This window comes from Micromonospora sp. SD12, assembly GCF_052068495.1.
Lineage (GTDB): Bacteria > Actinomycetota > Actinomycetes > Mycobacteriales > Micromonosporaceae > Micromonospora > Micromonospora echinofusca.
In genome coordinates this window covers 56712-98364 of sequence record NZ_JBQHDF010000021.1, presented here as the reverse complement: position 1 = coordinate 98364, position 41653 = coordinate 56712, and the positions used below count along the sequence as shown (strand labels likewise).

Annotated in this window: 46 protein-coding genes and 1 riboswitch (1 of these 47 running past the window's edge); of the genes, 18 read left to right on the top strand and 28 right to left on the bottom strand. The window is 73.7% G+C overall.

Features of this window, described 5'->3' with window-relative positions:
- Positions 1-115: 115 nt before the first annotated feature.
- The 4 genes from dusB to ACTMS2_RS26630 all read right to left on the bottom strand — a co-directional run bounded on the left by dusB (position 116) and on the right by ACTMS2_RS26630 (position 3788).
- Positions 116-1288, bottom strand: a complete 1173-nt coding sequence (dusB, locus tag ACTMS2_RS26645) for a tRNA dihydrouridine synthase DusB (protein ID WP_441177849.1) — start codon at positions 1286-1288, stop codon at positions 116-118.
- A 64-nt stretch (positions 1289-1352) separates the two neighbouring features.
- A complete protein-coding gene (locus ACTMS2_RS26640) occupies positions 1353-2732 on the bottom strand; it encodes a glycine--tRNA ligase (RefSeq protein WP_088998919.1) in 1380 nt (459 codons plus the stop codon).
- Positions 2733-2846: 114 nt separating this feature from the next.
- Positions 2847-3422 carry an Rv0361 family membrane protein gene (locus ACTMS2_RS26635; RefSeq protein WP_250102365.1) on the bottom strand — a complete coding sequence of 192 codons (576 nt, stop codon included), beginning with the start codon at positions 3420-3422 and terminating at the stop codon, positions 2847-2849.
- 24 nt (positions 3423-3446) lie between these two features.
- Complete coding sequence (locus ACTMS2_RS26630; protein WP_088998918.1) at positions 3447-3788, bottom strand: antibiotic biosynthesis monooxygenase family protein; 342 nt, start codon at positions 3786-3788, stop codon at positions 3447-3449.
- Between the two features lie 27 nt (positions 3789-3815).
- On the opposite strand from ACTMS2_RS26630, the gene ACTMS2_RS26625 reads away from it, so the two are divergent.
- From ACTMS2_RS26625 to ACTMS2_RS26595, 7 genes are all read left to right on the top strand, one after another.
- A complete protein-coding gene (locus tag ACTMS2_RS26625) occupies positions 3816-4073 on the top strand; it encodes a hypothetical protein (RefSeq protein WP_088998917.1) in 258 nt (85 codons plus the stop codon).
- Between the two features lie 54 nt (positions 4074-4127).
- The gene (locus tag ACTMS2_RS26620) at positions 4128-5114 is read left to right on the top strand and encodes a metal ABC transporter substrate-binding protein (RefSeq protein ID WP_441177848.1); all 987 of its coding nucleotides are present in this window, start codon (positions 4128-4130) and stop codon (positions 5112-5114) included.
- Complete coding sequence (locus ACTMS2_RS26615) at positions 5111-5872, top strand: metal ABC transporter ATP-binding protein (RefSeq protein ID WP_088998915.1); 762 nt, start codon at positions 5111-5113, stop codon at positions 5870-5872. The genes ACTMS2_RS26620 and ACTMS2_RS26615 overlap by 4 nt, the downstream gene beginning before the upstream one ends.
- 1 nt (position 5873) lies before the next feature.
- Positions 5874-6740: a metal ABC transporter permease gene (locus ACTMS2_RS26610; protein ID WP_101412341.1), complete on the top strand. Its 867-nt coding sequence runs from the start codon at positions 5874-5876 to the stop codon at positions 6738-6740.
- 43 nt (positions 6741-6783) lie between these two features.
- Positions 6784-7083, top strand: a complete 300-nt coding sequence (locus ACTMS2_RS26605) for an ArsR/SmtB family transcription factor (RefSeq protein WP_088998913.1) — start codon at positions 6784-6786, stop codon at positions 7081-7083.
- A gap of 2 nt (positions 7084-7085) precedes the next feature.
- Complete coding sequence (locus tag ACTMS2_RS26600; RefSeq protein WP_172896644.1) at positions 7086-7478, top strand: Fur family transcriptional regulator; 393 nt, start codon at positions 7086-7088, stop codon at positions 7476-7478.
- Between the two features lie 70 nt (positions 7479-7548).
- Positions 7549-8154 (top strand): hypothetical protein, encoded by a 606-nt coding sequence (locus ACTMS2_RS26595; RefSeq protein WP_441177847.1) that lies wholly within the window; start codon positions 7549-7551, stop codon positions 8152-8154.
- A gap of 83 nt (positions 8155-8237) precedes the next feature.
- On the opposite strand, the gene ACTMS2_RS26590 is transcribed toward ACTMS2_RS26595, so the two are convergent.
- The 6 genes from ACTMS2_RS26590 to ACTMS2_RS26565 form a co-directional block, all read right to left on the bottom strand.
- A complete protein-coding gene (locus ACTMS2_RS26590; protein WP_441177846.1) occupies positions 8238-10259 on the bottom strand; it encodes an acyl-CoA dehydrogenase family protein in 2022 nt (673 codons plus the stop codon).
- 115 nt (positions 10260-10374) lie between these two features.
- Complete coding sequence (locus tag ACTMS2_RS26585; protein WP_101412343.1) at positions 10375-10875, bottom strand: DUF6328 family protein; 501 nt, start codon at positions 10873-10875, stop codon at positions 10375-10377.
- Positions 10876-10993: 118 nt separating this feature from the next.
- Positions 10994-11743 (bottom strand): sugar isomerase domain-containing protein, encoded by a 750-nt coding sequence (locus ACTMS2_RS26580; protein WP_441177852.1) that lies wholly within the window; start codon positions 11741-11743, stop codon positions 10994-10996.
- 69 nt (positions 11744-11812) lie between these two features.
- On the bottom strand, positions 11813-12643 hold the full coding sequence (locus tag ACTMS2_RS26575) for an alpha/beta fold hydrolase (protein WP_441177845.1): 831 nt from the start codon (positions 12641-12643) through the stop codon (positions 11813-11815).
- A gap of 45 nt (positions 12644-12688) precedes the next feature.
- Positions 12689-13462, bottom strand: a complete 774-nt coding sequence (locus tag ACTMS2_RS26570) for a TIGR03943 family putative permease subunit (RefSeq protein ID WP_441177844.1) — start codon at positions 13460-13462, stop codon at positions 12689-12691.
- On the bottom strand, positions 13459-14457 hold the full coding sequence (locus ACTMS2_RS26565; RefSeq protein ID WP_199184765.1) for a permease: 999 nt from the start codon (positions 14455-14457) through the stop codon (positions 13459-13461). Before ACTMS2_RS26565 ends, ACTMS2_RS26570 begins: the two co-directional genes overlap by 4 nt.
- 202 nt (positions 14458-14659) lie before the next feature.
- Positions 14660-14765, top strand: a riboswitch (TPP riboswitch).
- 72 nt (positions 14766-14837) lie between these two features.
- Between ACTMS2_RS26565 and ACTMS2_RS26560 the strand changes: the two genes are divergently transcribed.
- The 3 genes from ACTMS2_RS26560 to ACTMS2_RS26550 all read left to right on the top strand — a co-directional run bounded on the left by ACTMS2_RS26560 (position 14838) and on the right by ACTMS2_RS26550 (position 17752).
- Positions 14838-15431, top strand: coding sequence for an ECF transporter S component (locus ACTMS2_RS26560; protein WP_088998905.1), 594 nt, complete (start codon positions 14838-14840; stop codon positions 15429-15431).
- A 108-nt stretch (positions 15432-15539) separates the two neighbouring features.
- The gene (locus ACTMS2_RS26555; protein ID WP_441177843.1) at positions 15540-16955 is read left to right on the top strand and encodes an ABC transporter ATP-binding protein; all 1416 of its coding nucleotides are present in this window, start codon (positions 15540-15542) and stop codon (positions 16953-16955) included.
- Entirely contained in the window at positions 16952-17752 is an 801-nt protein-coding gene (locus tag ACTMS2_RS26550; protein WP_441177842.1) for an energy-coupling factor transporter transmembrane component T family protein, read from the top strand. The genes ACTMS2_RS26555 and ACTMS2_RS26550 overlap by 4 nt, the downstream gene beginning before the upstream one ends.
- Positions 17753-17854: 102 nt before the next feature.
- On the opposite strand, the gene ACTMS2_RS26545 is transcribed toward ACTMS2_RS26550, so the two are convergent.
- Positions 17855-18091 (bottom strand): hypothetical protein, encoded by a 237-nt coding sequence (locus tag ACTMS2_RS26545; protein ID WP_088998902.1) that lies wholly within the window; start codon positions 18089-18091, stop codon positions 17855-17857.
- A gap of 507 nt (positions 18092-18598) precedes the next feature.
- Between ACTMS2_RS26545 and gndA the strand changes: the two genes are divergently transcribed.
- A complete protein-coding gene (gndA, locus tag ACTMS2_RS26540) occupies positions 18599-20041 on the top strand; it encodes an NADP-dependent phosphogluconate dehydrogenase (RefSeq protein WP_441177851.1) in 1443 nt (480 codons plus the stop codon).
- Between the two features lie 136 nt (positions 20042-20177).
- On the opposite strand, the gene ACTMS2_RS26535 is transcribed toward gndA, so the two are convergent.
- From ACTMS2_RS26535 to recO, 3 genes are all read right to left on the bottom strand, one after another.
- Positions 20178-20363 carry a hypothetical protein gene (locus ACTMS2_RS26535; protein WP_210837573.1) on the bottom strand — a complete coding sequence of 62 codons (186 nt, stop codon included), beginning with the start codon at positions 20361-20363 and terminating at the stop codon, positions 20178-20180.
- 64 nt (positions 20364-20427) lie between these two features.
- The gene (locus ACTMS2_RS26530; protein ID WP_172896643.1) at positions 20428-21204 is read right to left on the bottom strand and encodes an isoprenyl transferase; all 777 of its coding nucleotides are present in this window, start codon (positions 21202-21204) and stop codon (positions 20428-20430) included.
- Positions 21205-21236: 32 nt separating this feature from the next.
- Positions 21237-22079 (bottom strand): DNA repair protein RecO, encoded by an 843-nt coding sequence (gene recO, locus ACTMS2_RS26525; protein WP_441177841.1) that lies wholly within the window; start codon positions 22077-22079, stop codon positions 21237-21239.
- A 100-nt stretch (positions 22080-22179) separates the two neighbouring features.
- On the opposite strand from recO, the gene ACTMS2_RS26520 reads away from it, so the two are divergent.
- A complete protein-coding gene (locus ACTMS2_RS26520) occupies positions 22180-23010 on the top strand; it encodes a DUF4097 family beta strand repeat-containing protein (RefSeq protein WP_441177840.1) in 831 nt (276 codons plus the stop codon).
- Here ACTMS2_RS26520 and ACTMS2_RS26515 read toward each other — a convergent pair.
- The 8 genes from ACTMS2_RS26515 to ACTMS2_RS26480 form a co-directional block, all read right to left on the bottom strand.
- Complete coding sequence (locus ACTMS2_RS26515) at positions 22997-24196, bottom strand: acyltransferase family protein (protein ID WP_441177839.1); 1200 nt, start codon at positions 24194-24196, stop codon at positions 22997-22999. The genes ACTMS2_RS26520 and ACTMS2_RS26515 overlap by 14 nt on opposite strands.
- A gap of 176 nt (positions 24197-24372) precedes the next feature.
- Positions 24373-25269, bottom strand: a complete 897-nt coding sequence (gene era, locus ACTMS2_RS26510) for a GTPase Era (RefSeq protein ID WP_441177838.1) — start codon at positions 25267-25269, stop codon at positions 24373-24375.
- Between the two features lie 49 nt (positions 25270-25318).
- Entirely contained in the window at positions 25319-25705 is a 387-nt protein-coding gene (locus ACTMS2_RS26505; RefSeq protein WP_101412356.1) for a cytidine deaminase, read from the bottom strand.
- Positions 25698-27110 (bottom strand): hemolysin family protein, encoded by a 1413-nt coding sequence (locus tag ACTMS2_RS26500; RefSeq protein ID WP_441177850.1) that lies wholly within the window; start codon positions 27108-27110, stop codon positions 25698-25700. The genes ACTMS2_RS26505 and ACTMS2_RS26500 overlap by 8 nt, the downstream gene beginning before the upstream one ends.
- A complete protein-coding gene (ybeY, locus tag ACTMS2_RS26495; RefSeq protein ID WP_101412357.1) occupies positions 27086-27559 on the bottom strand; it encodes an rRNA maturation RNase YbeY in 474 nt (157 codons plus the stop codon). The genes ACTMS2_RS26500 and ybeY overlap by 25 nt, the downstream gene beginning before the upstream one ends.
- 15 nt (positions 27560-27574) lie before the next feature.
- Positions 27575-28633: a PhoH family protein gene (locus ACTMS2_RS26490; RefSeq protein WP_357662803.1), complete on the bottom strand. Its 1059-nt coding sequence runs from the start codon at positions 28631-28633 to the stop codon at positions 27575-27577.
- 210 nt (positions 28634-28843) lie between these two features.
- Complete coding sequence (locus tag ACTMS2_RS26485) at positions 28844-30220, bottom strand: serine hydrolase domain-containing protein (protein ID WP_441177837.1); 1377 nt, start codon at positions 30218-30220, stop codon at positions 28844-28846.
- The gene (locus ACTMS2_RS26480; RefSeq protein WP_088998892.1) at positions 30217-30576 is read right to left on the bottom strand and encodes a histidine triad nucleotide-binding protein; all 360 of its coding nucleotides are present in this window, start codon (positions 30574-30576) and stop codon (positions 30217-30219) included. Before ACTMS2_RS26480 ends, ACTMS2_RS26485 begins: the two co-directional genes overlap by 4 nt.
- 141 nt (positions 30577-30717) lie before the next feature.
- On the opposite strand from ACTMS2_RS26480, the gene ACTMS2_RS26475 reads away from it, so the two are divergent.
- Entirely contained in the window at positions 30718-31479 is a 762-nt protein-coding gene (locus ACTMS2_RS26475; RefSeq protein ID WP_441177836.1) for an SDR family NAD(P)-dependent oxidoreductase, read from the top strand.
- Between the two features lie 76 nt (positions 31480-31555).
- A complete protein-coding gene (gene ppk2 / locus ACTMS2_RS26470; protein ID WP_441177835.1) occupies positions 31556-32464 on the top strand; it encodes a polyphosphate kinase 2 in 909 nt (302 codons plus the stop codon).
- 115 nt (positions 32465-32579) lie between these two features.
- Here the strand turns inward: ppk2 and ACTMS2_RS26465 are convergent, their stop codons facing one another.
- The 3 genes from ACTMS2_RS26465 to hrcA all read right to left on the bottom strand — a co-directional run bounded on the left by ACTMS2_RS26465 (position 32580) and on the right by hrcA (position 35603).
- The gene (locus tag ACTMS2_RS26465) at positions 32580-33314 is read right to left on the bottom strand and encodes a 16S rRNA (uracil(1498)-N(3))-methyltransferase (RefSeq protein ID WP_441177834.1); all 735 of its coding nucleotides are present in this window, start codon (positions 33312-33314) and stop codon (positions 32580-32582) included.
- 47 nt (positions 33315-33361) lie between these two features.
- A complete protein-coding gene (gene dnaJ / locus ACTMS2_RS26460) occupies positions 33362-34507 on the bottom strand; it encodes a molecular chaperone DnaJ (protein WP_172896642.1) in 1146 nt (381 codons plus the stop codon).
- 73 nt (positions 34508-34580) lie between these two features.
- Positions 34581-35603 (bottom strand): heat-inducible transcriptional repressor HrcA, encoded by a 1023-nt coding sequence (hrcA, locus tag ACTMS2_RS26455; RefSeq protein WP_101412363.1) that lies wholly within the window; start codon positions 35601-35603, stop codon positions 34581-34583.
- Positions 35604-35848: 245 nt separating this feature from the next.
- Between hrcA and ACTMS2_RS26450 the strand changes: the two genes are divergently transcribed.
- Entirely contained in the window at positions 35849-36550 is a 702-nt protein-coding gene (locus tag ACTMS2_RS26450) for a DUF4870 domain-containing protein (protein ID WP_441177833.1), read from the top strand.
- A gap of 40 nt (positions 36551-36590) precedes the next feature.
- Here ACTMS2_RS26450 and hemW read toward each other — a convergent pair whose 3' ends face one another.
- Positions 36591-37814 (bottom strand): radical SAM family heme chaperone HemW, encoded by a 1224-nt coding sequence (hemW, locus tag ACTMS2_RS26445; RefSeq protein ID WP_441177832.1) that lies wholly within the window; start codon positions 37812-37814, stop codon positions 36591-36593.
- 20 nt (positions 37815-37834) lie between these two features.
- Between hemW and ACTMS2_RS26440 the strand changes: the two genes are divergently transcribed.
- From ACTMS2_RS26440 to ACTMS2_RS26430, 3 genes are all read left to right on the top strand, one after another.
- A complete protein-coding gene (locus ACTMS2_RS26440) occupies positions 37835-38644 on the top strand; it encodes an enoyl-CoA hydratase-related protein (protein ID WP_441177831.1) in 810 nt (269 codons plus the stop codon).
- 200 nt (positions 38645-38844) lie between these two features.
- Entirely contained in the window at positions 38845-39705 is an 861-nt protein-coding gene (locus ACTMS2_RS26435) for a hypothetical protein (protein ID WP_441177830.1), read from the top strand.
- 189 nt (positions 39706-39894) lie between these two features.
- Positions 39895-40830 carry a phytanoyl-CoA dioxygenase family protein gene (locus tag ACTMS2_RS26430; protein ID WP_088998884.1) on the top strand — a complete coding sequence of 312 codons (936 nt, stop codon included), beginning with the start codon at positions 39895-39897 and terminating at the stop codon, positions 40828-40830.
- A gap of 76 nt (positions 40831-40906) precedes the next feature.
- Here the strand turns inward: ACTMS2_RS26430 and ACTMS2_RS26425 are convergent, their stop codons facing one another.
- On the bottom strand, positions 40907-41548 hold the full coding sequence (locus ACTMS2_RS26425; RefSeq protein ID WP_441177829.1) for an MOSC domain-containing protein: 642 nt from the start codon (positions 41546-41548) through the stop codon (positions 40907-40909).
- 86 nt (positions 41549-41634) lie between these two features.
- Positions 41635-41653, bottom strand: the 3' end of a protein-coding gene (locus ACTMS2_RS26420) for a carbohydrate ABC transporter permease (protein ID WP_101412369.1). It continues 839 nt past the right edge of the window; only the last 19 of its 858 coding nucleotides appear in the window; its start codon lies off the right edge, out of view; the stop codon is at positions 41635-41637.

Below are 41653 nucleotides of genomic sequence, written 5' to 3'. Positions count from 1 at the left end.
CGGCTACACCGCCTGACCAGCAGCCCCGCACCACGCAACGACGACAAGGGCCGACCCCCACCCGGGGGCCGGCCCTTTCGTCCTACCGTTGTCGGGCGTGAGGCGCGAGGGCGACTCAGCCGCCCGAGTCGGCCAGTTCCGCGCCCTCGGGGACGGTGTCGTCGTCGCGGCTGGCCAGCCAGCCCTCGGGAAGGAAGACCTTGCCGGGCGAGTTGGTGCGACCGCGCGGCTGACCCAGCGTGGCCACCGGAAAGGGCTCGGCCGGGTCCAGCTTGCCGAGCAGGTCGTCGAGCTGGGCCAGGCTCTCGATCATGGCCAGCTCGCGGCGCAGCTCGCTGCCGACGGGGAAGCCCTTGAGGTACCAGGCGACGTGCTTGCGGAAGTCCGTGCAGCCGTCCCGCTCGCCCCGGGCGGGCGTACGCGAGCCGGCGGTGAACTGGTCGACCAGCAGCTCCGCGTGGCGGCGCATGGTGCGCGCCACCTCGCCGAGGGTGGGTAGCCGGCGCTCCGGCCGGCCGTCGAACGCGGCCTCCAGGTCGGCGAAGAGCCACGGGCGGCCCAGGCAGCCCCGACCGATGACCACCCCGTCGACGCCGGTGTGCGCCACCATCCGCAGCGCGTCGTCGGCCTCCCAGATGTCGCCGTTGCCGAGCACCGGCACGTCGAGGGCCTGCTTGAGGGTGGCGATGGCGTCCCAGTCCGCCGTGCCGGAGTAGCGCTGCGCGGCCGTACGCCCGTGCAGGGCGACCGCCGCCACGCCCGCGTCCTGGGCGGCGAGGCCCGCCTCGACGTACGTCAGGTGGTCGTCGTCGATGCCCTTGCGCATCTTGACCGTGACCGGCACCCCGGCGGGTGACGCGGCGTCCACCGCGGCCCTGACCAGCCGGGCGAAGAGCCGGCGCCGCCACGGCAGCGCCGAGCCGCCGCCCCGGCGGGTGACCTTGGGCACCGGGCAGCCGAAGTTGAGGTCGATGTGGTCGGCGAGGTCCTTCTCCACCACGATCCGCACGGCGGCGGCGGTGATCTCGGGGTCGGTGCCGTAGAGCTGGAGGCTGCGGGGCCGCTCGTCGTCGCCGAACGCGATCATGCGCAGCGTCTTCGGGTTCCGTTCGACCAGCGCGACGGTGGTGATCATCTCGCAGACGTAGATGCCGCCGCCCTGCTCCCGGCAGAGCTGCCGGAAGCCGACGTTGGTGATGCCGGCCATCGGCGCGAGCACCACCGGGGGCCACACCTCGTGCCGCCCGATGGTCAGCGGGCGCAGTGCGGGAACGGTCGGCGCGGTCACCGGACAAGTGTACGGGGGCCTGGCCGGCGCGTTCCCCCGCCGGCCGGGCCCCCGTAGTCGCCGCTCAGCAGCCGGGGAGGCGCTCGATCAGGTAGCGCTCGACCTGGTCGAGCGCGATGCGCTCCTGGGCCATGGTGTCCCGGTTCCGCACGGTCACCGCGTTGTCGTCGAGGGTGTCGAAGTCGACCGTCACGCAGAACGGGGTGCCGATCTCGTCCTGGCGGCGGTAGCGGCGGCCGATCGCCTGCGAGTCGTCGAACTCCACCACCCAGCGCTTGCGCAGGTCCGCGGCGAGACCCTTCGCCTTGGGCGAGAGCGCCTCGTTGCGCGACAGCGGCAGCACCGCCACCTTGACCGGGGCCAGGCGCGGGTCGAAACGCATCACCGTGCGCTTGTCCACGCCGCCCTTGGTGTTCGGCGCCTCGTCCTCGTCGTACGCCTCCAGCAGGAAGGCGAGCACCGCGCGGGTCAGGCCGGCGGCCGGCTCGATGACGTACGGCATCCAGCGCTCGCCCTTGGCCTGGTCGAAGTAGGACAGGTCGACACCGGAGTGCTTGCTGTGCGTGGTCAGGTCGAAGTCGGTGCGGTTGGCGATGCCCTCCAGCTCCGCGAACTCGGTGCCGCCGAACTGGAAGCGGTACTCGATGTCGACCGTGCGCTTCGAGTAGTGGGAGAGCTTCTCCTTCGGGTGCTCGTAGAAGCGCAGGTTGCCCTCCGACAGGCCCAGGTCGAGGTACCAGTTCCAGCGCTCGGAGAGCCAGTACTCGTGCCACTGCTCGTCCGAGCCCGGCTCGACGAAGAACTCCATCTCCATCTGCTCGAACTCGCGGGTGCGGAAGATGAAGTTGCCCGGCGTGATCTCGTTGCGGAACGACTTGCCGGTCTGGGCGATGCCGAACGGCGGCTTCTTGCGGGCGACCGTCTCGACGTTCTTGTAGTTGACGAAGATGCCCTGGGCGGTCTCGGGCCGCAGGTAGTGCATGCCCTCCTCGCTCTCGACCGGGCCGAGGAAGGTCTTCATCAGGCCGTTGAACATTTTCGGCTCGGTGAAGGTGCCCTTGTTGCCGCAGTTCGGGCAGTTCAGCTCGGTCAGCGAGGCCGGCGGCTTGCCGTGCTTGGCCTCGTACGCCTCCTCGAGGTGGTCGGCCCGGAACCGCTTGTGGCACGACTGGCACTCGGTCAGCGGGTCCACGAAGGCGTCCAGGTGACCGGAGGCGGCCCAGACGTCGCGGGCCAGGATCACGGCGGAGTCGAGGCCGACCACGTCGTCGCGCTGCTGGACCATGGTCTTCCACCACTGGCGGCGGACGTTCTCCTTCAGCTCCACGCCGAGCGGACCGTAGTCCCACGCCGACCGGGTGCCTCCGTAGATCTCGCTGGAGGGGAAGACGAAGCCTCGGCGCTTGGCGAGGCTGACGACGGCGTCGATACGGTCGGCTGGCATGTTTCCTCCTACGCCGACTGGCGGTCGGCGGGGACGCGGTAAGGACGGAAGGAACAGTTCGGGACAACGGTACGACCCGTGCCGTCCCGGGCCCAGCAGAATACCGGTGGCGGGTCAGCTCACCCCGCACACCTCCATGCCACCGGTCTGCTGGTCCTGCCCGAGGGTGACCTCCTGGCGGTCCTGCTGGCCGCCGGTGTAGGTCACGTCGACGGGCACGGTGAGGGCGACCGCGTCCACGTCGCCCACCCGGAAGGTTGCGATCTGCGGCTCGGCGGCCACCCGGCGTTCGAACTCCCGGCGTGACTCGCGCCGCTGCGCGTCGTCGCAGAGCTGGTCGTACGCCGCGCCGTACTTGCGCTCGACGAGCGCCTGGTAGTAGTCGGTGGAGACGGTGCGCCCCTGCTCGCGTACGGCCTGCACCCCCGTCACGGCCAGCCCCACCACGGCCGCGCCGCCCCCGCCGCAGCAGAGCAGCACGGCGAGCGCCCCGGCGCCCAGCCCGAGCCAGAGGCGGGTGTTGCGCCCCTCGGTGGGCGGCGCCGCGAACGGCGGGGTGACCCCCGGCCCGGCGGGCGGGGCGGGCGCGCCCGGGTCCCCCGGCGGGCCGGGCACGGCGGGCGGCTGCGCCCCCTGCTGGCCGGGCGGCGGAGGGTACGGCGGCGGGGTCGCCGGTCCGGGAGCGGTCATGCAAGCAATGTAGTGCCCACGGGCTCAGCGGTAAGGAGCAGCGGCCCGATCGCTGGCGGTCCGGACGACCTCCCCGCCGGGGGCGGCGCTGGCGAGCGCCTCGTACGCCGACGGTTCGTCGAGCGACTCGGCGAGCAGCGGCACGGCGGTGATCTTGACATCGAAGCCGCCCAGGGCCCGCCGGTAGGTGCCGACCGACTCCCACTCGGTGACCAGGCACCAGTGTCGCGGGTCGTCCAGCGCCCGGACGAGCTGGCCGCGCAGGTAACCGGGGCGGGCCGCGAGGGCGGCCAGGGCGGCGTGCGCCCGCTCGGTGAACTCGTCGGCGACATCGACGTCCACCACGAACCGGTTCGTCACCAGCACGGGGTTCCTCCTCGTAGAGTCTGTGGGATGCAGCGTACGCAGAGCCGGATGCCGGCCCGGTTGGCCCGGGCGAACCCGACGACGGTGTTCCTGGTCACCCTCGTGCTGGTGCTTGTCGCGTTCTTCACCCCCGGCGTGGTCGGCGGGCTGTTCACCCTGCTGCTGGCAGCGGCGGTGGCCGCGCTGCTGGTCACCACCTGGTCGGTGCAGACGGCGCCGACGCGGGTGATCCGGCTGGTGGCGCTCACCCTGCTGGTCACCGCGGGCCTGGTGAAGCTGTTCTGACATGCAAGCATGCGTTTTTGACAATCATTATCGTTGTCGCGGACAGTTCATGGCATGAACATCCGCTCCGCCCCACGTACCCTCGCCGTCGCCACCGCCGCCCTGCTCGCCCTGGGCGGTGTCACGGCCTGCTCCGACGACGGCACCGCCGGCGCCGACCCGCAGCGGGTCGACGTGGTGGCGGCCTTCTACCCGTTGCAGTTCCTCGCCGAGCGCATCGGCGGCGACGCGGTGAAGGTGACCAACCTGGTCAAGCCCGGGGCGGAGCCGCACGACCTGGAGCTGAACCCGGGCCAGGTGGGCCAGGTCGCCGAGGCAGAGCTGGTGGTCCTGCTCAAGGGCTTCCAGCCGGCGCTGGACGAGGCCGTCGAGCAGAACGCCAAGGACCGCGCGTTCGACGTGTCGACCGTGCAGCCGCTGATGGACGCCGCCGCGGGCGGCCACGACCACGACCACGAGGGCGAGGAGCACGCCCACCCCGAGGAGTCGGCCAAGGCCGAGGAGCCCGGCCACGAGGAGAACGGCGCCAAGGACCCGCACCTCTGGCTGGACCCGACCCGCCTGGCCACGGTCGGCGACAAGCTCGCCGAGCGGCTCGGCAAGGCCGACCCGGACCGCGCCGCCGACTACACCGCCCGCGCCGGGGCGCTGCGTACCGAGCTGGAGAAGCTGGACGCCGAGTTCACGACCGGGCTGAAGACCTGCCAGCGGCGGGAGATCGTGGTCAGCCACACCGCCTTCGGCTACCTGACCGAGCGCTACAAGCTGGAGCAGATCGGCATCACCGGGCTCAGCCCGGACAACGAGCCCGCCCCGCAGCGCCTCGCCGAGGTGATCGAGGAGGCCCGGGAGCACAAGGCCACCACGATCTTCTTCGAGACGCTGGTCAGCCCGAAGGTGGCCGAGACCATCGCCAAGGAGGTCGGCGCGAAGACCGCCGTGCTGGACCCCCTGGAGGGGCTGACGCCCGGCGGCGGCGACTACCTTTCGGTGATGCGTACCAACCTTGCGACCCTGAGGACGGCGTTGAGCTGCCAGTGACATCCCCAGTCATCACCGTCGCGCACGGGGTGGTCGGCTACGACGGCCGCCCCGTGCTGCGCGACGTCTCGTTGACCGTGACCGCCGGCGAGGTGGTCGCGGTGCTCGGCGCCAACGGCTCCGGCAAGTCCACCCTGATCCGCGCGGCGCTCGGCCTGGTGCCGCTCAGCTCCGGGTCGGTCACCCTCTTCGACCGTCCGTTGCGCCGCTTCCGGCAGTGGCACCGCATCGGGTACGTCCCGCAGCGCCTCGGCGCCGGCAGCGGCGTACCGGCCACCGTCCGCGAGGTGGTGGCCTCCGGCCGGCTCGCCCGGCGCGGGGTGCTGCGCCCGCCCGGCGCGGCGGACCGGGCGGCGGTGGCCGCCGCGCTGGAGGCGGTCGGGCTCGCCGACCGGGCCCGCGATCCCGTGGCCACTCTCTCCGGCGGGCAGCAGCAGCGCACCCTGATCGCCCGGGCGCTGGCCGGCCAGCCGGAACTGCTCGTCCTCGACGAGCCCACGGCCGGGGTCGACGCCGCCAGCCAGGAGGCGTTCGCGGGGGCGCTGCACGGCTTCGTCGCCGGGGGCGGCACGGTGCTGCTGGTGGCCCACGAGCTGGGGCCCCTGCGACCGCTGATCACCCGGGCGGTCGTCGTACACCAGGGTGGGATCTGCCACGACGGCGCGGTGCCCGAGCCCGCCGGCCACCACGCGGAGCCGGACCACGACCACGTGCACCCGCACGGTCCCGACGAGCCCGCCGGGCTGTGGAGCAGCTGAGATGGAACTCTTCCAGTACCCATACATGCAGCGGGCCCTGATCGGGGCGCTGATCATCGGTCTGGCCGCCCCGGCGCTCGGCATCTACCTGGTGCAGCGGCGACTCGCCCTGATCGGCGACGGGGTGGGGCACGTGGCGCTCACGGGCGTCGGCGCGGGCCTGCTGCTCAACCGCTCACCGGTGCTCGTCGCGGTGCTCGTGGCGACCCTCGGCGCGGTCACCATCGAGCTGGTCCGCGCGCGGGGGCGCACCTCCGGCGACCTGGCGCTGGCCCTGCTCTTCTACGGCGGCATCGCCGGCGGCGTGACGCTGGTCGGGCTCTCCGACAGCACCAGCGCCAGCCTGAACTCCTACCTGTTCGGGTCGCTGAGCACCATCACGCCGGCGGACCTGACCACCATCGCGGTGCTCGGCGCGGCGATCGCGGTGACCATGCTGGCGTTGCGCCCGGCCCTGTTCGCGGTCTGCCACGACGAGGAGTACGCCCGCGTCTCCGGGCTGCCGGTACGCACGCTCAACCTGCTGCTCGCCGTGGCCACCGCGGTCACCGTGACGATCGCCATGCGGGCCGTCGGGGTGCTGCTCATCAGCGCCCTGATGGTGGTGCCGGTGGCGACCGCGCAGCAGGTTACCCGGGGTTTCCGCAGCACGATGACGGCGGCGATGGCGCTCGGGCTCTTCGCGGCCGGTTCCGGGGTCTGGGTGGCGGCGAACGCCGACACCGCCCCCGGCGCCTCGGTGGTGCTGATGGCGATCGCCTCGTTCGCGGTGGTCGCGGTCCTCGGGGCCGGGTGGCGGGTGCTGCGGCGGCGGCGCACCCCGGACGCCGCGCCCGTACCCGAACCGCACGAGGTCGTGCTCCACTGATCCTGGTCAGCGCTGTGTCGGTGGGATTGGTTACCGTTACGGGGTGACCGACGGATCAGGCTACGACGCCTTCGAGGGCGCCAGCGAGCTGTTGCGTGCCCTCTCGGCGCCGATCCGGCTGGCCATCGTCAGCGAGCTCGCCGAGGGCGAGCGGTGCGTGCACGAGCTGGTCGACAAGCTCGGCGCCGCGCAGCCCCTGGTCTCCCAGCACCTGCGGGTGCTGCGGGGCGCCGGCGTGGTGCGCGGCTCCCGGCGGGGTCGCGAGATCGCGTACGCGCTGGTCGACGAGCACGTCGCACACATCGTGGCCGACGCGGTGAGCCACGCCGGGGAGGGATCATGATCATGACGGGTGCCACGGTCCGCAACACCCGGCAGCGCTCGGCGGTGAGCGCGCTGCTCGGCGAGCTGGAGGGCTTCCACAGCGCGCAGGAGCTGCACGCGATGCTGCGCGAGCGCGGCGAACGGGTCGGGCTGACCACCGTCTACCGCACCCTCCAGGGGCTCGCCGACACGGGCGAGATCGACGTCATGCGCCCGCCGGGCGGCGAGCACCTCTACCGCCGGTGCAGCGAGGGCCACCACCACCACCTGGTCTGCCGCTCCTGCGGCCGCACCGTGGAGGTGGCGGGCCCGACCGTGGAGAACTGGGCCGAGCGGGTGGCGGCGAAGCACGGCTACGCCGACGTCAGCCACACCCTGGAGATCTTCGGCACCTGCCCGGCCTGCGCGGGCTGAGCCGCCCCGAGGGCACGGCGGCGTTCGCGGCGCGTGGCCGGGCGGCGCCGGGCGTGGCACGCTGTCCGGCGTGAAGATCTACGCCGATCGTTTCCCGACCGCCGTCCGACAGTTGATCACCGACCTGCTCGTCGTCGTCTGGGTGTACGGCGCGATCCGTGGCGCGCTGTGGCTGCACGACCTGGTGCAGAAGCTCGCCGTACCCGGGCAGAAGCTGGAGGGGGCCGGCGGCGGCCTCGCCGACAACCTGGCCGACGCCGGCGGCAAGGTCGGCCGGGTGCCACTGGTCGGCGACGAGCTGACCGCGCCGTTCGAGCGGGCCGCCACCGCCGCCCGGGGGCTGGCCGAGGCGGGCCGGGACCAGCAGGAGCTGGTCGACCAGCTCGCCCTCGCGCTGGCCGTCGCCGTGCTGGTCTTCCCGCTCGGCCTGGTGCTCTTCGGCTGGTTGCCGCTGCGGGTGCGCTGGATGCGCCGGGCCGGCTCCGCCGCGAAGCTGGCCGCCGCTCCGGCCGGCCGGGACCTGCTCGCCCTGCGCGCGCTGGCCACCCAGCCGCTGGGCCGGCTGACCCGCATCGCGCCCGACGTGGCGGAGGCGTGGCGGGCCGGCGACGACGCCACCATCGACGCCCTCGCCACCCTGGAACTACGCCACCTGGGCGTGACCCGCCCCCGCTGACCCCACCCTCCGCCCCGCCCGCCCCGCCCGCTCCGCCCCGGCCAGGCCCGCTCCGGGCCGGGCCCGACCCGGCCCGACGATGGTCAGGAGGGGGGCGGGACGCGGCGGCGGGCGTCCTCGGCCGTGGACGGGCCCGGCGACCAGGGGGCCACCCACGGCAGGTCGTCGGCGGGGGTGAGCACGCCGTCCTCCACCGCGGCGTAGCGTCCGGCGAGGATCCGCTTCGCGGCCGCCGTGTCGACGGAGTCGGTGTTGTCCCACAGGGCGGCGAAGAGCGCGTCGACGCGTACCCGGGCCTGCCGGCAGAACAGGTCGGCCAGCTCGACGTTCTCGGGGCGGGCGTCCCGCTCGGCGTAGGCGCGTACGCAGACCGCGGACATCGCGAACAGCTCCGCGCCGATGTCCACCACCCGACCGAGGAACGCCTGCTTGCGCTCCATCTTTCCCTGCCAGCGGGACATCGCGTAGAACGTCGACCGGGCCAGCTTGCGCGAGGCGCGCTCCACCTGCCGCAGGTGACCGGCGAGGGGACCGAACTCGGCGTACGCCGAGGGGCGCTGCCCCCGGCCGACGGCGAGGGTGGGCAGCCACCTCGCGTAGAACGCGCCCGCCCGCGCCCCGGCCTTCGCCTTGCGGCCCAGCCCGGCGTCCGGGTCGATGATGTCGCCGGCGACCGACAGGTGCGCGTCGACCGCCTCCCGGGCGATGAGCAGGTGCATGATCTCGGTGGAGCCCTCGAAGATACGGTTGATCCGCAGGTCGCGCAGCATCTGCTCGACGGCGGCCGGTCGTTCGCCCCGCGCGGCCAGCGAGTCGGCCGTCTCGTAGCCGCGACCGCCCCGGATCTGCACCAGCTCGTCGGCGATCTTCCAGGCCATCTCGCTGGCGTAGAGCTTGACCAGCGCCGCCTCGATCCGGATGTCGTTGCGGTCGTCGTCGGCGAGCAGGCAGCAGAGGTCGAGCATGGTCTCCATGCCGTACGTCGTCGCGGCGATGAAGGAGAGCTTCTGGGCCACCGCCTCGTGCTCGCCCACGGGCCGCCCCCACTGCACCCGGTCGGCGGCCCACTCCCGGGCCACGTTCAGCGCCCACTTGCCGGCGCCGACGCACATGGCCGGCAGCGACAGCCGCCCGGTGTTCAGGGTGGTGAGCGCGATCTTCAGGCCCTTGCCCGCGCCGCCGATGACGTTCTCCTTCGGTACGAAGACGTCGTGGAAGCGGGTCAGGCTGTTCTCCAGCCCACGCAGGCCGATGAAGGCGTTGCGCCGTTCGACCGTGATGCCCTCGGTGTCGCCCTCGACGACGAAGGCGGTGATCCCGCCGCGCCGCCCCTCGGCGGCGGGCACGCGGGCCATCACCACGAGCAGGGTGGCGACGGTGCCGTTGGTGGCCCACAGCTTCACGCCGTTGAGCCGGTAGCCGGTGCCGTCGGGCGTGGGCTCGGCGGTGGTGGCCAGCCGGGCCGGGTCGGAGCCGACGTCCGGTTCGGTGAGCAGGAACGCGGAGATCTCGCCGGCGGCGAGTCGGGGCAGGAAGCGCTGCTTCTGCTCGGCGGTGCCGAACATCTTCAGCGGCTGCGGCACCCCGATGGACTGGTGCGCCGAGAGCAGCGCGCCGATCGCCGGGCTGACCGAGCCGGCCAGCATGAGCGCCCGGCAGTAGTGCAGGTTGCTCAGCCCGAGCCCACCGTACGAGCGGTCGATCTTCATGCCGAAGGCGCCGAGCCGGGCCAGCCCCTGGAACACCTCGTCCGGGATGGACGCGTCACGTTCGATGGCGGCACCGTCGACCTCGGAGGTGAGGAACTCGCGGAGCCGGCCGAGGAACTCGTCGGCGCGGGCGGCGTCCGCCGGGTCGGAGCGCGGCCAGGGGTTGATCAGGTCGAGCCGGAACCGGCCGAGGAAGAGTTCCTTGCCGAAGCTGGGACGGTCCCAGGAGGACTCCCGGGCCGCTTCGGCGACCTGGCGGGCCTCCTTCTCGGAGACCTGGCCGGCCTCCGTCGGCAGCGGTCCGGCGGCACCGGCCGACGGCGGTCGGTCGGTGCCCGCCGACCGGTCGTCGCCTGCTCCGTCGGGTGCGGGTCGGCTGTTGTGTGTCGTGGTCACGGCGGCCCCCTCGAACCTCGGTCCGGATGCGTCAACGTGCGCGACAGAAAGCACGCTACCCCCGGGTGTTACCCAGGGGTAGCGTTCGGTAAATATCGAGTCGTGTCGACTTCGGTCAGTCGCTCAGCGACCGGGGGTCGTCGTCGTCATCGTCGTCATCGTCATCGCCCCAGTTGCGCCGGGAGAACGGCAGGAACACCCAGAAGGTGAGGAACCAGAGGCCGGTGAGGCCGCTGAGCACCATGGCGACGCTCCGGTCCAGCACGAAGTCGGTGATCAGCAGCACCGCGCTGACCATCGAGATCAGCATGAAGGCGAGGCCGCCGCTTGCCATCCGGTGGGCGAACCGGACCAGTTCCGGCTTGCGGCCCTGCCGGAACAGCGCGCGGTGGAAGGCCACCGGAGAAATGATCATCGCGGTGGCGGCGGCCGCCGCCAGCAACGCGACGATGTAGACGTCCTTCTGGAACGGGCTGGTACGGGTGAAGCCGTTGCTGAACGGCAGCGTGAGCAGGAAGGCGAAGAGGATCTGCACGCCGGTCTGGGCGACCCGAAGCTCCTGGAGCAGGTCGGCGAAGTTGCGCTGCCAGCGCTGCTTCTCGGTTTCCTTGGACACGCGCTACCTCCGGTCAGACGGTACTGCCGGCGGGGGCGGCCGGCGGCAGCATCGCTGATGCCCCACCGGCTCACGCGCGAAACCGACTCACGTCACTGTCCGGGACCGTTCCGGATCGTCAGGAGCCGCGCCGGATCCGGCCCGCGTACCGGGCCTCCAGGGCGTTGTTGTGCTCGTCGCCCCCGGCGATGTTCGCCGACAGGTAGACCGGGGGCCGCTCCCCCGCCGCCAGCAGGCGGGCCACCACCTCGACCGTGATCTGCTGCGCCAGCAGCGCGGCGGTGATCGACGAGACCGCGCCGACCGCGCCGCCGCCGGGCAGCGGCAAGGTCGCGTCGCCGTACGGGGCACCGTTGTCGAGCACCACGTCGGCGAAGTCGGCGAGCTTGCGTCCCGACGGGTGGCGCGAGGTCATCTGCCCGGAGTGCTGCGCCGAGGTGATCGCGACCAGCCCGTGGCCCTTCTCCCTGACCAGCGAGGCGAACTCCACCATCGCGCCGTTCACGCCGGAGTTGGAGGCGAGCACGAAGACGTCGCGGGGGCCGACCGGCGCCAGCTCGTAGAGGCGGTGCGCCACCGCCGGGTCGCGCTCCAGCAGCGGCCCGAGCATGTCCGCCGGGGCGCCGCCGACGAGCACCAGGTCCCGCAGGGCGATCCGGTTCGTCGGGACCAGCCCGCCGGCCCGCCCGGCGATCTCCATGGCCAGCGCCTCGGAGTGGCCCGTGCCGAACGCGTGGACCACGCCGTCGGCGCGTACCGCCTCGGCGATCAGATCGGCGGCCCGCCCCACCGCCTCGCGCTGGCTCTCGGCCACCCGGTTCATCGTGGCGGTCACCACGGTCAGGAACTCGTCGGCGCTCAGCGGCATGTCTCTTCCGTCCATGTCGTACCTCCGTGGGGTGGGGTCCGGCGTCCGCCGGGCGACGTCGCGGGAGGGTCAGACCGGGTCGTGCACCCGGGCCAGGATCGCCTCGGCCAGCGGGGCGGGCGCCTCGTCGGGGATCCAGTGGCTCACCCGGGGCAGCTCGACGAAGCGGTAGTCGGCGCGCACGTGCTGGGCGCACGCCTCGGCGGCCGTCCGGCCGATCGCGATGTCGCGACCGCTCCACACGTACGTGGTCGGCACCGTCACCGGGCCGGTGGCGGCCAGGTCCCGGCGGGACATGGCGCGGTACCAGTTCAGCGCGGCGGTCAGGGCGCCCGGCTCGCGCATCGGGTCCGCGTACGCGGCCACCCGCGCGTCGTCGCCGACCCCGTGCAGCATCCGGCGCAGCCCGGTCGCGCCCAGCACCAGCAGCGCCTTCTCCGCCTTGCCCGGCTTACGGAACAGCGTCATGTACGCCGAGCGCGCCTTCTGCCCCGCGTCCTCGGTGAGCGCCCAGGTCATCGCGGCGGGGTGCGGCACCGAGACCGCGGTCAGCGTACGGACCCGGTCGGGGTGGTGCGCCGCGACGGCCCAGGCGACGATGGCGCCCCAGTCGTGCCCCACCAGGTGCGCCGCGTCGACGCCCAGCGCGTCGAGCAGGGCCACCGCGTCGGCGACCAGCTCCGGCAGCCGGTAGGCCTCGACGGCCTCGGGGCGCGCACCGGGCGAGTAGCCGCGCTGGTCCGGCGCGTACGTGCGCAGGCCGGCGGCGTGCAGCGCGGGCACCACGTCGTCGAACTCCCCGCCGTGCTGCGGGAAGCCGTGCAGCAGCAGGACGGGTACGCCGCCCTGCGGTCCGCCGACGCGGACGTCGAACGTGAGACCCCGGGCTTCGATCCGCATGATCGTGAGCCTACCCAGGGCCGCCGGGGACCTGCGGGCCGCGGCTCACTCGTACTGTTGCCGGGGCACGGGCACCTGCCGCCAGGACTCCACGTCCAGGTAGGGGATCTCGGCGTCGTTGACCGGGTCGCGGGCGATGCGGTCGCTGTAACGGCCGGTCACCTCGATCCAGGTGTCGTCGGCCAACCCGTCGGGGGCGGCGCCGGTCAGGCCCAGCTTGACCGGTCGGCCGTCGGCGGCGCAGCAGGAGAGCACCATCCGGGCCAGCAGCGGCCGGCCGTCGGCACCGGTCGTGACGAAGCCGGTCAGTTGGACCCGGCGGTCGCCGATCGAGGTGCCCCGGTCGAACAGGGCCCGGGAGGCGTAGTCGAGCACGGCGACGCGCACCGGGTCGCCGTCGGGCAGCGGCGGATAGTCGGACGGCTGCTGACGGGTGGCGACGGCGGTGCCGGCCTGCCCGGCCGCGTACGAGCCCAGGGCGGGCGGGGCGACCAGCAGCAGGCCCAGCACGGGCAGGATCAACAGCCAGCCGACCCGTGGCTCGTGGTGTCCGTGCCCGTCGTCGTGCCCGTGGCCGCCGTGCGAGCCGTCGCCCTCGTGTCCGTCGTGGTCGTCGTGGCCGGCGGGCGTACGCCGCAGCAGCGGGCGCAGCTCGTAGAAGAGGGTCATGACCGCGGCGGCCACCAGCAGCAGGCCGGCGGCGACCAGGAAGGGACGCAGCCCCTCCTTGACGTAGCGCAGGTGCAGGTCGGTGAGGCTGGCCCGGATCACCGCGCCCCCGAGCAGCAGCAGGACGACCGCCTGCGCCTGCCGGTTCACAGCAGCACCGCCCCGGTCGCGGCGGCCACCGCGACGGCCACCGCGAAGGTGGTCGGGGCGAACCGCAGCGCGAACCGCCGGCCGAAGACCCCGGCCTGCATCGAGATGAGCTTGAGGTCGACCATCGGCCCCACCACCAGGAAGACCAGTCGGGAGGTCAGCGAGAACTGCGACAGCGAGGCGGCGACGAAGGCGTCGGCCTCGGAGCAGAGGGAGAGCAGCACGGCGAGCGCGGCCAGCGCGAGCACCGACAGCACCGGCTCGTCGGCGAGGGTCTGCAACCAGCGCTCCGGCACCACGACGTTGATCGTGGCGGCGGCCGCCGCACCGATGACCAGGAAGCCACCGGCATGCGTCACGTCGTGCCGGACCGCCCCCCAGAACGCCCGCCCGCGCGAGCCGTCCGCCAACTCCGGCCGGCGCGGCAGCCGGATCCAGTCGGCCCGGCCGAGGCGCAGCCACAGCCAGCCCATGGCCATCGCGACGAGCAGGCTCGCGACCGCCCGGCCGAGGACCATCGCCGGGTCGTCGGGGAAGGCCACGGCGGTGGCGGTCAGCACGATCGGGTTGATCGCCGGGGCCGCGAGCAGGAACGCCAGGGCGGCGGCCGGGGTGACCCCGCGCCGGATCAGCGACCCGGCGATCGGCACCGCCCCGCACTCGCAGCCGGGCAGCACCACTCCGGCCGCGCTGGCCACCGGCACCGCGAGCGCGGGATGACGCGGCAGTGCCCGGGCCCAGAACGACCGGGGCACGAAGACCGCGATCACCGCGGAGAGCAGCACCCCGAAGACGAGGAACGGCACGGCCTGCACCATGACCGAGACGAAGACGGTGGTCCAGGTCTGCAACCGGGGCGCCGACAGGGCCCGGGCGAACGGGTCGCGGAAGACGACCAGCAGGATCAGCAGGCCGGCGAGCACCTCCACCGACCCGATCCGCCGCTCCGGGCCGCGCGGCGCCGGCTTCTGCTCGCGTACGCCCGGGGCGGCCACGCCCACCGCGCCCGGGTGCGGCCCGTCCGGCGCGCGGCGCTCAGCCTCGGATGTCACGTACGTGTCCCTCTGCCGGGTTTCCCAGTGGCCGCCCGAGAGTACCGGGCCGGGATGGACGGCGTCGATCGAACGCGCTGGTGAGCTGGGGAAAGATCACTTTGCTGGTTGATCTTCAAAGGTGTTAGCGTCGGCGCGACAACTTCACATCCGACAGGGGAGCGCACAGCGCTGAGAGTGCGGGCACCGCCCGCAGACCCTCGAACCTGATCTGGGTAATGCCAGCGCAGGGAGTTCGGTCGACCTCCAGCCGCGTCGACGTCCGGCACGTTCGGGCGCGGCGTGCGTCTTCTCCTGGTTCTCGTTCGGGACTGGGAGCAATCATGCGAGACAACAACACCGCCACCCGGTGGCGTACGGTCGACGTCGTCGTCGCCGCGGTGATCGCGGTGGCCTTCGGCGTCATCTTCTGGGCCTGGGGCCTGCTGTGGCGGGCCGTCGACCCGGCCTTCGCGTTCTTCCCCGCCGGCCAGGCGATCATGTACGGCGTCTGGCTGATCCCGGCCGTCCTCGGCGGCCTGGTGATCCGCAAGCCCGGCGCGGCGCTCTTCTGCGAGGCGGTGGCGGCGACGGTCTCGGCGCTGCTCGGCTCCGAGTGGGGCGGCATCACCATCGTCCAGGGCCTGATCCAGGGGCTCGGCGCCGAACTGGCCTTCGCCGCGTTCCGGTACCGCTCGTTCCGGCTGCCCACCGCGCTGATCGCCGGTGCGCTGACCGGCCTCGGCGCGGCGCTGTTCGACTTCTTCGTCTGGAACAGCGAGTACGCGCTGGGCAGCTACCGCATCCCGTACGCCCTGCTCACCATCGCCAGCGCCACGATCGTCGCGGGTGCCGGCGGCTGGGCCCTGACCCGCGCCCTGGCCACCACGGGCGCCCTGGACCGCTTCCCCGCCGCCCGCGACCGCACCCTGATCTGACAGGCCCGACGGAAGCGCGTTGATCATGAGGTTGACGGCGATGTGGATCTCCGTGAGCGCCGCCAACCTCATGATCGACGCCACGGGGCGGGACGGGAGGGGGACGGCGTGGGGGCGGTGACGCTGCGCGGGTTCGGGTGGCGGCACGCCGGGCGGCGGGCGTGGGCCGTACGCGGGGTCGATCTGCGCGTCGAGGCCGGCGAGCGGGTGCTGCTGCTCGGACCCTCCGGGGCCGGCAAGAGCACCCTGCTCGCCGCGCTGGCCGGGCTGCTGCCCGAGGACTCGGGCGAGCAGGAGGGCACCGTCGAGATCGACGGGCTCGACCCCCGCAAGGGCCGCGAACGGGTGGGCATCGTCTTCCAGGACCCGGAAAGCCAGCTCGTGATGGCCCGCAGCGGCGACGACGTGGCGTTCGGGCTGGAGAACCGGGGCACCCCCGCCGGAGAGATCTGGCCCCGCGTCGACGAGGCGCTGATGCGGGTCGGCTTCCCGTACCCCCGGGACCGCCCCACCGCCGCCCTGTCCGGCGGCGAGCAGCAGCGGCTCGCCCTGGCCGGCGTACTGGCCCTGCGCCCCGGGTTGCTGCTGCTCGACGAGCCGACCGCCAACCTCGACCCGACCGGCGCCGCGCTGATCCGGGCGGCCGTGGCCGGCGCGCTGGACGCCGACACCACGCTGATCCTTGTCGAGCACCGCGTCGCCGAGGCGCTGTCCCTGGTCGACCGGGTCGTCGTGCTCGAACCGGGCGGCGGCGTCCGCGCCGACGGCACGCCCGAGGCCGTCTTCGGTACGCACGGCGACGCGCTCGCCGACGAGGGCGTCTGGGTGCCCGGCCGACCGGTGCCACCCCGACACGCGACCGCGCCGCCCGGCGACGTGCTGGTCACCGCCGACCGGCTCGGCCTGCCGCCCCGGCTGGCGGCCGTCGACCTGGCGGTACGCGCCGGCGAGGCACTCGCCGTCGTCGGTCCCAACGGGGCCGGCAAGTCGACCCTCGCCCTGCTGCTCGGCGGCCTGCTCAGGCCCGGGACCGGCCGGGTCGCGGCGACGCCCGCACTGGCCGGCGACGACGCCCGCACTCCCCCGCACCGCTGGCGCGCCCCGGCGCTCGCCCGCCGGATCGGCTCGGTCTTCCAGGACCCGGAGCACCAGTTCGTCACCAACACCGTCTTCGACGAGCTGGCGCTCGGCCCGCGCCGCACCGGCCAGCCCGAGGCGGCGGTACGGTCCACGGTCGACACGCTGCTGGACCGGCTGCGGTTGACGAAGCTCGCGGCTGCCAACCCGTACACCCTCTCGGGCGGGGAGGCACGGCGGCTGAGCGTGGCGACCGCCCTGGCCACCGCGCCCCGCCTGCTCGTCTGCGACGAGCCGACCTTCGGTCAGGACCGGCGCACCTGGCTGGAGCTGGTGGACCTCTTCGCCGAACTGCGCGACGCCGGGCACGGCCTGGTCGCGGTCACCCACGACCCGGAGTTCGTGGCCGCCCTGGCGGATCGCCGAGTCGTCCTGGCGCGCCCGTGATCAGCTTCGAGCCGGTCGCCGCGCCGGATGCGCCGCTGGCCCGGCGCAACCCGGTGGCGAAGCTCGCCGCGGCGCTGGTCTTCTCGTTCATCCTGATCGCCACCCTCGACCCGGTGGCGCCGGCCATCGCGATCGCCGTCGAACTGGCCCTGCTGCCCCTGTTCGGGGTCCGCCTGCGGGTGTTGGCACGGCGGGCCTGGCCGCTGCTCGTCGGCGCCGTCGGCGTGGTGGTGACGCTGGTGCTGTTCGCGGCCGAGCGTTCCGGCCGGGTGCTGGTCGAGGCCGGCCCGGTGGTGGTCACGTCCGGGGTGCTGCTCACCGCGCTCGGCCTGGTGCTGCGCATGTTCGCGGTGGCGCTGCCCGGTGTGATCGTCTTCGCCACCACGGACCCCACCGACCTGGCGGACGCGCTGATCCAGAACGCGAAGGCGCCCGCCCGCTTCGCCATCGGGGCGCTGGCCGCGTTCCGGCTCGTGCCGCTGCTCGGGCAGGAGTGGCAGATGATCTCCATGGCCCGTCGCGCGCGGGGCGTGGAGGCCGGCCGCAACCCGTTGGCGAAGCTGCGGCTGTTCGCCTCGACGGCGTTCGCGCTGCTGGTCGGGGCGATCCGCCGGGGCACCCGGCTGGCCGTGGCGATGGACGCCCGGGGCTTCGACGCCGGGATCCCGCGCACCGTCGCCCGGCGACAGCGCTTCGTCGCCGCCGACGGCCTGCTGATCGTCGGTGCGGCGGTGCTCGCCGGGGCCGCGCTCGCCGTCAGCGTGCTGGTCGGCACCTTCCGCCCGTTGATCGGTTGAGCCGCCCGCCCCGGTGACGACGCCACCACTTCTGCAACACGTCCTACGGCGGACGGGCCGGGTGGAGCCGCCGGTCACGGCGGCTCCACCCGGCCGGCACCGTCAGCTGCGCCGGAAGGCGTACCGGCGGGCCTGCCCGGCCTTCTGGCCGCGCAGCGTGCCGGCACGACCGGCGCCGGAGACCGGCGGACCGGCCTTCGGCGCGGCCGGCCGGGCGCCCGGCAGCGCCGGCACGACCGGCGCGACCGCCACCTCGTCGAGGTTGACGGGCGTCAGGTCCGCGGCGGACGGCGTGGGAACGGTGGTACGGGACTTCTTCGGGTTGCGCCTGGCGGGCATCCGGTGCCTCCTCGGTCTGCGGGCTCTTGCGCGCCGGAACGACGTCCGGTCAGCGGGGCCCGTCTCGTTCGGTGACCGTCACGCGACGGTCGGGCGGGATCGGGACTGCTGCCCGGGATCGACCACGAGGAACACCACCGCCTCGACGGCAGGTGTGGAGTGCGGACGCCCGGGAGCACGCGGACCCACGGCAAGCAGCGGCGGGTCGGCTCGGAGGTGGGGCGTCAGTTACGCATGCCCACACGCTAGCCGCCCGGCCGGTCCCGTGCAGCCTAATTACCGGGACGATCGGCGGCGGGCCGGGTACGACGCCCCCGGCCCGCCCCGACGCCCCTGCGTGGCCACGGTGCCGGGGGCGCCCCCGCCGCCTCGTCGCTGGGCGTAGCCCCGGCCAGCGAGATGGGGCAGCGGAGCACACGGTGGTGACGGAACGGCCGACCCGCCTCCGGGCCGTCGCGCCCAGCGATACGGTCACAGCGGCGGGTGTCGACGGCGGAGGGCGGGCGGATGGCCGGGCGGGCGACGGCGCGGATCGGCGTGACCGGGCTGGCGGTGATGGGCCGCAACCTGGCCCGCAACCTGGCCCGCAACGGCTTCGCCGTGGCGGTGCACAACCGCTCACCGGAGCGCACCCGCAGCCTCGTGGCGGAACACGGGGACGAGGGGACGTTCGTGCCCGCCGAGTCGATGGCCGACTTCGTCGCCTCGCTGGAGCGGCCCCGGGCGGTGCTCGTGATGGTGAAGGCAGGCGGCCCCACCGACGCGGTGGTCGACGAGCTGGCCCCGCTGCTCGACGCCGGAGACATCGTCGTGGACTGCGGCAACGCGCACTTCGCCGACACCCGCCGGCGGGAGGAGGCGCTGCGCGCGTACGGCCTGCACTTCGTCGGCACCGGTGTCTCCGGCGGCGAGGAGGGCGCACTGCGCGGCCCGAGCATCATGCCGGGCGGATCGGCGGAGTCGTACCGCACGCTCGGGCCGATCTTCGAGCGGATCGCCGCCCAGGTGGACGGGGTGCCGTGCTGCCGGCACATCGGGCCGGACGGCGCCGGGCACTTCGTCAAGATGGTGCACAACGGCATCGAGTACGCCGACATGCAGCTCATCGCCGAGGCGTACGACCTGCTGCGGGCCGGTCTGGGCGCGGAGCCGGCGGACATCGCGGAGATCTTCCGCGGCTGGAACTCCGGCGAGCTGGAGTCCTTCCTGATCGAGATCACCGCGGACGTGCTGGCGCACACCGACGCGGCTACCGGACGGCCGTTCGTGGACGTCGTGCTCGACCGCGCCGAGCAGAAGGGCACCGGTCGCTGGACGGTGCAGAGCGCGCTGGACCTCGGCATCCCCATCACCGGCATCGCCGAGGCGACCTTCGCCCGGTCGCTGTCCGGGCACGCCGACCAGCGCGAGGCGGCCCGCCGGGCGTTCCCCGACGCGGGCGCCACCTGGCGGGTCGAGGACCGCGACGCCTTCGTCGAGGACGTCCGGCGCGCCCTGCTCGCCTCGAAGATCGTCGCGTACGCGCAGGGCTTCGACCACATCCGGGCCGGCTCCCGGGAGTACGACTGGGGCATCGACCTGGGCGGCACGGCGACGATCTGGCGGGGCGGCTGCATCATCCGGGCCCGCTTCCTCGACCGCATCCGCCAGGCGTACGACGAGCGGCCCGACCTGCCGACGCTGCTGGTGGCGCCGTGGTTCGCGGACACCGTCGACGACGGGGTGCCGAGCTGGCGGCGGGTGGTGTCCGACGCGGCGCGGGCGGGCGTGCCGGCCCCCGCGTTCGCCTCGTCGCTGGCGTACTTCGACGCGCTGCGCGCGCAGCGGCTCCCCGCCGCCCTGATCCAGGGGCTGCGCGACAACTTCGGGGCGCACACCTACCAGCGCGTCGACCGCGAGGGCACCTTCCACACCAACTGGCCCACCGACAGGACCGAGATCGAGGCCTGACGCGCGAACCCCCGACCCGCGAGGCGATCATGCACTTTCGGTGGGCGAAACGCGCCGGTACGGGCCTTTCGCGGGGCACCACGACTGCATGATCGGCGAGCGGGTCGGGGGTCGGGGTCAGGTCATGGGTGAGTGGTCAGAAGAAGCGACGGCGCTTGGCCTTCTGCGGGCGGAGCATGTCGGCGCCCTTGGTGAGCAGGCGGCTGATCCCGGTCGGGCCGCGGCGGGCCTCCAGGGTGCGGCTGAGCCGGCGCGCGCCGCCCGCCGCCAGCGGTACAGCGACCGCCATCATCGCCCACTGGGCAATACGCTTCTGGATCATGTGGGTTCACCTCCGTCGGTGGCTGCTGACCACCGTGGTACCCCGTACGACCGGGCGGTAAGCCTCAGCTCGGCGGGGCGACCGGGTTGGGCAGCGCGCCACCGAAGCGCCGGTCCCGCTGGGCGTACAGCTCGCAGGCGTACCAGAGGTGGCGCCGGTCGAAGTCGGGCCAGAGCGTGTCGAGGAAGATCAGCTCGGCGTACGCGGTCTGCCAGAGCAGGAAGTTGGAGATCCGTTCCTCGCCGGAGGGCCGCAGGAACAGGTCCACCTCGGGGATCTCCGGGTGGTAGAGGTACTTCGCGACGGTCTTCTCGTTGACCTTCTCCGGGTCCAGCCGGCCCGCCGCGACGTCGCGGGCGATGGCGGCGGCGGCGTCGGCGATCTCGGCCTGCCCACCGTAGTTGACGCAGAACTGGAGGGTCAGCGTCGAGTTGCCCCGCGACATCTCCTCGGCCGTCTGCAACTCGGAGATGACGCTCTTCCACAGCCGGCCGGCCCGACCGGACCAGACAACCCGCACCCCCAGGTCGACCAGCTGGTCGCGGCGGCGGCGGATGACGTCGCGGTTGAAGCCCATCAGGAACCGGACCTCGTCCGGCGAGCGCCGCCAGTTCTCCGTGGAGAAGGCGTACGCCGACAGGTAGGGGATGCCCAGCTCGATGGCGCCCTCGACCGTGTCGAAGAGGGAGAACTCGCCCGCCTCGTGGCCCTTGGTGCGGGGCAGCCCACGCTCCTTGGCCCACCGGCCGTTGCCGTCCATCACGACGGCGACGTGCTTCGGCACCGCGTCGGCGGGCAGGGCCGGCGGTCGGGCGCCCGACGGGTGCGGTGTCGGCGGCACCGGCTCACGACGCCCGGCCCTCAACGATCGGATCACTCCGTCCTCCCCCTGTTCACGCTGTCCGCACCGGAGCCGACGCCGGGCGGCGGCGGGACCGGGCCGGCCGTCGGGGCGCCCCGGTCGACCAGCGGCAGCGAGCGTAGCGCGCGCTCCAGGTGCCACTGCAGGTGCGCCGCGACCAGGCCACTGCACTCCCGGCGTACGCCTGCCTCGGTGGCGTCGGCGACCCGCCAGTCGCCGGTGGTCAGCGCGGACATCAGGTCGACGGTGGCCGGGGCGGGGTGGGCCGCGCCCGGCGGCCGGCAGTCCGGGCAGACCGCGCCCCCGGCCGGTACGGAGAACGCCCGGTGCCGCCCCGGCGTGCCGCAGACGGCGCAGGCGGTCAGCGCCGGCGCCCAGCCGGCCAGCGCCATGCCCCGCAGCAGGTACGCGTCGAGCACCAGGGTGGTGGCGTGGCTGCCCTCGGCGAGCGCCCGCAGCGCGCCCAGGGTGAGCTGGAACAGCCGCAGCGACGGCTCCCGCTCGACGGGGGTGAGCCGCTCGGCGGTCTCGGCGATCGCGCTGGCGGCCGTGTAGCGGGAATAGTCGCCGAGGAACCGCTTGCCGTAGAGGTCGATGCCCTCGACCTGGCTGACCGTGTGCAGCGAACTGCCGTGGTTGCCCTTCGGGTCGCCGGCGAGCTGGAGGTCCACGTGGCCGAAGGGCTCCAGCCGGGCGCCGAACTTGCTGCTGGTGCGGCGGATCCCCCGGGCCACCGCGCGCAGCCGGCCGTGCCGGCGGGTGAGCAGGGTGATGATCCGGTCGGATTCGCCGAGCTTCTGCACGCGCAGGACCACCGCGTCGTCGCGGTAGAGCTGTCGGCGGTACCCGGCCATCGGACCATTCTCTCTCGGGGTGCGGAATCAGGGTCAGCTCGGGGTGTCCGCGCGCCGAACCCCGATGCGCGAGGGCCGTCACGCCTCGTAGCGTGCTCGCATGGCTCTGCACCGCACCGCCGCCGCGCTCGCTGCGGCCACCACCCTGATCGTCACCGCCGGGTGCGACAACCTGTCCTTCCGCCGGCTCGACTACGACAACACCGAGGCGGCCCGGATCAGCAGCATCCGGGTGCTCCCGGGGGCCGGCGACGTGACCGTACGCGCCATCGGCGCGCAGGACGAGGTGCGGATCAAGCGGGTGGTGCGTTACCAGGGCGGCCAGCCCGACGCGACGTACGAGGTCAAGGGCGGCGAACTGGTGCTGGACACCGACTGCGGCTCCCGGTGCAGCGTCTCCTACGAGGTCACCGCCCCGGACGGGGTGAGCGTGAAGGGCGAGACCGGCTCCGGTGACGTCGACCTGAGCAGGGTGGGCCCGGTGGAGATGCGGCTCGGCTCCGGGAACATCCGGGTGACCGCCGCCAGCGGCCCCGTACGCGCGGAGACCGGTTCCGGCAACATCCAGGTGGCCGGCGCCACCGGGCCCGTACGCGCGCAGACCGGCTCCGGCAACGTCGAGGTCGACGAGGCCGCGGGCGCGGTCACGCTGCGTACCTCGTCGGGCGACATCACCGGGCACCGCCTCGACGGCGGGGTGGACGCGGAGACCGGCTCCGGTGACGTCACCGTCGACCTCACGACGCCCGCCTCGGCGCGGGTGCACGCCTCCAGCGGCAACGTCGAGCTGGTCGTGCCGGCGGGCCGTTACCGGGTCCGCTCCAGCACCGACAGCGGCGACGCGGAACTGGGCGTCACGGACGACCCGTCCGCCACGCTGGTGCTCGACCTCTCCACCGGCAGCGGCAACGTGACGGTCACCCAGCGCTGATCTCGACGGTCTCCGGCTCCCGGGGCGCCGGCACCGCCGCCCGCCCCGTGGCGGGGGCACCGACCGTCTCGTCGCCGGCCGGGCGGGCGGTGTCGGGACGATCGACCGGCCAGCCGGCAGCCGCGCGGGTGGCGCCCGGACCGCCGGTGCGGCCGGCAGCCGTGCGGACGGTGGCCGGGGCGGGGCGGATGCGGCCGGGGACGAGCTCCGGCGGCCTGCGGGCCGCCACGTCCTCCACCCAGCCGACCAGGGCGGTCACCGCGGCGACCAGCGCGAAGACGAGCACCACCCGGATCGCCAGGCCGACCGGGTCCTGGTGCGACCAGCCCACCACGTCGACCAGCGGGGTGAGCGCCACCACGAACGGCATGTGCCACAGGTAGACGGTCAGCGCCCGCCGGTTGAACACGGTCACCACCCGGCCGAACGCGGCGCTGCGGTCCACCCACGGCGCGCTCGCGGGCCCCCGGCCGAGCAGCACGAGGACGAACGCCGCCGACCAGAGCGCGTTGCCCAGGGGGTTGTCGTTCAGGTCGTACCCGCGGGGACCGGGGTGGGTGACGATCCAGGCGGCACCGGCGGCGGCGAGGGCCAGCGCGACCGGCACCAGCACCCGGTTGGCGAGGCGGCGCAGCATGCCGGCCTGGTGGGCGAAGCCGAGCAGCCAGGCCCCGAAGTAGAGCCCGAACTGGTGCAGCGCCACCGGCAGCGCCGGGAGCAGGCCCAGCTCGGCCGCCGCGAGCAGGGCGTACGGGGCGACGAGGGTGGGCACCGGTGCGCGCCGGAACAGCCACAGAGCCACCGGCGAGGCGAGCACGAACCAGAGGTAGTCGCGCAGGTACCAGATCACGCTGAGCGCGATCGCACCCCAGCCGTTGGCCGGCGGGTCGGCGATGGGGAAGATCCAGAGCAGCACCTTCGGGGTCAGGGGCAGCCCGGTGAGCAGCATGGCCGGTACGAAGACGGCGGCGAGCACCCAGAGCGACGGCAACAGTCGCCGCAACCGGCGGACGACCGCCCCCGGTCCCCACCGGTGCAGCGAGGCCGCCATCAGCGAGCCGGCGAGCGCGAACATCACCGACATCGCCGGGAAGACGAGGGTCAGCGTGGCCCAACCGGTGACGTGGTAGACGACGACTCGAACGATGGCCAGGAAGCGGAGCAGGTCCAGGTATCGGTTTCGCATCAGCCTGCATCTATGTCCGGGGGTACGGGGGCTGTCCTATCCCCTACCCTCCGGGCCGAGCGCGGCAAACAGAAGGGAACCCACCAGAAGGTGACATCTTCCATACGTACGACCGATACCGATCATGCGCCGGACAGGCTCGAGGGCCGGGACGCGCCGCGCCCCGGCCCTCGGCGTCAGAAGCCCAGCTTGCGCAGCTGCTTCGGATCCCGCTGCCAGTCCTTCGCCACCCGGACGTGCAGGTCCAGGTAGACCCGGGTGCCGAGCAGCTCCTCGATCTGCCGGCGGGCCGTGGTGCCGACGTGCTTGAGCCGGCTCGCTCGGTGACCGATCACGATCGCCTTCTGGCTGGGCCGCTCGACATAGACGTCCGCGTAGATCTTCGTGAGCTGGCCCTCGGGGATCATCTCCTCGACGACCACCGCGATGGAGTGCGGCAACTCGTCACGGACGCCCTCCAGGGCGGCCTCCCGGATCAGCTCGGCGACCAGCACCTGCTCCGGGTCGTCGGTCAGCATGTCGTCCGGATAGAGCTGCGGCGACTCGGGCAGGTAACCGGTCATCACGTCGACCAGGGTGTCCACCTGGTGCCCGGAGACCGCGCTGACCGGCACCACCGCGGCGAACTCGCCCAGCTCGCTGACCGCGAGCAGTTGCTCGGCCAGCCGCTTGCGGTCCACCAGGTCGGTCTTCGTGACCACCGCGAGCACGGTGGCCTTCAGCTCGGCCAGCTCGCCGGTGATGAACCGGTCGCCCCGCCCGATCGGCTCGTCCGCCGGGATGCAGAGGCCGATCACGTCGACCTCGCTCCAGGTCTGCCGGACCAGGTCGTTGAGGCGCTCGCCCAGCAGCGTGCGGGGTCGGTGCAGGCCCGGGGTGTCGACCAGCACGAGCTGGGACTCCGGGCGGTGCAGGACGGCCCGGATGATGTGCCGGGTCGTCTGCGGCTTGTTCGAGGTGATGGCGATCTTCTGCCCGACGATCGCGTTGGTCAACGTCGACTTGCCGGCGTTCGGCCGGCCGACGAAACAGGCGAATCCGGCCCGGTAGGGGCGCGGCTGGAGGTCGCTCACTGCGCCGCCCCGCTCCGGGTGCCCCGAGGCGGCACGCCGCCGTGCCCGCTCACTCGACCACCGTGCCGAGGACGGACCCGTCCGGGGCGGCCACGTGGATCGGCGCGTCCGCGGCGAGGTCGCGTACCGCCGCGTGCCCGGCACCGTCCAGCGTCGACGCCTCGGTGACCACCACCGCGGCCTCCAGCCGGGTCGCGCCGGCCGCCACCGCCGAGGCCACCGCGAGCTGGAGCGCGGTGATCGTCAGCGAGGGCAGCGAGACGCTGGCCGCGGCGTACGTCCGGCCGTCCTGGTCGCGGACCGCCGCGCCCTCCACGGCGCCCACCCGGCCACGCGCGCCCCGCGCCAGGACGACCAGCTTGCCGTCCTCGGCGCTCAGCTCGACCGGGTCGGACGGGGTGGGCCGGGCGGCCGGTACGGCGGGTGACTCAGGCATCGGCGGGTTGCCTCTCCTCGGATCGGTTCGGGTCGTCCCGGTGTTCCGCGTGCTCGCCGCGGCCCGGGCCGTTCTGGGTGTCGGTCGACTCCGCCCGGCTGACCAGCACGGTGTCGATCCGGTTGCGTCGGCCGGTGGTGCCCTCGGCGATCAGCCGGAGCCCGGCCACCTCGGCCTGTGCCCCGGGGATCGGGACCCGGCCCAGGGACTGGGCGAGCAGGCCGCCGACGGTCTCCACCTCGTCGGTGGGGAGGTCGGTGTCGAACAGCTCGCCCAGGTCCTCCACCGGGAGCCGTGCGGTGACCCGCACCGCCCCGTCGTCGAGGTGCTCGACCGGCGGGCGCTCGACATCGTACTCGTCGGTGATCTCTCCGACGATCTCCTCCAGGATGTCCTCGATGGTGACCAGCCCGCCGGTGCCGCCGTACTCGTCGACGACGATGACCAGGTGGTTGCGGGCGGCCTGCATCTCCGAGAGCAGGTCGTCGACCGGCTTGGACTCGGGCACGAAGGTGGCGGGGCGCATCAGCTCGGCGACGGGGAGCTGCCGGTCCTCGGCGGCGCCGCCCTGGGTACGCCGGATCAGGTCCTTGAGGTAGAGCACGCCGAGCACGTCGTCGACGCTCTCGCCGATGACCGGGATCCGGGAGAAGCCGGAGCGCAGGAAGAGCGCCAGCGCCTGGGAGAGCGTCTTGCGCTCCTCGATCCACACCATCTCCGTACGCGGCACCATCACCTCGCGGGCGATGGTGTCGCCGAGCGCGAATACCGAGTGGATCATCTGCCGCTCGCCGTGCTCCACGACACCGCGCTGCTCGGCCAGGTCGACCAGCTCGCGCAGCTCCACCTGGGTGGCGAACGGTCCCTCCCGGAAGCCCCGGCCCGGCGTGACCGCGTTGCCGATGAGGATCAGCAGCGAGGCGAGCGGGTTCAGCGCCCGGCCCAGCCAGCGCACCAGCGGGGCGACGGAGCGCCCGACCACGTACGCGTGCTGCCGGCCGATGGTCCGGGGGCCGACGCCGACCACCACGAAGCTGATCACGGTCATCGCGCCGGCGGTGACCAGCGCCGCACGCCAGCCCGCGCCGAAGGTGTCCACCGCGACCAGCGCCACCAGGGTGGTGGCGGTCAGCTCGGCGAGCAGTCGCAGCAGCAGGAGCAGGTTGAGGTGGCGGACCACGTCCCCGGCGACGACCTGGAGCGTCCGCGCGCCCCGCGCGCCGTCGCGGGCCAGCTCGGCGGCGCGGGCGGGCGAGACCGCGGCCAGCGCCGCCTCGGTCATGGCGATCAGGCCGGCCAGCACCACCAGGCCGGCCGCGAAGAGCAGCAGTTGCAGATCGGGCAGGCCGGTGGCGCCGGCCGCCAGTGTCGGGGAGGTCATCACCGGGACCGGGTCGACCGCCAGCTCGCCAGCAGTCGGGCCTGGAGAGCGAACATCTCCCGCTCCTCCTCCGGCTCGGCGTGGTCGTAGCCGAGCAGGTGCAGCACGCCGTGGACGGTCAGCAGGTGCAGCTCGTCGGCGGCGGTGTGGCCGGCGGCGGCCGCCTGCTTCGCCGCCACCTCCGGACACAGCACGATGTCGCCGAGCAACGCGGGCTCGCCACCGGCGGCGGACGTCTCACCCGGCCCGTGGTCGACGCTGCCCTCGTCCATGGGGAAGGCGAGCACGTCGGTCGGGCCGTCGCCGCCCATCCACCGGTGGTTGAGCTCGGTCATGTAGTCGATGTCGACCAGCAGCACGGAGAGCTCGGCGAGGGGGTTGACCCCCATCTCGTCGAGGGCGTGCCGGGCCACGGCGAGCACGGCGTCGGTGTCGACGTCGACACCCGACTCGTTGGCGATCTCGATGGACAACAGTCTTCCCTCGGTCTATCGGCGCCGGCCGGGCCGGCCGCCCTGGGCGGAACGCCCCGGCACGGCGTGCACGCTCTGCGCCTGCTGGTTCTCCCGCTCGGCGTCCCAGCGGGCGTACGCGTCGACGATCTCCCCGACCAGCCGGTGACGGACCACGTCGGAGCTGGACAACTCGGCGAAGTGCACGTCCTCGACGTTCTCCAGGATCTCGCGGACCACCCGCAGGCCGCTGGTCGTGCCGCCGGGGAGGTCCACCTGGGTGACGTCACCGGTGACGACGATCTTGGAATTGAAGCCGAGCCGGGTGAGGAACATCTTCATCTGCTCGGGCGTCGTGTTCTGCGCCTCGTCGAGGATGATGAAGGCGTCGTTCAACGTACGCCCCCGCATGTATGCCAGCGGCGCGACCTCGATCGTGCCCGCCGCCATCAGCTTGGGGATGGAATCCGGGTCGAGCATGTCGTGCAGCGCGTCGTAGAGCGGGCGCAGGTAGGGGTCGATCTTCTCGTTGAGCGTGCCGGGCAGGAAGCCCAGCCGCTCCCCCGCCTCAACCGCCGGCCGGGTCAGGATGATCCGGTTGACCTGCTTGGCCTGCAACGCCTGGACGGCCTTCGCCATCGCCAGGTAGGTCTTGCCGGTGCCGGCCGGGCCGATGCCGAAGACGATCGTGTGCGCGTCGATCGCGTCGACGTAGCGCTTCTGCCCCAGCGTCTTGGGACGGATGGTGCGGCCGCGCCGGGAGAGGATGTTGAGCGTCAGGACCTCGGCGGGCCGCTCGGCGCCGCCCTGCTCGAGCATGCCGACGGTACGCCGGACGGCGTCAGTGGTCAGGGTCTCGCCTTTCTCGATGAGTTCGAGCAACTCGCTGAAGATCCGCTCGGCGAGGGCGTTGTCGGCGGGGGCGCCGGTGATGGTGATCTCGTTGCCCCGGACGTGCACGTCGCTGTTGACGGAGCGCTCGACCAGTCGCAGGATCTCGTCACCCGCGCCGAGGAGGTTGACCATGATCTTGGAATCCGGGACGGTGATCCTGGTCTGCACCCGGGGCGGGCCGGGAGGTGGGGTGCCGGTCATAGGTCGGGCCGAGGGGCCCTGCGCCACCTGCTCTCGATCTCGGCACCGGGCCTGCCTGGCGCGGCGCGCTGACGTTCCTGCCATCTTATCTTTCCAACGGCGGTGACACCCCGCCCATTTCCCCGGGTACGACCGGAGCGGACCGGCAGTGCCCAGGGGCGACCGGACGGGGTGGCCGCCCGGCCCCGGCCCGGCCCGTCCGCTCGCGCGTCAGGAGCCGGCCCGGAAGTCGTACCGCTCGAAGGTCTCCTGGTGGCGGGTGAACCGGTAGGTCGCCCAGTGCATCCGGACCACCGTGCCGTGCTCGTCCCTGGTCAGCCGGAGCAGTTCGCCCGCCTCCCGGCCCGAGAGCGTACGGAACACGTCCGGCCGGTCCGGCAGCGGGACGAAGACCGAGGGGGGCTTGCCCGCCGGGTCGTCGGCGCCCCGGGCCCGCAGTTCGCCGCCGTGCCAGGAGAAGACGTACTCGAAACCCTCCCCCCACCAGCGACCGAGCAGCCCGCGTACGCCTTCGGGGGCGGGCGGGCCCGGCCGCCACGGCGTGATGTCGGCGGGATCGTGCTCGACCGCGGCGGCCAGCAGCCGGTGCGGCAGGTCGAGGACCTCGCCGGCGGTGCCGGAGGAGCCGAGCACCGCGACCCCCATCGCGCCGGGGGTGCCCTCCCCGCCCCGCCGGCCGTAGACGCCGGCCAGGAATCCGGGCATCGCGCCGTCGTGGCCGACGTGCATGATCCGCTTGCCCTGCGGCACCAGGATCAGCCCCAGCCCGAAGCCGCCGGCCCAGAGCGTCTCGTCGGTGACCGTCGCCGGCCAGCGCATCTCGTCGAGCGTCGCCGGGGCGAGCACGGCGCCCGCCGGGTCCAGCGCCGCCGGGTCGGCGAGGAAGGCGGCCCAACGGGCCATGTCCGAGGCGGTGCTCCAGAGCTGCGCCGCCGGGCCGACCGCCCCGAAGTCGGTCGGCGGCTCGGGGTGCGCCTCGTCGGAGTAGGCGTCGACCAGGAACCCCGTCGCGGCGTACGGCCCGGGCGTCACCGAGGTCCCGGCCAGCCCCAGCGGGGTCAGCACCCGCTCGGCGAGCACCTCCGCCCAGGTGCCACCCCTCAGGTGGCCGACGAGCCGACCGAGCAGCGCCATGCCGAGGTTCGAGTAGTGGTAGCGGCGGCCCGGGGGCAGCACCCGCTCGGCCCGGGCCAGGTCGGCGACCAGCCCGTCGACGTCGGGCGCGCGCAGGGTGTCCCAGACGTCGCCGTACGGCTCCCGTTGCAGGCCGGCGGTGTGCGACAGCAGCCGGCGTACGGTCAGCCCACCGTGGGCCGGCAGGTCCAGGTGCCGGTCCAGCGGGTCGTCGAGGTCGAGCAGGCCGTCGTCGCGGCACTGGAGGGTCAGCACGGCGGTGAACGTCTTCGTGACCGACCCGATCCGGAACCGGGTGCCGGGCCCCAGCTCCGTGTCGTTGCCGGTCCCGCCGACGGCGCACGTCCAGAGCGGGCGGTCCGCCCGGTGCAGTGCCGCCGACACCGCCGGCACCCGGGCCTGCGCCTGGACCGTACGGACCATCCGCGACAGGCGGTCGTCGACCCCCGTCACGCGAGGTTCCGGGCCAGCATGGGGCCCAGCGGCGCCCCGCCGAGCACGTGCGCGTGCACGTGGAAGACCTCCTGGCCGCCGTACGCGCCGGTGTTGAACATCAGCCGGAAGCCGTCGCCGAGCAGCCCCTCGTCCTCGGCCACCGCGGCGGCCGTGGCGAGCACCTCCCCGGCGAGCGCCGGGTCGCCCTGGGCGAGCGTCGCCACGTCGGCGTAGTGCTCCTTCGGGATGACCAGCACGTGCACCGGCGCCTTCGGGTCGATGTCGCGGAAGGCGAGCGTGGTGGCGGTTTCCCGGACGATCGTGGCCGGGATCTCCCCGGCGACGATGCGGCAGAACAGGCAGTCGGTTCCCATCGGGGCAGTGTAAGGAAGGGCACGCCGCCGACGCCCCGGTGGCGGGTTCCCCCGCCGCCCTCCGGCGGCGGGTGACCTCACCGCCTGCGGGGTGGTTCCCTCGGCGCGGGCGGGGCGGGGCGGTCGGGCATGATGGCCGGCGTGACTTCACGGGCGGTACTGGTGACGGGGGCCTCGCGCGGCATCGGGCGGGCGGTGGCGACCGCGTTCGCGGCAGGCGGCGACCGGGTGGCGATCCACCACCGGGACTCCGCGGAGCTGGCCGACGGGCTGCGCGCCGAACTGCCCGGCGGGGGGCACGTCGTCGTCCGCGCCGACCTGACCGACCCGGACGCCGTACGGGCCATGGTCGACGAGGCGGCCGGCCTGCTGGGCGGGCTGGACGTGCTGGTCAACAACGCCGGCGTGTACGGCGAGCGGGACGCCCCGCACCCGGTCTTTGGCGCCTCCTACGAGCAGTGGCGCGCGCAGTGGCGGCAGGTGCTGGAGACCAACCTCACCGGGGCGGGCAACGTCATCTGGTGCGCCGCGCAGCACATGCGCGACCGGGGCGGCCGGATCGTCAACGTCTCCTCCCGGGGAGCCTTCCGGGGCGAGCCGGAGCAGCCCGCGTACGGGGCGAGCAAGGCGGGGTTGAACGCACTGGGCCAGTCGCTGGCGGTGGCCCTCGCCCCGTACGGCATCACGATCGCCACGGTCGCCCCGGGCTTCGTGGAGACCGACATGACCACCGGCCACCTGAGCGGGGATCGGGGCGCCGCGATCCGGGCGCAGAGCCCGTTCAACCGGGTGGCCCGCCCCGAGGAGATCGCCGCCGCCGTGCACTGGCTCGCGTCCCCGCAGGCGGAGTGGGCCTCCGGCACCATCGTCGACCTCAACGGCGCGTCCTACCTGCGGAGCTGACCCGGGCCCCGTCCCTCAACGAACTCCCAGCGTGGCGGGGGTGACGGTGGGCACTGCCGGGGTAAGGGTTGCCGGCATGACGGACAGCGTGCTGGACCTCACCGACGACTACCAGGTGGTCGACGGTCACGACGACGATCCCGTACTGCTGCGCCCGGACGGCAGCCCGGTGGACACCTGGCGGGAGGACTACCCGTACGACGAGCGGATGGCGCGCACGGAGTACGACCACCACAAGCGGCTGCTCCAGATCGAGCTGCTAAAGCTCCAGGACTGGATCCGGGAGTCCGGCGAGCGTCTCGTGATCCTCTTCGAGGGGCGCGACGCGGCCGGCAAGGGCGGGACGATCAAGCGCTTCATGGAGCACCTCAATCCGCGCGGCGCGTCGGTGGTGGCCCTGGCCAAGCCGAACGAGCGGGAGTCCACCCAGTGGTACTTCCAGCGGTGGCTCGGGCACCTGCCGGCGGCCGGCGAGATCGTGCTGTTCGACCGGTCCTGGTACAACCGCGCCGGGGTGGAGCGGGTGATGGGCTTCTGCACCCGCAAGGAGTACCTCGAGTTCCTACGCCAGGCCCCCGAACTGGAGAGGATGCTGGTGCGCTCGGGCATCCGCCTGGTCAAGTTCTGGTTCTCGGTGTCCCAGAACGAACAGCGCACCCGGTTCGCCGTCCGCCAGGTCGACCCGGTGCGGCAGTGGAAGCTCTCCGACATGGACATCGCCTCACTCGACAAGTGGGACGAGTACACCGAGGCCAAGGAGGCGATGTTCTTCTACACCGACACCGCCGACGCCCCGTGGACGGTCGTGAAGAGCAACGACAAGAAGCGGGCCCGGATCGAGGCGATGCGCCACGTGCTGAGCCGCTTCGACTACACCGACAAGGACCACGAGGTGGTCGGCGTACCGGACCCGCGGATCATCGGCCCGGCCGGGCTTGACCTGGACCCGCAGGAGCAGCCGGTCCACGTCTTTCCCAGGCTCTGACCCCGCCGGGCGCCCGCCCCGACCAGCCTGGACGCGATGCCCTGGCCGGCGACGGTCACCGACGAGGCCCGCACCGCCGGTGACCGACCCCCGTCGGGCCGGGTGCCGCCGTCGGTCACCAGTGGCCGAGGCGGGTGGCCAGGACGCTGAGGGCAGCCACCCCGGCGGTCGACGTACGCAGCACCGAGGGTCCCAGCCGCACCGGCCGGGCGCCCGCCTCGGTGAAGGCGGTCAGCTCGGCCGGGGCGATGCCGCCCTCCGGGCCGACGACCAGCACGATCTCGCCGGCGGCGGGCAGCTCGACGGTGGTCAGCCGCTCCCGCGCCTCCTCGTGCAGGACGAACGCCGCGGCGGCGCCGGCGATCCGGCGGGCCACCGTCGCGGTGGACTCGTCCGGAGCGCCGGCCACCACCGGAAGCCACGATCGGCGGGCCTGCTTCGCCGCCTCCCGGGCCGTCGCCACCCACTTCTCCCGGGCCCGGGCGCCCCGGTCGCCGCGCCACTGCGCCACCGAGCGGGACGCCGCCCAGGGCACGATCTCGTCCACCCCGACCTCGGTCATCGCCTGCACGGCCAGTTCACCCCGGTCGCCCTTGGCGATGCCCTGCACCACCACGAGCCGGGGGACGGACGCGTCGACGTACCCCCGGGAGACGACGTCGAGTTCGAGGGTGCCCCGGCCGACGGCCGTGACCACCGCGGACGCGGTGCCGCCCCGGCCGTCGGCGAGCAGCAGTTCCTCGCCGACGCGCAGCCGTTGCACGGTGGCGGCGTGGTGCCCCTCGGGGCCGCCCAGGGTGAGCTGGTCGGCGGTGGGCAGCGACTCGACCAGGAACAGCGGCGCGGACACGACGATCAGGCTAGCCGCCCTGGCGGACCCCGGGGCGGTCAGGCCGGTCAGGCGTGGCCGTTGAAGGCGTCGCGCATCCGGGAGAAGAAGCCGCCCTGCTTGGTGAGCTCGGCGACCTCCTCGCCCCGGGTCTTGGCGAAGTCGCGCAGCATCTTCTCCTGGTCGGCGTCGAGCTTGGTGGGGGTGCGCACGTCGAGGTGCACGTAGAGGTCGCCCCGGCCGGTGCCGCGCAGGTGCGGCACGCCCCGCGCGCGCAGCCGCATGGTGCTGCCCGGCTGGGTGCCGGCCTTGACGTCGACCGTCTCCTCGCTGTCCAGCGTCTTGATGGTCAGCCGCGTGCCGAGCGCCGCCGCCGTCATCGGCACCGTGACCCGGCAGTGCAGGTCGTCGCCCTTGCGGGAGTAGACGTCGTGCGGCCGCTCGTGGATCTCCACGTAGAGGTCGCCGGCCGTGCCGCCGCCGGGGCCGACCTCGCCCTGCTGGGCGAGCCGGATGCGCATGCCGTCCTCGACACCCGCCGGGATCTTGACGGTCAGCGAACGCCGGGTGCGGACCCGGCCGTCGCCGGCGCAGGTCGGGCACGGGTGCGGAATGGTGGTGCCGTAGCCCTGGCAGACCGTGCACGGCCGGGCGGAGACCACCTGACCGAGGAAGGTGCGCTGCACGGACTGCACCTCGCCCCGGCCGGCGCACGCCTCGCAGGTGGCCAGGTGGGTGCCGGCCGCCGTGCCGGCGCCGGAGCAGGTGGTGCAGAGCACGGCGGTGTCGACGGTGATCGGCGCCTCGACGCCGAACGCGGTCTCGTGCAGGTCCAACTCCAGGCGCAGGATCGCGTCGGCGCCGGGCCGGGTCCGGGGTCGGGGACCCCGCGAGCCGCCGGCCGCGCCGCCGAAGAACGCGTCCATGATGTCCTGGAAGCCGACGAACGGCCCGGCGCCGCCGGGGCCACCCGGGCCACCCGCGCCCCCGCCGCCGGGGGCGAGCGGGTCGCCGCCCAGGTCGACGATCTGCCGTTTCCGGTCGTCCGAGAGGACCTCGTACGCGGCGTTGATGTCCTTGAACTTCTCCTGGGCCTCCGGATCCGGATTCACGTCCGGGTGGAACTGCCGCGCCAGCTTGCGGTAGGCGCGCTTGATCTCGTCGTCGGAGGCTTCCCGGCTCACCCCGAGAATGCCGTAGTAGTCCCTGGCCACTGCGTTCCGTGTCCTCATGTTCGTCTCGCGTTGCGCCGGTCGGCGGCGGGAGCCGGCCGTCGGCCCTGACTGGTCAGTTCTGGGCCAGCAGCTCGCCCACGTAGCGTGCCACGGCCCGCACCGTGGCGATGGTGCCGGGGTAGTCCATCCGCGTCGGCCCGAGCACACCGAGGCCGCCGACGCTGGTCGTGCCCGGCCCGTAGCCGGTGCTGACCACCGAGGCGGCGCGCAGGTTGTCGATCTCGTTCTCGTCGCCGATCAGCACCCGCGTCGTGCTCGGCTCGGCCTCGCCGATGAGCTTGAGCATGACGACCTCCTCCTCCAGCGCCTCCAGGATGGGGCGCAGGGAGCCCTGGAAGTCGAGCAGGCCACCCCGGGTGAGGTTGGCCGTGCCGGCCAGCGCGATCCGCTCCTCGTGCCGCTCGATCAGCGTCTCCAGCAGCACGGTGGAGAGGGTGGTCATGGCCGGGCGCAGGTGCGGCACCGACTCCTCGACCAGGGCCTGCACCAGCGGCGGGGTCTCCGACAGCCGGGTGCCGACCAGCTTCTCGTTGACCAGCCGGCGCAGGTCGGTGACGTCGTCGGCGGGGATCGGGGCGGGCAGCTCGACCAGCCGCTGCTCGACCCGGCCGGTGTCGGCGATCATGACGAGCATCAGCCGGGTGGTGGAGATCGGCACCAGCTCCAGGTGACGCACCGAGGAACGGGCCAGGCTCGGGTACTGCACGACGGCGACCTGCCGGGTCAGTTGCGCCAGCAGCCGGACGGTGCGGTGCACCACGTCGTCGAGGTCGACGGCGCCGACCAGGAAGCGCTCGATGGCCCGGCGCTCGGCCGGGCTGAGCGGCTTGACCCGGGACAGCCGGTCCACGAAGAGCCGGTAGCCCCGGTCGGTGGGCACCCGGCCGGCGCTGGTGTGCGGCTGGCGGATGTAGCCCTCCTCCTCCAGCACGGCCATGTCGTTGCGGACGGTCGCCGGCGAGACCCCCAGCTGGTGCCGTTCGACCAGCGCCTTGCTGCCCACGGGCTCCTGCGTGGCGACGTAGTCCTCGACGATCGCGCGCAGCACGGCGAGCTTGCGGTCGTCGAGACCCATCCTCCCCACCTCCTGTCGCACGTCGGCACCGGCACGCGGGGGCCGGGCGGGCTGGTTGCTGGCACTCGACTGTAGCGAGTGCCAGTCTACGTCGGCGGGGCCCCCGACGCGATGATCGACCTGGGGCGATCGGTCCGATCGCCGACCGTGCCGGCCCGTCCGCGGGCGCCCGGGACCGGCCATTCGGACATCCCGACCGGTGTCACGCTGGTGCCGCCTTGCCGGCTGCCCCTACCGTGACCTCCATGACCGAACCACCTCGCCCTCCCGGAGCGGGGGACCCCGGCTTCCCGCCGGACCCGACCGCCCCGTCGGGGGTCCCCGGCCCCGCCGGCTCCGACGAATCCACCGCTCCACTGTCCGGGGCACCGGGCCCGGGCAGCCATCCTCCGCCCGGTGGCTATCCGCCGCCCACCGGTGACCAGCCGCCGTCGGGCGGCTATCCCCCGCCCGGCGCGTACCCGCCGCCCGGCGACCTTCCCCCACCCGGTGGCTTCCCGCCGCCCGGGGCCGGCTATCCGCCGCCCGGTGGCTTCCCGCCGCCCGGGGCCGGGTATCCCGGCGGGGGCGGCTACGGTGCGCCGACGGGCGGCTACGCCAGCAACGACGACAAGAACTGGGCCCTCATCGCCCACTTCGGCGGCGCGGTCGGCGTGATCGTCGGCGGTGGCCTGCTCGGCTGGCTGGCGCCGCTGATCGCGCTGATGGCCCGGGGGCAGCAGTCCCCGACCGCCCGGGCGCACGCCGTCGCGGCGCTGAACTTCCAGCTCACCTGGACGATCGTCGGGGTGCTGAGCTGGGTGGTCACGCTGATCACCTGCGGGGTGCTGTTCTTCGTCCCGATGCTCGTCTGGCTGGTGCCGCTGATCTTCGGCATCATCGGCGGCGTCAAGGCCAACGAGGGCGTGCTCTACCGCTACCCGATGACCTACAGCTTCACCAGGTGACCCGGGTCGGCCGCTCCCCCGGCCGGCCCCGGCACGCGGTTCAGGGCAGCAGGTCACGCACGACCGCGTCGGCGAGCAGCCGGCCGCGCAGGGTCAGCACGGCCCGCCCGGCCGCGTGCTCGTCGGCGGCCAGCAGCCCGGCGCCGAGGGCCCGCGCGGCACCGGCCCGGCCGGCCTCGTCGAGGGCGTCCAGCGGCAGCCCGGAGGCGAGGCGCAGCCGGAGCATGACGTCCTCCATGTGCGCCTCGTCGGCGGTGAGCACCTCGCGGGCCAGGCCGGGCGACCCGCCGCCGGCCAGCCGCTTCGCGTACGTCGTGGGGTGCTTGACGTTCCACCAGCGCACGCCGCCGACGTGGCTGTGCGCGCCCGGGCCGAGACCCCACCAGTCGGCGCCGGTCCAGTAGAGCAGGTTGTGCCGGCACCGGGCCGCCTCGTCGCGGGCCCAGTTCGACACCTCGTACCAGGAGAGACCGGCCGCGCCGAGGGCGGCCTCCGCGGCGAGGTAGCGGTCCGCGGCGACGTCGTCGGAGGGGTACGGCAGCTCGCCGCGCCGCATCCGCGCGGCCAGCCGGGTGCCGTCCTCCACGATCAGGGCGTACGCGCTGACGTGGTCCACCCCGGCGGCGACGACCTGGTCGAGGGAGGCGGCGAAGTCGGCCTCGGTCTCCCCCGGCGTGCCGTAGATCAGGTCCAGGTTGACGTGGTCGAACCCGGCGTCGCGCGCCTCGCGGGCGGCGGCGACGGCCCGGCCGGCGCTGTGCGTGCGGTCGAGGATCGCCAGCACCCCGGGGGCGGCGGACTGCATGCCCAGCGAGATCCGGGTGTAGCCGGCGGCCCGCAGCGCCTTGAGCGACTCCGGCGTGACCGACTCGGGGTTGGCCTCGGTGGTCACCTCGACGTCGGGCGCGAGCCCCCACGTGCGGTCGATGCCGTCGAGGATCCGGGCCAGGTCGTCGGCGGGGAGCAGCGTCGGGGTGCCGCCGCCGACGAACACGGTGTCGACCCGGGGCGGCGGGGCGTCGCCCAGCACCCGGCGGGCGAGCGCCAGCTCGGCCAGCACGGTGTCGGCGTACCCCTCCCGGCTCGCCCCGCCGCCCAGCTCGGCGGAGGTGTAGGTGTTGAAGTCGCAGTAGCCGCAGCGACTGGCGCAGAACGGCACGTGCACGTACACGCCGAAGCCGCGCGCGCCGACGGCACGGGTGGCGGTGGCGGGCAGCGACCCGTCGACGGGGACGGTTTCGCCTTCTGGAAGGACGCCGGGCATGGCCACTAGTGTGCCCTTCCATGACCTCTCCCGACGTGCTCGTACGGGCCGCCACGGCCCGTGGGGTGACCACGCTCACCCTGGACAGCCCGCACAACCGCAACGCGCTCTCCACGCCGCTGATGACCCAGCTGCTGGCCGGCCTCGCCGAGGCGGTCGCCGACGACGCCGTACGCGTGATCGTGCTGGACCACACGGGCCCGGTCTTCTGCTCCGGCGCGGACCTGAAGGAGACCGCCGCCGCGTACGCCAGCGGGACCGTGCCGGCCGGGATGCTCGGCGACGTGCTCGCGGCGGTCTGGGAGTGCCCGAAGCCGGTGGTGACGAAGGTGGCCGGTCCGGCCCGGGCCGGCGGCCTGGGCCTGATCGCGGCGGCCGACCTGGCGGTCTGCGCGCGGGAGGCGACGTTCGCCTTCACCGAGGTGCGGATCGGGGTGATCCCGGCGGTGATCTCCGCGACCGTGCTGCCCCGGCTGCACCCCCGCGCGGCGGCCGAGCTCTACCTGACCGGCGACACCTTCGACGGCCGGCGGGCCGCCGAGATCGGCCTGGTCACCGCCGCCGTGCCGGCGGACGGGCTGGACGCGGCGGTTGCGGGGTACTGCGACTCTCTGGTGCGGGGGGCACCGGGCGCGCTGGCCGGGGCGAAGCAGCTGCTGCGCCGGCCGCCCGCCACGGACCTGCGGACGGAGATCGCCGGGCTGTCCACCCTGTCGACCGGGTACTTCCTGTCGGAGGAGGGGCGCGAGGGCGTCCTGGCGTTCCGGGAGAAGCGGCCGGCGCGCTGGGTGCCGACCGACGGCGACGCCACGGCGGGCGAGGGGCGGTAGGGCGAGGACCGCGCGGGGGTGCAGCCGGGGCAGCACGGTCGCGGCCGGTGACGCCCGGGTGAGGCCGCGCGGGAAACGGGAACGTCCGGACCCCCGGGCCGCCTGGTGGCCGGTGCCACACCGGGCGGTCGGGCGGAACCGGTCGGACGACCCGCAAGGCGCCACGGGGGACGTACGCTTGTCGGACTGTCGATCAGGGGGTGTGGGTGCGTACTCGCGCAGTCGTGGCGGGCGGCGTCGTCCTCGTCGTCCTCGCCGTGGTCGGGATCTGGGTCGTCGTCCGGCAGATGGGCGGGCAGTTGCGCCTTCCCCTGGCCAGCCGGACGTGCACGGTGCAGGCGGACGGCCGGGTGGCGCTGGACGCCGACCAGATGGCCAACGCGGCGACGATCGCGGCCATCGGCATCCAGCGCAAGATGCCCGAGCGGGCCGTCGTCGTCGCGCTGGCCACCGCCTACCAGGAGTCCGGCCTGCGCAACCTCGCCGGCGGCGACCGCGACTCGGTCGGGCTGTTCCAGCAGCGCCCGAGCCAGGGCTGGGGCACCCCGGAGCAGATCCGCGACCCCCGCTACGCGGCCGGCAAGTTCTACGCCGGGCTCAAGAAGGTGCGCGGCTGGGAGCGGATGCGGGTCACCGACGCGGCGCAGAAGGTGCAGCGCTCGGCCTTCCCCGAGGCGTACCAGAAGTGGGCGGACGAGTCCGAGGTGCTGACCCGGGCCCTCGTCGGACACGCCACCGGCGCCGTCGCCTGCACTGTGGGCCGCGACCCGGCGATGCGCGGCGAGGCCGCCGCGATCGCGCTGACCCGCGGCCTGGCGCTGGACTGGGGCCTGGCCGGCGCCAGCACCGCGGCGAGCCTGACGGGCCTGACGGTCCCCGCCGCCGACGAGCGTCGGGGCTGGCGGTACGCGCACTGGCTGGTCTCCCACGCCCAGGACCACGGCGTGAAGCGGGTGCGCTTCGGCGACCTGGAGTGGACGGCCCGCGCGGGCACCTGGAACCGGACCGACGACGCCCCGGCCGACGGTCGGGTGGTCGCGGAGGTCTTCGCCGAGGCGTAGTGGCCCTCGATCTCCTTACCGGCAGTCACCGCGTAAACCGGCATTACGGTCGATAGGCCCCGTCGAATCCCCGACACGCTGCGCGGCGTGACCGCACTACTCCCCTGGGTCCGCGCTACGGTCGCATATCGGGCCGGGTAGTACCTCGCCCCGGAACCAGCGCGTTACGATCGGCGGCCTGTGCCAGCAATGGTTTCGCCTCATGGGGAGGGGTACGTCGAGGTGTTCGACTACGGCGACCGGACCGGTTACGAACCGATCAGTGACACCGACCGCAAGGAGTTCCACGAGCAGGGCTTCCTCCTGCTGCGCAACGTGCTGACGGAGGACCACCGGGCGGCGCTGGAGGCGGCGGTGGACCGCGTCTACGCCGAGGAGCAGGCGAAGGGCACCACCACCAAGGACGGCACCCTGCACCTGCTGGGCTTCCTGGAGCGCGACGAGCTCTTCGGTGACCTGCTGACCCACCCGATCGCCTTCCCGTACATGTGGGGCCTGGCCGGCTGGAACATCTACACCCACCACAACCACCTGGACGTCACCCCGCCGGCGGCGGAGCCGGAGAAGCCCTACTGGGGGTGGCACCAGGACGGGTACCGGCAGAACTCCGACCCGGAGACGATGGACCCGAACCTGCCCCGGCCGATGTTCTCGCTGAAGGTGGCCTACGTCCTGTCCGACCTGTCGGAGAAGGGCCGGGGCGCCACGAAGGTGATCCCGGGCAGCCACCTGTGGAACTCGCTGCCCCGCCCGGAGGACACCTCCGTGCACAACCCCGACCCGGAGGGCACGGTGGAGATCACCGCCAACCCCGGTGACGCCTTCATCTTCGACCGCCGCCAGTGGCACTCGCGGTCGACCAACCTGTCGACCATCACCCGCAAGATGCTCTTCGTCGGCTACACGTACCGGTGGATCCGGCCGCTGGACGAGCTGCACATCGACAAGGACGGCGAGTGGTGGGCCAACCGCACGCCGGTGCAGCGCCAGCTCTGCGGTGAGGGCACCCACACCGCCAACTACTGGGGCATCAACTGGGACGGCTACATCGACGACGAGATCCCGCTGCGCAAGGAACTCAAGCAGCGCGGTCTGCTCGACCGCAGCGTGCCCTGGCTGCGCTGAGCCGCACCCGCGCCGACGCCGGACGGGCCCCCTCCCCCACGGGACGGGGCCCGTCCGTTCGTGTGGGTCGCGCCGGTCAGCCCGTGCCGGCGAGCCGACGGCGTGCCTTCTCCCGGAGCCCTTCCGGCAGGTCGGCAGCGTCGAGCAGCCGGGGCAGCAACTCCGGCTCCAGGCTCAGGGCCCGGAACACCTCGCCGATCGTCACCCCGTGCGCGGGCCGGTCCACCACCGCGACCGGGTCGCCCGGGCCGACCTCTCCCTCGCGCAGCACCCGCAGGTACGCCCCGGGCGCTGCCCGCGCCGTGAACCGTTTGATCAGGTCGGGCACACCCCAGAAGCCGGCGAACGTCCGGCAGGGCGTACGCGGCTTGGTCACCTGGAGCAGCGCCGAGCCGACCGCCCACTGCTCCCCGACCACGGCGCCCGTCACGTCCAGCGCGTGCGTGGTGAGGTTCTCCCCGAAGGCGCCGGGGCCGATGTCGCGGCCCAGCTCCCCCGCCCACCAGGCGGCGTCCTCCCCGGCGTACGCGTAGACCGCCTGGTCCGGGCCGCCGTGGTGGGCGCGTTCGCCGATGAAGTCGCCGGCCACCCCGTCGGTGCGCAGCAGCGCCGGGCCGTCGACCGGCCGCTTGTCGATGCCACTGCGGCCGCTCGCGTCGCCCGCCCATTTCGCCTCGGTCACGATGCCGATGTTCACCGAAGCCAGCCTGCCCGTCATGGCGGTCAGCCTAGCCCGCGCGGCCGTCGACGACGGGGGCCGGGAAGGGCCCCCCGGCGTCGGCGGGGGCCCTTCCCGGCACGGGCTCAGCCCTTGACGGCTCCG

What these genes read in the sequence shown, in the direction of transcription:
- ACTMS2_RS26640 (WP_088998919.1), bottom strand. Translation starts at nt 2,732, where the DNA reads ATGCCAGCCGACCGTATCGACGCCGTCGTCAGCCTCGCCAAGCGCCGA.
- ACTMS2_RS26635 (WP_250102365.1), bottom strand. Translation starts at nt 3,422, where the DNA reads ATGACCGCTCCCGGACCGGCGACCCCGCCGCCGTACCCTCCGCCGCCC.
- ACTMS2_RS26625 (WP_088998917.1), top strand. Translation starts at nt 3,816, where the DNA reads ATGCAGCGTACGCAGAGCCGGATGCCGGCCCGGTTGGCCCGGGCGAAC.
- ACTMS2_RS26620 (WP_441177848.1), top strand. Translation starts at nt 4,128, where the DNA reads ATGAACATCCGCTCCGCCCCACGTACCCTCGCCGTCGCCACCGCCGCC.
- ACTMS2_RS26610 (WP_101412341.1), top strand. Translation starts at nt 5,874, where the DNA reads ATGGAACTCTTCCAGTACCCATACATGCAGCGGGCCCTGATCGGGGCG.
- ACTMS2_RS26600 (WP_172896644.1), top strand. Translation starts at nt 7,086, where the DNA reads ATGACGGGTGCCACGGTCCGCAACACCCGGCAGCGCTCGGCGGTGAGC.
- ACTMS2_RS26580 (WP_441177852.1), bottom strand. Translation starts at nt 11,743, where the DNA reads ATGCCGCTGAGCGCCGACGAGTTCCTGACCGTGGTGACCGCCACGATG.
- ACTMS2_RS26575 (WP_441177845.1), bottom strand. Translation starts at nt 12,643, where the DNA reads ATGCGGATCGAAGCCCGGGGTCTCACGTTCGACGTCCGCGTCGGCGGA.
- ACTMS2_RS26560 (WP_088998905.1), top strand. Translation starts at nt 14,838, where the DNA reads ATGCGAGACAACAACACCGCCACCCGGTGGCGTACGGTCGACGTCGTC.
- ACTMS2_RS26545 (WP_088998902.1), bottom strand. Translation starts at nt 18,091, where the DNA reads ATGCCCGCCAGGCGCAACCCGAAGAAGTCCCGTACCACCGTTCCCACG.
- gndA (WP_441177851.1), top strand. Translation starts at nt 18,599, where the DNA reads ATGGCCGGGCGGGCGACGGCGCGGATCGGCGTGACCGGGCTGGCGGTG.
- ACTMS2_RS26535 (WP_210837573.1), bottom strand. Translation starts at nt 20,363, where the DNA reads ATGATCCAGAAGCGTATTGCCCAGTGGGCGATGATGGCGGTCGCTGTA.
- recO (WP_441177841.1), bottom strand. Translation starts at nt 22,079, where the DNA reads ATGGCCGGGTACCGCCGACAGCTCTACCGCGACGACGCGGTGGTCCTG.
- ACTMS2_RS26520 (WP_441177840.1), top strand. Translation starts at nt 22,180, where the DNA reads ATGGCTCTGCACCGCACCGCCGCCGCGCTCGCTGCGGCCACCACCCTG.
- ACTMS2_RS26515 (WP_441177839.1), bottom strand. Translation starts at nt 24,196, where the DNA reads ATGCGAAACCGATACCTGGACCTGCTCCGCTTCCTGGCCATCGTTCGA.
- ACTMS2_RS26505 (WP_101412356.1), bottom strand. Translation starts at nt 25,705, where the DNA reads ATGCCTGAGTCACCCGCCGTACCGGCCGCCCGGCCCACCCCGTCCGAC.
- ACTMS2_RS26490 (WP_357662803.1), bottom strand. Translation starts at nt 28,633, where the DNA reads ATGACCGGCACCCCACCTCCCGGCCCGCCCCGGGTGCAGACCAGGATC.
- ACTMS2_RS26480 (WP_088998892.1), bottom strand. Translation starts at nt 30,576, where the DNA reads ATGGGAACCGACTGCCTGTTCTGCCGCATCGTCGCCGGGGAGATCCCG.
- ppk2 (WP_441177835.1), top strand. Translation starts at nt 31,556, where the DNA reads ATGACGGACAGCGTGCTGGACCTCACCGACGACTACCAGGTGGTCGAC.
- hrcA (WP_101412363.1), bottom strand. Translation starts at nt 35,603, where the DNA reads ATGGGTCTCGACGACCGCAAGCTCGCCGTGCTGCGCGCGATCGTCGAG.
- ACTMS2_RS26450 (WP_441177833.1), top strand. Translation starts at nt 35,849, where the DNA reads ATGACCGAACCACCTCGCCCTCCCGGAGCGGGGGACCCCGGCTTCCCG.
- hemW (WP_441177832.1), bottom strand. Translation starts at nt 37,814, where the DNA reads ATGCCCGGCGTCCTTCCAGAAGGCGAAACCGTCCCCGTCGACGGGTCG.
- ACTMS2_RS26440 (WP_441177831.1), top strand. Translation starts at nt 37,835, where the DNA reads ATGACCTCTCCCGACGTGCTCGTACGGGCCGCCACGGCCCGTGGGGTG.
- ACTMS2_RS26430 (WP_088998884.1), top strand. Translation starts at nt 39,895, where the DNA reads ATGGTTTCGCCTCATGGGGAGGGGTACGTCGAGGTGTTCGACTACGGC.
- ACTMS2_RS26425 (WP_441177829.1), bottom strand. Translation starts at nt 41,548, where the DNA reads ATGACGGGCAGGCTGGCTTCGGTGAACATCGGCATCGTGACCGAGGCG.